This window comes from Labrys sp. 22185, from assembly GCF_052045555.1.
Lineage (GTDB): Bacteria > Pseudomonadota > Alphaproteobacteria > Rhizobiales > Labraceae > Labrys > Labrys neptuniae.
In genome coordinates, this window is the sequence record NZ_JBQEPH010000007.1 from 1 (window position 1) to 56,842 (window position 56,842).

Annotated in this window: 49 protein-coding genes and 1 pseudogene (1 of these 50 cut by a window edge); 20 read left to right on the forward strand and 30 right to left on the reverse strand. The window is 65.4% G+C overall.

What is annotated here, in order from left to right; translation table 11 throughout:
• Window positions 1–290, reverse strand: a pseudogene (locus ACTJKX_RS15310) (IS110 family transposase); the annotation flags it as partial.
• A 293-nt stretch (window positions 291–583) separates the two neighbouring features.
• On the opposite strand from ACTJKX_RS15310, the gene ACTJKX_RS15315 reads away from it, so the two are divergent.
• From ACTJKX_RS15315 to addA, 4 genes are read left to right on the forward strand one after another with little or no spacing between them, the layout of a single operon-like run.
• The gene (locus tag ACTJKX_RS15315) at window positions 584–1,054 is read left to right on the forward strand and encodes a hypothetical protein (RefSeq protein WP_440725781.1); all 471 of its coding nucleotides are present in this window, start codon (window positions 584–586) and stop codon (window positions 1,052–1,054) included.
• A gap of 3 nt (window positions 1,055–1,057) precedes the next feature.
• Window positions 1,058–1,345, forward strand: a complete 288-nt coding sequence (locus tag ACTJKX_RS15320; RefSeq protein ID WP_440725782.1) for a type II toxin-antitoxin system RelE/ParE family toxin — start codon at window positions 1,058–1,060, stop codon at window positions 1,343–1,345.
• Window positions 1,346–1,388: 43 nt separating this feature from the next.
• Window positions 1,389–4,499, forward strand: coding sequence for a double-strand break repair protein AddB (gene addB / locus ACTJKX_RS15325; protein WP_440725783.1), 3,111 nt, complete (start codon window positions 1,389–1,391; stop codon window positions 4,497–4,499).
• A complete protein-coding gene (addA, locus tag ACTJKX_RS15330; RefSeq protein ID WP_440725784.1) occupies window positions 4,496–7,939 on the forward strand; it encodes a double-strand break repair helicase AddA in 3,444 nt (1,147 codons plus the stop codon). Before addB ends, addA begins: the two co-directional genes overlap by 4 nt.
• Before the next feature lie 104 nt (window positions 7,940–8,043).
• Here addA and ACTJKX_RS15335 read toward each other — a convergent pair whose 3' ends face one another.
• On the reverse strand, window positions 8,044–8,430 hold the full coding sequence (locus ACTJKX_RS15335; RefSeq protein WP_367625484.1) for a winged helix-turn-helix transcriptional regulator: 387 nt from the start codon (window positions 8,428–8,430) through the stop codon (window positions 8,044–8,046).
• Window positions 8,431–8,527: 97 nt separating this feature from the next.
• On the opposite strand from ACTJKX_RS15335, the gene ACTJKX_RS15340 reads away from it, so the two are divergent.
• On the forward strand, window positions 8,528–9,505 hold the full coding sequence (locus ACTJKX_RS15340) for a quinone oxidoreductase family protein (protein WP_394314665.1): 978 nt from the start codon (window positions 8,528–8,530) through the stop codon (window positions 9,503–9,505).
• Between the two features lie 9 nt (window positions 9,506–9,514).
• Here the strand turns inward: ACTJKX_RS15340 and ACTJKX_RS15345 are convergent, their stop codons facing one another.
• From ACTJKX_RS15345 to ACTJKX_RS15400, 12 genes are all read right to left on the reverse strand, one after another.
• Window positions 9,515–10,309 carry an ABC transporter ATP-binding protein gene (locus ACTJKX_RS15345; protein ID WP_311937962.1) on the reverse strand — a complete coding sequence of 265 codons (795 nt, stop codon included), beginning with the start codon at window positions 10,307–10,309 and terminating at the stop codon, window positions 9,515–9,517.
• A 10-nt stretch (window positions 10,310–10,319) separates the two neighbouring features.
• On the reverse strand, window positions 10,320–11,261 hold the full coding sequence (locus ACTJKX_RS15350) for an ABC transporter permease (RefSeq protein WP_394314664.1): 942 nt from the start codon (window positions 11,259–11,261) through the stop codon (window positions 10,320–10,322).
• Window positions 11,262–11,443: 182 nt separating this feature from the next.
• Complete coding sequence (locus ACTJKX_RS15355; RefSeq protein ID WP_440725785.1) at window positions 11,444–12,424, reverse strand: ABC transporter substrate-binding protein; 981 nt, start codon at window positions 12,422–12,424, stop codon at window positions 11,444–11,446.
• Window positions 12,425–12,520: 96 nt separating this feature from the next.
• On the reverse strand, window positions 12,521–13,486 hold the full coding sequence (locus ACTJKX_RS15360) for an ABC transporter substrate-binding protein (RefSeq protein WP_311937968.1): 966 nt from the start codon (window positions 13,484–13,486) through the stop codon (window positions 12,521–12,523).
• A gap of 480 nt (window positions 13,487–13,966) precedes the next feature.
• The gene (gene rpsA, locus ACTJKX_RS15365) at window positions 13,967–15,664 is read right to left on the reverse strand and encodes a 30S ribosomal protein S1 (RefSeq protein ID WP_082980020.1); all 1,698 of its coding nucleotides are present in this window, start codon (window positions 15,662–15,664) and stop codon (window positions 13,967–13,969) included.
• A gap of 313 nt (window positions 15,665–15,977) precedes the next feature.
• Window positions 15,978–16,343: a cupin domain-containing protein gene (locus tag ACTJKX_RS15370; protein ID WP_394314663.1), complete on the reverse strand. Its 366-nt coding sequence runs from the start codon at window positions 16,341–16,343 to the stop codon at window positions 15,978–15,980.
• Between the two features lie 32 nt (window positions 16,344–16,375).
• Window positions 16,376–16,630 (reverse strand): formate dehydrogenase subunit delta, encoded by a 255-nt coding sequence (locus tag ACTJKX_RS15375; RefSeq protein WP_311937973.1) that lies wholly within the window; start codon window positions 16,628–16,630, stop codon window positions 16,376–16,378.
• Window positions 16,620–17,450 (reverse strand): formate dehydrogenase accessory sulfurtransferase FdhD, encoded by an 831-nt coding sequence (gene fdhD, locus ACTJKX_RS15380; RefSeq protein ID WP_394314662.1) that lies wholly within the window; start codon window positions 17,448–17,450, stop codon window positions 16,620–16,622. Before fdhD ends, ACTJKX_RS15375 begins: the two co-directional genes overlap by 11 nt.
• Window positions 17,451–17,615: 165 nt before the next feature.
• Window positions 17,616–20,447 (reverse strand): formate dehydrogenase subunit alpha, encoded by a 2,832-nt coding sequence (gene fdhF / locus ACTJKX_RS15385; protein ID WP_440725786.1) that lies wholly within the window; start codon window positions 20,445–20,447, stop codon window positions 17,616–17,618.
• Window positions 20,448–20,465: 18 nt separating this feature from the next.
• Window positions 20,466–22,019 (reverse strand): formate dehydrogenase beta subunit, encoded by a 1,554-nt coding sequence (locus tag ACTJKX_RS15390; RefSeq protein WP_394314660.1) that lies wholly within the window; start codon window positions 22,017–22,019, stop codon window positions 20,466–20,468.
• Window positions 22,016–22,489 (reverse strand): formate dehydrogenase subunit gamma, encoded by a 474-nt coding sequence (locus ACTJKX_RS15395; RefSeq protein WP_440725787.1) that lies wholly within the window; start codon window positions 22,487–22,489, stop codon window positions 22,016–22,018. Before ACTJKX_RS15395 ends, ACTJKX_RS15390 begins: the two co-directional genes overlap by 4 nt.
• Window positions 22,490–22,670: 181 nt before the next feature.
• Window positions 22,671–23,135, reverse strand: coding sequence for a hypothetical protein (locus ACTJKX_RS15400; RefSeq protein WP_068293965.1), 465 nt, complete (start codon window positions 23,133–23,135; stop codon window positions 22,671–22,673).
• 526 nt (window positions 23,136–23,661) lie between these two features.
• Between ACTJKX_RS15400 and ACTJKX_RS15405 the strand changes: the two genes are divergently transcribed.
• A complete protein-coding gene (locus ACTJKX_RS15405; protein WP_440725788.1) occupies window positions 23,662–24,702 on the forward strand; it encodes a carbohydrate kinase family protein in 1,041 nt (346 codons plus the stop codon).
• 2 nt (window positions 24,703–24,704) lie between these two features.
• On the opposite strand, the gene ACTJKX_RS15410 is transcribed toward ACTJKX_RS15405, so the two are convergent.
• Window positions 24,705–25,238 (reverse strand): DUF2569 domain-containing protein, encoded by a 534-nt coding sequence (locus ACTJKX_RS15410; protein WP_394314657.1) that lies wholly within the window; start codon window positions 25,236–25,238, stop codon window positions 24,705–24,707.
• 96 nt (window positions 25,239–25,334) lie between these two features.
• Window positions 25,335–26,534 carry an MFS transporter gene (locus ACTJKX_RS15415; RefSeq protein WP_440725789.1) on the reverse strand — a complete coding sequence of 400 codons (1,200 nt, stop codon included), beginning with the start codon at window positions 26,532–26,534 and terminating at the stop codon, window positions 25,335–25,337.
• A gap of 163 nt (window positions 26,535–26,697) precedes the next feature.
• Between ACTJKX_RS15415 and ACTJKX_RS15420 the strand changes: the two genes are divergently transcribed.
• Window positions 26,698–27,546, forward strand: a complete 849-nt coding sequence (locus ACTJKX_RS15420; RefSeq protein WP_440725790.1) for a LysR substrate-binding domain-containing protein — start codon at window positions 26,698–26,700, stop codon at window positions 27,544–27,546.
• A 106-nt stretch (window positions 27,547–27,652) separates the two neighbouring features.
• Here the strand turns inward: ACTJKX_RS15420 and ACTJKX_RS15425 are convergent, their stop codons facing one another.
• From ACTJKX_RS15425 to ACTJKX_RS15445, 5 genes are all read right to left on the reverse strand, one after another.
• Window positions 27,653–28,837 (reverse strand): ABC transporter ATP-binding protein, encoded by a 1,185-nt coding sequence (locus ACTJKX_RS15425; RefSeq protein WP_311937990.1) that lies wholly within the window; start codon window positions 28,835–28,837, stop codon window positions 27,653–27,655.
• Entirely contained in the window at window positions 28,837–29,883 is a 1,047-nt protein-coding gene (locus ACTJKX_RS15430) for a Gfo/Idh/MocA family protein (protein ID WP_440725791.1), read from the reverse strand. The genes ACTJKX_RS15425 and ACTJKX_RS15430 overlap by 1 nt, the downstream gene beginning before the upstream one ends.
• A gap of 6 nt (window positions 29,884–29,889) precedes the next feature.
• Complete coding sequence (locus tag ACTJKX_RS15435) at window positions 29,890–30,723, reverse strand: carbohydrate ABC transporter permease (protein WP_149253407.1); 834 nt, start codon at window positions 30,721–30,723, stop codon at window positions 29,890–29,892.
• A gap of 13 nt (window positions 30,724–30,736) precedes the next feature.
• Window positions 30,737–31,654, reverse strand: coding sequence for a carbohydrate ABC transporter permease (locus ACTJKX_RS15440; RefSeq protein WP_149253408.1), 918 nt, complete (start codon window positions 31,652–31,654; stop codon window positions 30,737–30,739).
• Window positions 31,655–31,964: 310 nt separating this feature from the next.
• Window positions 31,965–33,401: an ABC transporter substrate-binding protein gene (locus tag ACTJKX_RS15445; RefSeq protein WP_440725792.1), complete on the reverse strand. Its 1,437-nt coding sequence runs from the start codon at window positions 33,399–33,401 to the stop codon at window positions 31,965–31,967.
• Between the two features lie 347 nt (window positions 33,402–33,748).
• Between ACTJKX_RS15445 and ACTJKX_RS15450 the strand changes: the two genes are divergently transcribed.
• A complete protein-coding gene (locus ACTJKX_RS15450) occupies window positions 33,749–35,020 on the forward strand; it encodes an ROK family transcriptional regulator (protein WP_415083190.1) in 1,272 nt (423 codons plus the stop codon).
• Between the two features lie 7 nt (window positions 35,021–35,027).
• Here the strand turns inward: ACTJKX_RS15450 and ACTJKX_RS15455 are convergent, their stop codons facing one another.
• The gene (locus ACTJKX_RS15455) at window positions 35,028–35,801 is read right to left on the reverse strand and encodes an SDR family NAD(P)-dependent oxidoreductase (protein ID WP_440725793.1); all 774 of its coding nucleotides are present in this window, start codon (window positions 35,799–35,801) and stop codon (window positions 35,028–35,030) included.
• Window positions 35,802–36,255: 454 nt separating this feature from the next.
• On the opposite strand from ACTJKX_RS15455, the gene ACTJKX_RS15460 reads away from it, so the two are divergent.
• The 6 genes from ACTJKX_RS15460 (at window position 36,256) to ACTJKX_RS15485 (ending at window position 42,953) form a co-directional block, all read left to right on the forward strand.
• Window positions 36,256–37,089: a DeoR/GlpR family DNA-binding transcription regulator gene (locus ACTJKX_RS15460; RefSeq protein ID WP_311938003.1), complete on the forward strand. Its 834-nt coding sequence runs from the start codon at window positions 36,256–36,258 to the stop codon at window positions 37,087–37,089.
• 19 nt (window positions 37,090–37,108) lie between these two features.
• Window positions 37,109–37,909 (forward strand): BtpA/SgcQ family protein, encoded by an 801-nt coding sequence (locus ACTJKX_RS15465; RefSeq protein WP_311938005.1) that lies wholly within the window; start codon window positions 37,109–37,111, stop codon window positions 37,907–37,909.
• Between the two features lie 102 nt (window positions 37,910–38,011).
• Window positions 38,012–39,511, forward strand: coding sequence for an FGGY-family carbohydrate kinase (locus ACTJKX_RS15470; protein WP_440725794.1), 1,500 nt, complete (start codon window positions 38,012–38,014; stop codon window positions 39,509–39,511).
• Window positions 39,508–40,170: an HAD family hydrolase gene (locus tag ACTJKX_RS15475; RefSeq protein WP_440725795.1), complete on the forward strand. Its 663-nt coding sequence runs from the start codon at window positions 39,508–39,510 to the stop codon at window positions 40,168–40,170. The genes ACTJKX_RS15470 and ACTJKX_RS15475 overlap by 4 nt, the downstream gene beginning before the upstream one ends.
• A gap of 10 nt (window positions 40,171–40,180) precedes the next feature.
• Window positions 40,181–40,501, forward strand: a complete 321-nt coding sequence (locus ACTJKX_RS15480; protein ID WP_311938526.1) for a hypothetical protein — start codon at window positions 40,181–40,183, stop codon at window positions 40,499–40,501.
• 187 nt (window positions 40,502–40,688) lie between these two features.
• On the forward strand, window positions 40,689–42,953 hold the full coding sequence (locus ACTJKX_RS15485; protein WP_440725796.1) for a N,N-dimethylformamidase beta subunit family domain-containing protein: 2,265 nt from the start codon (window positions 40,689–40,691) through the stop codon (window positions 42,951–42,953).
• Between the two features lie 29 nt (window positions 42,954–42,982).
• Here the strand turns inward: ACTJKX_RS15485 and ACTJKX_RS15490 are convergent, their stop codons facing one another.
• Both ACTJKX_RS15490 and ACTJKX_RS15495 read right to left on the reverse strand, forming a co-directional pair.
• Window positions 42,983–43,903, reverse strand: coding sequence for a hypothetical protein (locus tag ACTJKX_RS15490; RefSeq protein WP_440725797.1), 921 nt, complete (start codon window positions 43,901–43,903; stop codon window positions 42,983–42,985).
• Between the two features lie 79 nt (window positions 43,904–43,982).
• Entirely contained in the window at window positions 43,983–44,489 is a 507-nt protein-coding gene (locus tag ACTJKX_RS15495) for a DUF2569 family protein (protein ID WP_440725798.1), read from the reverse strand.
• 296 nt (window positions 44,490–44,785) lie between these two features.
• On the opposite strand from ACTJKX_RS15495, the gene ACTJKX_RS15500 reads away from it, so the two are divergent.
• The 6 genes from ACTJKX_RS15500 (at window position 44,786) to ACTJKX_RS15525 (ending at window position 51,255) form a co-directional block, all read left to right on the forward strand.
• The gene (locus ACTJKX_RS15500) at window positions 44,786–45,829 is read left to right on the forward strand and encodes a LacI family DNA-binding transcriptional regulator (protein WP_440725799.1); all 1,044 of its coding nucleotides are present in this window, start codon (window positions 44,786–44,788) and stop codon (window positions 45,827–45,829) included.
• A 71-nt stretch (window positions 45,830–45,900) separates the two neighbouring features.
• The gene (locus ACTJKX_RS15505) at window positions 45,901–47,178 is read left to right on the forward strand and encodes an ABC transporter substrate-binding protein (protein ID WP_440725800.1); all 1,278 of its coding nucleotides are present in this window, start codon (window positions 45,901–45,903) and stop codon (window positions 47,176–47,178) included.
• An 18-nt stretch (window positions 47,179–47,196) separates the two neighbouring features.
• Complete coding sequence (locus ACTJKX_RS15510; protein ID WP_440725801.1) at window positions 47,197–48,045, forward strand: carbohydrate ABC transporter permease; 849 nt, start codon at window positions 47,197–47,199, stop codon at window positions 48,043–48,045.
• A complete protein-coding gene (locus tag ACTJKX_RS15515) occupies window positions 48,042–48,881 on the forward strand; it encodes a carbohydrate ABC transporter permease (protein WP_440725802.1) in 840 nt (279 codons plus the stop codon). The genes ACTJKX_RS15510 and ACTJKX_RS15515 overlap by 4 nt, the downstream gene beginning before the upstream one ends.
• A gap of 10 nt (window positions 48,882–48,891) precedes the next feature.
• Window positions 48,892–49,929, forward strand: a complete 1,038-nt coding sequence (locus ACTJKX_RS15520) for an ABC transporter ATP-binding protein (protein WP_440725803.1) — start codon at window positions 48,892–48,894, stop codon at window positions 49,927–49,929.
• Between the two features lie 42 nt (window positions 49,930–49,971).
• On the forward strand, window positions 49,972–51,255 hold the full coding sequence (locus tag ACTJKX_RS15525; RefSeq protein ID WP_440725804.1) for an MGH1-like glycoside hydrolase domain-containing protein: 1,284 nt from the start codon (window positions 49,972–49,974) through the stop codon (window positions 51,253–51,255).
• A 214-nt stretch (window positions 51,256–51,469) separates the two neighbouring features.
• On the opposite strand, the gene ACTJKX_RS15530 is transcribed toward ACTJKX_RS15525, so the two are convergent.
• The 6 genes from ACTJKX_RS15530 to ACTJKX_RS15555 form a co-directional block, all read right to left on the reverse strand.
• Window positions 51,470–52,960, reverse strand: coding sequence for an HAL/PAL/TAL family ammonia-lyase (locus ACTJKX_RS15530; protein WP_440725805.1), 1,491 nt, complete (start codon window positions 52,958–52,960; stop codon window positions 51,470–51,472).
• A 276-nt stretch (window positions 52,961–53,236) separates the two neighbouring features.
• Window positions 53,237–54,016: an ABC transporter ATP-binding protein gene (locus ACTJKX_RS15535; protein WP_440725806.1), complete on the reverse strand. Its 780-nt coding sequence runs from the start codon at window positions 54,014–54,016 to the stop codon at window positions 53,237–53,239.
• An 11-nt stretch (window positions 54,017–54,027) separates the two neighbouring features.
• Window positions 54,028–54,750 (reverse strand): ABC transporter permease, encoded by a 723-nt coding sequence (locus ACTJKX_RS15540; RefSeq protein WP_311938549.1) that lies wholly within the window; start codon window positions 54,748–54,750, stop codon window positions 54,028–54,030.
• An 8-nt stretch (window positions 54,751–54,758) separates the two neighbouring features.
• Window positions 54,759–55,505, reverse strand: coding sequence for an ABC transporter permease (locus ACTJKX_RS15545; protein WP_440725945.1), 747 nt, complete (start codon window positions 55,503–55,505; stop codon window positions 54,759–54,761).
• Between the two features lie 149 nt (window positions 55,506–55,654).
• Window positions 55,655–56,509: a transporter substrate-binding domain-containing protein gene (locus ACTJKX_RS15550; protein ID WP_311938551.1), complete on the reverse strand. Its 855-nt coding sequence runs from the start codon at window positions 56,507–56,509 to the stop codon at window positions 55,655–55,657.
• A 172-nt stretch (window positions 56,510–56,681) separates the two neighbouring features.
• Window positions 56,682–56,842, reverse strand: the end of a protein-coding gene (locus tag ACTJKX_RS15555) for a transporter substrate-binding domain-containing protein (protein WP_367625509.1). It continues 697 nt past the right edge of the window; the window shows 161 of its 858 coding nt (coding positions 698–858); the start codon falls outside the window, past its right edge; its stop codon occupies window positions 56,682–56,684.

Genomic DNA, 56,842 nt, shown 5'->3' on the forward strand with positions numbered 1-56,842 from the left:
TCGGTCTTGGCCAGCAGGCCGATGGATTTGGCAAAGTCGCGGGCTCGGGCTGGATTGACGCGAACAAAGGGCAATTGCAGGCTCGTCAAAGCAGAGCGTAGCGACCCATCATAAGACCCGCTCGCCTCGAAGACGACGAGCTTGATCGGATCGGCTTGCAGCAGCTCGAAGGTTGAGATGATCGCCTGCGCCGTGTTGTCGATGCGTTCGGCATGCTGGGTGGTGGCATCGAAAATGTCGAGATGGTGCTTGGAGACATCGATCCCGATGAAGCCAGGGTGTATGATCATCGCGCCTATCCCTGTGCTACGAGGTCCGGTGGTGCGGCCTCGATCAACTGTTCAGGTTGGGTACTCGAACGCGGGCGAGGACCAAGCCGGAAAACGGCCTCAAGGGGCCTGGGTGCACACGGTCTCTCGCCCGCACCCATCCTGACACAGTCTAACTACACAGGATGCCCGTGCACCCGGGTAAGGCCGACAATCCTCCAGCATTCGGAGGCGGGCGGCTCCACAATCGCGATTGTCCTGCATCCGGAAGTTTATATAATAAGCTTCCGGAAACCATTGAATGAAAGTCAGGCATGGATAAGCCCGCCAAGACACCCGATCTCATCGACAGCAAAGCCGTGAAGGAACTGGTGGCGGCGCGCGCTTTGCGCGGAGCGACCGTGCTGGGGCGACCGGGCGGCTGGGGTGTGTTGGTACGCTACGGCAATGCCGAGCGCGCCGTCGCGGGCCAGAAATCGCGGCGCATGCGCCTGTGGCGCCATGCCGACAGCGCCATCGGCTTCGTGCGCAGCGAACTGGGTATGGACCGTTTCGACGTCGATGCGCAGGATTATCGCCCCGACGAAAGCGGGCGCCGGCGCCCGGATGCCTCGGAGCGGTTGAAGCGGCAGCAGGCGGTCATCGAGCATGATCGCTGGTTCCGCAGCCAAGTCCAAGATGCGATGAATGCCATAACAGAGGGAACGAATCCTCTGGTGGCTGAAGATGACCTGGCGAAGCGCCTCGGCTCACTCCGCGAGACTCTCAAGCGCAAGGCGGGCTGAACGATGCGAATCGTTTGGCGCGAAAGCGCGCTTGCGGATGTCGAGCGGGCGATCGGCTACATTGCACTGGAAAGCCCGAGGAGCGCAGAGCAACAACTGAGCCGCATCGAGCATCACGTACAGGTTCTCGTCGATCATCCGAGCATGGGCCGTGTCGGGCGTGTGGCCGGGACGCGGGAACTCGTGGTCCCTCGAACGCCCTTCGTGATCGTCTATAGCCTGGGTGAGGACGTGGAACTGATACGTATCCTGCATGGTGCGCAACAATGGCCTCCGGAAGCCGAAGCCTGACACCCCTTGTCATCGCGGCGATCGCGCTGTTTATCTCTGCCCCATGGCGCATCGCCCGAATCTCCTGACCATAGCCCCCGGCTCGCCCTTTCTGGAGACGCTGGTCGACGCCCTGCTGGATGGCCGCCTGGTGCCAGGGTTCGCGCCGCGCGGGGATCCGCTCGCGCTGGCGAGCGCCACGCTCTATCTGCCGACCCGCCGCGCCATCCGCGCCCTGCGCGGCATCTTCCTCGACAGGTTGGGGAGCGAGGCCGCGCTGTTGCCCAATCTGAAGGCGCTCGGCGAGGTCGATGACGACGAGGTCGCCTTCGCGGATGCGAGCGACGACCTGCCCGAACCGGTCGGCGGGCTCGACCGCCAGATCGCCCTGACGCGCCTGATCCTGCAATGGAGCGCGGCGCTGAAGCAGGCCCTCCTGCCTATTCCGGGCGAGGAGGGAGCCGAGCCCTTGCTGATTCCCTCTTCGCCCGGCGATGCGGCAGGGCTTGCGGCCGAGCTCGGCACTTTCCTCGATGGCCTGCAGATCGACCGGGTGCCGCCGGCGGCGATTCTCAATCTCGGCGAGAGCCATGCTGGGCTCTATGACAAATATTGGGACATCACGCTGCGCTTCCTCGAGATCGCCACCCTGCATTGGCCCGAGCATCTCAAGGAGATCCGCCGCAGCGACGCAGTGCTGCTGCGGAATGCCCGCATGGAGCGCGAGGCCGCCAGGCTTGCCGAAAACCTCAAGGCGGGCCCGGTGATCGTGGCCGGCTCGACCGGCTCCATTCCGGCGACCCGCGACCTCATCAAGGCGGTTGCCGCCCATCCCCAGGGGGCCGTCGTCCTGCCGGGGCTCGATCTCGACCTCGATGCCATCGGCTGGAATGCCATCGGCAAGGGCGAGGGAGCCCCCGGCCATCCCCAGGCCGGGCTTGCTGCCTTGCTGGCCGATATCGGCGCAGAGCGCGCCAACGTTACCGAACTCGCCTCGCCGCCGGAGCCTCTGGCTTTGCGTGCAGCCCTGGTCTCGCAGGCCCTGCGGCCGGCGGAAACCACGGATCTGTGGACCGGCCGGCGCCATGCCGATCCCGCGGCGGTGGCCGAGGCCTTTGCGGGTGTCGCCCTGATCGAAGCGGCGCATGAGGGCGAGGAGGCCCTGGCCGCAGCCCTGGTGCTGCGCGAAGCCCTGACGGTGCCCGGCCGCAAGGCGGCGCTAGTGACGCCGAACCGCCAGCTTGCCGAGCGCGTGGTCACCGAACTCGGACGCTGGGGCATCGAGGCGGACGACAGCGCCGGCCAGCCGCTGACGCAAACCCCGCCCGGCCTGTTCACGCGCCTGGTGCTCGACGCCGCGCTGCATGATTTCGATCCCATCACCCTGTTGTCCCTGCTCAAGCACCCGCTTGCGCGTCTCGGCCTGCCCCGCGCGGATCTGGAGCGGGCGGTGACGGCGCTGGAGATCGGCGCCTTGCGCGGTCCCAGGCCCGCCGGCGGTCCGGCCGGTCTCGTGGCGGCCCTGGCGCTCGGCAAGGCCTCGCTCGGCGATCCCCATTGCCCGCCCGCCCGGCTGGCCCTCGGCGAAGAGGATTGGGCCGGGGCGGAGGCGGTGATCGAGGCCCTGGCGATCAGGCTCGAACCCTTCGCGGCGTTGCTGCGCCAGTCCGATCCCCTGCCGGCTGCCAGCTTCTTTGCTGCGCATCGCGCCGCCGTCGAGGCGCTGGGTGAAGCGGCGCCGGACGAAAGTGACGGTCTCAAGGAAGGTGAAGCCGGTGAAGCGCTTGCTGGCTTCCTCGACGATCTCGGTACCATCGCGCCCGAGGCTCTTTCCTTGCCGGCGCATGAATATCCCGGCCTGTTCGCGGCCCTGATCGCCGGGCGCTCGGTGCGGGGGGGCGATCCCAAGCACCCACGCATCGCCATTTACGGCTTGCTGGAAGCTCGCCTGCTGCCGGTCGACCGGCTGGTGCTGGCGGGGCTCGACGAGAGCGTCTGGCCGCCCGACGTCAAGACAGATCCCTGGCTGAACCGGCCGATGCGGGCGGCGATCGGCCTGTCACCGCCGGAAAAACGCATCGGCCTCGCCGCGCACGATTTCGAGCAAGCGCTCGGCTATGGCGACGTGGTGATCACGCGCTCGCTCAAGCGCGGCGGGTCGCCCAGCGTGCCGTCGCGCTGGCTGCAGCGGCTCGGGGCATTTCTAGGCCCGGCCTTCGACGCCATGCGCCGGCGGGGCGAGCATTATTGCGCCCTCGCGCGCCAGCTCGATGCGGCGGAGGGGCCGCCACCCGTGCTCGGCGCGCCCAAGCCGACTCCGCCTCTCGCCCTGCGTCCGACCCGCCTGTCGGTCACCCAGATCGAGCACCTCGTGCGCGATCCCTATACGATCTACGCCCGCCACATCCTCAAGCTCGAACCGCTCGACGAGATCGCCATGCCGCCCGGAGCGGCTGAAAGAGGCACGCTGATCCATGGCGCGCTCGAGCGTTTCGCCGCCCTGTGCGCCGATGGCGTGCCGCCGGATGCCCTCGCGCTGATGATGGCGATCGGCGAGGAGCTCTTCGTCCCCCTTGCCGATTTTCCCGAGGTCCTGGCCTTCTGGCGGCCGCGCTTTGCGGCCATCGCCGAATTCCTGGTGGAATGGGAGCGCGAGCGCCGGCCACGCCTTGTCCGCGTGCTCAGCGAAATTCCCGGCAAGCTCGCCTGGCCGACCCTGGCCGAGAGATCCTTCACCTTGTCCGCCCGCGCCGACCGCATCGAAGTCGCTGCCGATGGCCGGGTCGCCATCCTCGACTTCAAGACCGGCCAGGCCCCGACGGCCAGGCAGGTCGAGACGGGGCTCGCGCCGCAATTGGCACTGGAAATGGCGATGCTGCTCGAGGCCGGTTTCAGCGGCGTGCCGGCGCCCCAGGTGTTGGGCGATCCCGCCATCGTGCATCTTGCCGGCGGCGGCAAGGGGCCGAGCGAGAAACCGCTGATCTTCAAGGACACCACGCCGATCGAGGTCGCCTCGCAGAGCCTGGAGCGGCTCAAGGCGTTGATCGACCGCTTCGAGAACGAGAAGACGCCCTATGCTTCGCTGCTGCACCCGATGTTCAAGGGGCGGCGCTATGGCGATTACGACCATCTCGCCCGGGTGCGCGAATGGTCCGTCAGCGCGGAGGAAGCATGACTCCGCGCAAGCCCTCTGCCGACACGGTTCACAACCAGCGCCTGGCCTCCGACCCCTCGCTGTCGGCCTGGGTGTCGGCCAATGCCGGATCGGGCAAGACCACCGTGCTGACGCGGCGTGTCATCCGCCTTTTGCTCGCCGGGGTCGATGCCTCTGCCATCCTCTGCCTCACCTTCACCAAGGCCGCCGCAGCGAACATGCAGAACCGCATCTTCGCCACGCTCGGCCAATGGGCGGTCGAGGAGGAGGGCAAGCTGGTCGCGGCGATCGAGGGCATCACGGGCTTCAAGCCTGACGCAGCCGGCCTCAAGCGCGCACGCCAGCTCTTCGCGGCGGCGATCGAGACGCCCGGCGGCCTGAAGATCCTCACCATCCATGCCTTTTGCGAGCGTGTGCTGCACCTCTTCCCTTTCGAGGCCAATGTCCCCGCGCAGTTTTCGGTGCTGGATGACAGGGCCGCGCGCGAACTGCTCGACACGGCCCGCACCGGCCTGATCCTGGAGGCGAATGCGCATCCCGAAGGCGGGCTCGGCCGCGCCATGGCGCGCCTCCTGGAGGATACCGGCGAGGGCGCCTTCGACGGGCTGCTCGCCGAGATCACCTTCGAGCGCGAGGCGCTGCGTCCCTTCCTGAACGAGAAGGGCGCCGCGGACGCCCTCGACCAGTTGCGCGGCCTGCTCGAACTGGCGGAGGGCGAAAGCGTCGCCGCGATCGAGGCCGAGATCGACGAGGCCTCGATCCTCTTTAGCGAATGGGCGGCGATCGAGGCCGCCATGCGGGACTATGACGGCAAGCGCATCCTCGATCTGGCCGACAGGCTGGGCGCTGCGATCGCGGCGGCGCCGGCACGGCGTGCCGAGGCCTGGCGTGCGGTCTTCCTGACCGGCACGGGCGAGGCGCGCTCGGCCAATGCCTTCCTGGTCAAGGATTTCGCCAAGGATTATCCCGCTTACGCCGAGCAGCTCCTTGCCGAGCTGGAGCGCATCGCCGGGCTGCTGCTGCGGCGCAAGGCGGCCTCGGCCTATGAGCGCAGCGAGGCGCTGATCACTGTCGCTGCCGCCCTGCTCGGTCGCTACAAAGCCGGCAAAGTCATGCGGGCGGCGCTCGATTTCGATGATCTCGTGCAGCGCACGGCCGATTTGCTCAGCCGGGCTGGCGCCGAATGGGTGCTTTACAAGCTCGATCGGGGCATCGACCATATCCTGGTCGACGAGGCCCAGGATACCAGCCCGGCCCAATGGCATATCATCGAGATGCTGGCGCATGAGTTCACCGCGGGCAGCGGCGCGCGCAGCGAACGGCGCACCATCTTCGCCGTGGGGGACGAGAAGCAGTCGATCTTCTCGTTCCAGGGCGCGGCACCGGCGGAATTCGCCCGCATGCGCAGCCATTTCCGACTCAAGGTCGATGAAGCCGAGGAACGTTTCGAGGCGATCGAGCTCAAGCAGTCCTTCCGCTCGACGCCCGACATCCTCAGGGCGGTCGACCATGTCTTCGCCGCCGCCGACAATCGCCGCGGCCTGTCTTCGGACGACGTCGCCACCGTGCATGAGACCGTGCGGGCGCTCGATCCCGGCCGCGTCGAGGTCTGGCCGGTGGAAAAGCCGCAACCGGCGGCCGAGATCACTGCCTGGGACGCGCCGTTCGACGAGACGCCCGTCACCAGCCCGGTGGTACGGCTGGCCCGCAAGATCGCCGCCGAAGTCGGGAGCCTGATCCGCGAAGGCGATCCCGCGACGGGCGCGCGCTACGATGCCGGCGACGTCATGGTGCTGGTGCGCAGCCGCAACGCCCTGTTCGAGGCGGTGATACGCGCCCTGAAATTCGCCGGCGTGCCGGTGGCCGGCGCCGACCGCATCGTGCTGACGGACCATATCGCCGTGATGGACCTGATGGCGCTCGCCCGTTTCGTGCTGCTGCCGGCCGACGACCTGACGCTGGCGACGGTGCTCAAGACCCCGCTGATCGGGCTCGACGACGAGGATCTCATCCGTTTGGCGCCGGGCCGCAAGGGTATGCTCTGGGCGGCGTTGGCGGAGGCCGCGCGCGAGGACGAGCGCTATGCTTCCGCCTTTGCCCGCCTCACGGCCTGGCGTGCGGAGGCGGCCGGCAAGACGCCCTTTGCCTTTTTCGCCGACATCCTGGCCCGCGACGGCGGTCGGCGCATCATGCTCGCCCGCTTCGGTGCGGAGGCCGCCGACGCCCTGGACGAATTCCTGCGCGTGGCCGGCGACTATGAGCGAGCCAACACGGCCAGCCTGCAGGGCTTCCTCGCCTGGCTCGCCGAGGCCAAGGCCGAGATCAAGCGCGACATGGACGTGGCACGGGGCGAAGTGCGCGTGATGACGGTGCACGGCTCCAAGGGGCTGGAGGCGCGCGTCGTCATCCTGGCCGATACCTGCAGCGCGCCGGACGGCCGGCATGATCCCAAACTGTTCTTCCTGCAGGCGCCGGGAAAGCCTGCGGGCAGCGAGATCCCGGTCTGGTCGCCCAGCAAGACTGCGGACCCGGCGCCGGTCGCCGCCGCCCGCGATGCGATCCGGGTCGAGAACGAGGCCGAGCATCGCCGCCTGCTCTATGTCGCCCTGACGCGGGCCGAGGACCGGCTGGTCATTGCCGGCTTCGAGGGCGCCACCGCGCGGCGGCCGGGCAACTGGTACGACATGATCGCCGAGGCCCTGCGCACGGCGGGCGCCAGGATCGAACCCGATGGCGAAGGTGAGAGGCTGGTTTATGAGCCGACGCCGCGGCGTGCGGTCGAAGGGCGGCCGGCAAGGGATGAGGAAGCGGCGGTACCGGCCCCGGCCTGGCTGCGCCAGAAGGCGGTGGCGGAGCGGGCCGAGGAGGTTGCTCTCAGTCCGTCCGAGACGGAGCATCCCGAAGAGTTGGCCGGGTTGGCGGGAGCCTTGCCGGCCGATCCCCGCACGCTGCGACGTGGGGCGCTGATCCACGCTTTGCTGCAATATCTGCCCGATGTCGAGGCGCCGGTACGTCGCGACCAGGCCCTCGCCTTCCTCGGCCGGGCGGCGGCACAATGGCCGGAGGACCACCAGGCCTGGGCCGAGGAGGCCCTGGCGGTGCTGGCCCTGCCTGATCTCGCACCGCTCTTTGCACCCGGCAGCCGCGCCGAGGTTGCCCTTGCAGGCCGCATCATCAGGCCGGGCCGGGCCGACTATGCCGTGTCCGGGCGAATCGACCGACTGGCCGTCGGGTCGGACACGGTCTGGATCGCCGACTTCAAGACCAACCGCCAGCCGCCGCGGGGGCTCGACGCGGTGCCGCAGGCCTATCTCAGCCAGCTCGGGCTCTACCGGCACCTGATGCTGCGGCTCTATCCGGGCAAGGAGGTGCGGGTCGCCCTGATCTGGACCGCGACGGCCGCGATCTTGGAATTGCCGGCAGAGCGGCTCGAAGAGGCAGTGCGGGCGGTTGTGGGGTGATTCCATACGCGGTGCGATACCCCTCGTCCGGCTGCCGCCACCCAAGGCACTTTCCTATGGAAGTGCCTTGGGTGGCGGCAGCCGGACGAGGGGAGAGGCTCCATCTAAGCCGCTCCTACCTGCCTCACCGGCCTGATGATGCAATCGCGTGTCTGGTCGAGCTCGTCGAGTTCGGCGGCGTGTCGCTGGCCCCAGTCGCACAGGGCCAGCAGCACCGGTTCGAGGCTCTGGCCGAGCGGGGTCGCCGAATAGTCGACGCGCGGCGGAACCTGCCGGAAGATCTCGCGATGGACGAGGCCGTGCTCTTCCATCTCGCGCAATTGCTGGATCAGCACCTTCTGGCTGATCTCGGGCACCAGCCGCTTCAGTTCGGACAGGCGCTTGGGGCTGTCCAACAGGTAATAGAGGATCACCGCCTTCCAGCGGCCCGAGATCACCTTGAGGGCCCGCTCGACCGGCAGCATAGGCAGGCGCTTGATCAGCTCCGTCATGGTTACCTTCGGGTCTGTATGGCACGAAAGGGTGTGTAGAGACGAAAGGGAGAATAGCACAGAACCGGGGCATTCGAGACCAGCATCCGGTGATCCCATGCAAGCCATTCGTTTGAGCCGCTTCGGCGCTCCCGACGTCCTCGAGCCCGTCGAACTGTCCGTCCCCGCTCCTGGCAAGGGCGAGGCGCTGATCCGCATGCAGGCAGCGGGCGTGAACTATTTCGAGGTGCTGATGCGCCAGGATCGCTATGCCGTGACACCCGGACTGCCGATGGTGATGGGTGTCGAGGTGGCTGGCGTCGTCGAGGCCCTCGGCCCAGGCGCTGCGGGGCCGTCGCCCGGCACGCGGGTGGCCGCGCCGCTCTTCGCCATGAGCCGGGCCGGCGGCTATGCGCAGTTCGCCCTGGCCGACGCCGCCTTGCTGGTGCCGCTTCCCGAAGACTTGTCGTTCGAGGCGGCAACCGCCCTGATGGTGCAGGGCCTGACCGCGCTTCACCTTCTTCGCCGCAGCCCACCGGCAGGCAAGTCGATCCTGGTCAACGCCGCGACCGGTGGGGTAGGATCGCTGCTCGTCCAACTCGCCCGCAATGCTGGTGCGCGGCAGGTGATCGCTGCCGCCGGTTCGCCGGAGAAGCTCGATCTTGCCCGTTCCCTCGGCGCCGATGCCGGCGTCGATTATCGCAGCGCCGGCTGGGTCGACCAGGTGCTGGCGGCGACGCAGGGAGGGGGCGTCGACATCGTCTATGACCTTGTCGGCGGGGCGCAGACCGGTGCCTGCCTGGAAGCGCTCGCTCCAAGCGGCGAACTCGTCTGTGCAGCCATGGGACGGTTCGAACTCGGCCGGCCGGAGATCGAAGCCCTGCTCGGACGCAACCAGTCCGTGAAAGGTTTCGCCCTGCTGCCCCTGCTGGCGCCCGATACGCTGGGCGCCGATCTCGGCGACCTCTTCGCCCAGGCCGCGACGGGCGCGCTCGAGGTCACGATCGGTGGCCGCTTCCCGCTGGCCCAGGCCGCCGAGGCGCATGAGAGCGTGCAGTCGCGCCGGAGTATGGGGAAGGTTGTCCTGATCCCCTGACGACGAGCCTCAGCCCAGCAGCAGGCTGTCGTCGTCGAGCTGTTCGCCGCGTACCTTGCTGAACAGCTTCAGCAGATCGGGGACATCGAGGCCCTTGCGATGCTCGGCGTCGAGATCGAAGGCGACCTGGCCTTCATGCAGCATCACCGTGCGGGTACCGTAATCGAGGGCGTGGCGCATCGAATGGGTCACCATCAAAGCGGTGAGCTGCTGTTCCTCCACGATCTTGCGGGTGAGTTCCAGCACGAAGTCGGCGGTGCGCGGATCGAGCGCCGCCGTATGCTCGTCGAGCAGCAGGATCTTCATGCCTGTCAGCGTCGCCATCAGCAGGCTGACGGCCTGGCGCTGGCCGCCGGAGAGCAGGCCCATGGAATCGCCGAGGCGATTTTCCAGGCCGAGGCCGAGCACGGAAAGCTTGTCGCGGAACACCGCGCGGCGGCTTCCGCTCAGCGAAGCGCCGAGACCGCGCGAGCGGCCACGCGCGAAGGCGAGTGCCATGTTCTCCTCGATCGACAGCCTCTCGCAGGTGCCGGCCATCGGATCCTGGAACACGCGGGCGATCAAGCTGGCGCGGCGCGGCGTCGGCCAGCGCTGCACGTCGACGCCCTCGATGACGATGCGGCCGCGCTCGGCCTGGGCATCGCCGCTCAGGACGTTGAGCAGCGTGGATTTGCCGGCGCCGTTGGAGCCGATCACGGTGACGAACTGGCCGGTCGGGATGGTCAGCGAAAGTCCCCGCAGCGCCCGGTTTTCCAGCGGCGTTCCGCGGCCGAAGGTGACGTGGATGTCCTTGATCTCGATCATCGCCGCCTCCTTACTTGGACGTTGATTTCGGCGCGGGCGAGAAGATCGCGCGCAGGCGGGGGAACTGGCTCGGCAGGATCAGCGCCAGGCCGACCAGCACCGAGGTCACCAGGTTCTGATCGCTCGAATTGAGCCCGATGGTGCGCGACCACTCGGAATTGAGCGCCAGCGCGATGGCGAGGCGATACAGGATGGCGCCGACGATGCAGGCGACCAGCAGCCAGGCGATCGAGCGAGTGCGGAACAGGGTTTCGCCGAGGATGACGGCGGCGAGGCCGCCGACGATGGTGCCGGTGCCGAGCGTGATGTCGGCAAAGCCGCTGGTCTGGGCGAACAGGGCGCCAGCGAGGGCGACGAGGGCGTTGGAGATCGCCATGCCGACATAATTGTGCAGCTGGGTGGAGACGCCCTGCGCCCGCGCCATGCGCGGATTGGCGCCGGTCGCCCGCATGGCGAGGCCGAATTCGGAATTGAGAAACCAGCTGAGCAGCGCCCAGACGACCAGCACGATCACGCCGAGCATCCAGACCTTGAGCTGATAGGAGGGCGGAGCCCAGCCCAGGATCGCCGTCAGATGGTCGCGCGTCCAGGTTACCAAAGTCTCCTGGTTGAGCAGGGGGACGTTGGGCTTGCCCATGATGCGCAGATTGATCGAGTAGAGCGCCGTCATGGTCAGGATGCTGGCCAGCAATTGCAGGATGCGGAAACGGATGTTGAGCCAGGCCGTCATCGCCCCGGCCAGGGCGCCGGCGACGATGGCGAGCGCCGTGGCCGAGAAGGGATCGAGGCCGGCGACGATGGCGGCGGCGGCCGTCGCGGCGCCCAGGGGGTAGGAACCGTCAACCGTCAGGTCGGGAAAGTCGAGCACCCGGAACGACAAAAACACGCCCAGCGCGATCAGCGCATAGATCAGGCCGATTTCAATCGAACCGATAAAAGCGAAAAGGCTCATGCATCAATCCCAACGGAATAGCGGGTCACGGGTGAATTGCGACGGCCCTGGTGCTCGACCGATCGGGCGTCATTGCGAGCGTAGCGAAGCAATCCAGGACCGGAATGCGTTGTACGCGGATGTGTGGATTGCTTCGCTACGCTCGCAATGATGCATGAGTCAATCACTACCGCCCGCGGATACTACTTTGCGACGTCCTTGGCACGCGCCAATACGGCTTGCGGCAGGGGCGCTCCCATCTTCTCGGCCGCCTTGGAGTTGACGACCAGGCTGACGCCCTTGGAGTTCTCGACCGGGATGTCGCCCGGTTTCTCGCCCTTGAGGATACGGGCCGCGACATGGCCGGCCTGGCGGCCGATCTCGAACTGGTCGAGGCCGAGGGCGGCGACCGCGCCGCGTCCGACGCTGTCAGGGTCGCTGGCGAACACCGGAAGGCGGCTGTCGAAGCCGACCTGCAGCACCGATTCCAGCGCCGACACCACCAGATTGTCGTTAGGGATGTAGATCGCATCGGCCTTGCCCACCAGATTCTGGGCAGCCGAACCAACATCGGAGGATTTGGTGGCTGGCGAGGGCAGGATCTCGAAGCCGCGTTCACCCGCCAGCTTGCGCAGGGCCTCGATCACCGACAGGCTGTTGACCTCGCCGGAATTGTAAACGACGCCCACGACTTTGGCCTTGGGCAGGACTTCCTTGATCAGGTCGAGCTGGCCGGCAGCCGGCGGAAAGTCGCTGACACCGGTGATGTTGCCACCGGGCTTGTCGAGGGTCTTGATCAATTGAGCGCCGAGCGGATCGGTGACCGCGGCGAAGACGATGGGGATGTCCTTGGTCGCCGCGGCGACGGCCTGGGAGGAGGGCGTGGTGATCGGCACGATCACGGCCGGGGCCTCTCCGACGAATTTCTGGGCGATCTGGGCGGCTGTCGCCGGGTTGCCCTGGGCGGATTCGTAGAGGACGGTGATGGCCTCACCCTCGGCGTAACCCTTGTCCTTGAGGCCGGCCTTCACGCCCTCGCGGATGGCGTTGAGCGAGGGATGCTCGACAATGGCGGTGATGGCGACCACGGGCTTGTCCGCGGCAGCGGCCGCCTGGATCAGGCTGCCTTGGGCCAGGCTGGCGAGAAGAGCGGCGGCAAGGCCGAGGGAGCGGAGGGGGATCATGGCGCGGCGTGCTCGGAATGGGTTGATCTTACGAGGGCGGCCGCGCGTGGCGCGGCCGCTTTTCCGGTTATACGGATCCGGATTACTTGACGGCGGTCACTTGACGACCGTCTTGGCCTTGGCGACCAGATCGGCAGGCAGCGTCACACCCATCGGACCGGCGGTCTTCTGGTTGAGGAAGAGGTCGGTGGCGGAGGGAACGGCGACGGGAATGGCGCTGGGCTTTTCGCCCTTGAGGATACGCACCACCATCTCGCCGGCCAGGACGCCGGATTTGAAATAGTCGACGCCGATGGAAGCCACCGCGCCGCGCTCGACGCCGTTGGTGTCACCGGAGAAGACGGGGATCTTGTTTTCTGTACCGACCGTGATCACCGCTTCCAGGGCCGAGACCACGAGATTGTCGGTGGGCACGAAGATGGCGTCGGCCTTGCCGATCAGGCTCTGCGCCGCGGCGCCGACATCGGCCGACTTGGTGGCCGGTGCCTCGATGGTCTCAAAGCCGAGGGCGGCGGTTGCCTTTTTCATATTCTCGAGCTGCACGACCGAATTGGCCTCGCCCGGATTGTAGATGAAGCCGATCTTCTTGGCGTTGGGGGCGATCGCCTGGATCAGCTTGAGCTGGTCGGGCATCGGGGTTGCATCGGTCACACCAGTGACGTTGCCCTCGGGCTTGGCCGGATCCTTGACGAGCTGGGCGGCGACGGGATCGGTCACGGCGGTGAACACGATCGGAATGTCCTTGGTGGCGGCCAAGGCGGCCTGGGCCGACGGCGTGGCGATGCCGACGATCACGTCCGCTTTCTCGCCGACATATTTCTGTGCGATCTGCGCGGCGGTCGCCGGGCTGCCCTGCGCCGTCTCGAACTGGAAGTTGAGGGTATCGCCATCCTTGTAGCCGGCATCCTCCAGCGCCTTCTTGACACCGTCACGGGCGGCATTGAGGGCCGGATGCTCGACGATCGAGGTGACGGCCACGGTCTTCTTGTCGGCAGCAAAGGCGACGCTGCCGAGGAGGGCGAGTGCCACGCCGGCTACGAGTGTCAAACGATTGATACGCATGTGGTTGTTTCCCCCTTGCTCGCGAATTTCCCGCCGGGTGACGGCCATTCGGGGCTTGTAAGGCACAACCGATCAACCAAACGCTGCGGCAATGCAAGATGCTCATGCGCTGGAAAGGGGAAAAATTCACCAAACAAGCAAGGGCACCCGTTTAGGCGCCCTTTTTGGAAAGATTATTAAGCTGGAACGGTCCAACGCGAAATCTTGCCTGTGTATCGCTGGTGCCAATTTTGCTGCCCGAACAGCTTTCGGCCGAGCGGTGTCAGGTCGGCCCATGCAATCTTTTCTTTGCCGACGGTGCTTCGGTCCGAAGACCGGTACACCAGTTTGACGCGCCTTTCCCGGTGTGCCGGTCTTCAGACCGACATGGGCCTCCGATGTTGGCGAGGGGCCTGAAAAAAGGGCGCGAACCCTGAAGGTCGCGCCCTTTCTGCAATCGTGGTGGTTCCGAGAGCCGGCTGAAAGCCGGCGGTCCCGGGCTTACTTCTTCTCGGTGCGGGCGCGCAGGGCGGCGCCGAGAATGTCGCCGAGCGAGGCGCCGGCGTCCGAAGAACCGTAAGCGGCGATCGCTTCCTTTTCCTCGGCCATTTCAAGGGCCTTGATCGAGACCTGGACCTTGCGGGCCTTGCGGTCGAACTGGATGACGCGGGCGTCAACCTTTTCGCCGGCAGCGAAGCGCTCGGGGCGCTGATCGGCGCGATCGCGGGCCAGATCGCCACGGCGGATGAAGGCCGTGAGGTCGGTGCCGGTGATCTTGACGTCGATGCCACCTTCCTTGACGTCGGTGACTTCGCAGGTGACGACCTGGTTCTTCTTCAGTTCGCCGGCATCGACGAAGGGGTCACCCGCAAGTTGCTTGATGCCCAGCGAGATGCGCTCCTTCTCGACGTCCACGTCGAGCACCACGGCCTTGACCATGTCGCCCTTGCGGAAGTCGTCGATGACCTGCTCGCCCGGACGGTTCCAGTCGAGGTCGGAGAGATGGACCATGCCGTCCACGTCGCCGTCGAGGCCAATGAACAGGCCGAACTCGGTCTTGTTCTTGACTTCGCCTTCGACCACCGAACCGTTCGGATGCTTGTCGGCAAAATCTTCCCAGGGGTTGGAAAGGGTCTGCTTGAGGCCGAGCGAGATGCGGCGCTTGATCGGGTCGACCTCGAGGATCTGCACTTCCACTTCCTGCGAGGTGGAGACGATCTTGCCGGGGTGGACGTTCTTCTTGGTCCACGACATTTCGGAAACGTGGATCAGACCTTCGATGCCCGGCTCCAGTTCCACGAACGCGCCGTAGTCCGTGATGTTGGTCACGCGGCCGGTGAACTTGGCCTGCAGCGGGTACTTGGCGTCGATGCCCAGCCACGGATCGGCCTGGAGCTGCTTCATGCCCAGCGAGATGCGGTGCGTCTCGTGGTTGATCTTGATGATCTTGACCTTGACCTGCTGGCCGATGGTCAGAAGCTCCGTCGGGTGGTTCACGCGGCGCCATGCGATGTCGGTGACATGCAGGAGGCCGTCGATACCGCCCAGGTCAACGAACGCACCGTAATCGGTGATGTTCTTGACCACGCCGTCGACCACCTGACCCTCTTCGAGGTTCTGGACGATCTCGTGACGCTGCTCGGCGCGGCTCTCTTCGAGGACCGTGCGGCGGGAGACGACGATGTTGCCGCGGCGGCGATCCATCTTGAGGATCTGGAAGGGCTGCGGAACGTTCATCAGCGGGGTGACGTCGCGGATCGGACGGATGTCGACCTGGCTGCGCGGCAGGAAGGCCACGGCGCCGTCGAGATCGACGGTGAAACCACCCTTGACCTGGTTGAAGATGACGCCGTCGACCTTTTCATTGGCCTCGAACGACTTCTCCAGCTTGATCCAGCTTTCTTCGCGGCGAGCCTTGTCACGCGAGATGACGGCTTCGCCCAGCGCATTTTCGATGCGCTCGAGATAGACCTCGACCTCGTCGCCGACCTTGAGCGCGCTGTCGCGGCCCGGGCCGTTGAATTCCTTCAGAGCTACGCGGCCTTCGGTCTTGAGGCCGACATCGATGACCGCAAGGTCCTTCTCGATGGCGACGACGATACCCTTGACGACCGAACCTTCGGCCATATCGCCGGTGCCGAATGCTTCGTCGAGCATCGCGGCGAAATCTTCACGCAGCACGTTTTCCTGTACGGACATATGTTTTCCTGGCGCCGGCGGTTGGTGTTGATCATCGTTTCCGGAAAGCGGCAGGGCTGCTGGAGCAGCCACAGGCGGTGTGTTTTGAAAAAAAACACGTCCGGCCGGCGCAAGGCCCGCATTGCGGAAACGTCTTTCTGGTCTATTTTTCGAACGCCCGTCACATCTGCAATGACGGCTGAGCGTCAGATGGGCGGTTCCATATCAAGATGGAAGGGGCGGAGCAAGGCAAAAGGCGATTTTTTGCCGTTTTCCGGCCGAGAATCCTGCAAAAAAAGCCGAGGGACGCAGCGAGCGGGTGAGCGGGCTCCGATTAGTCCGGCATCGCCTGCTGCAGCACGCTGGGGGCTCCCGTGCGATAGTCCTCGCGCAGGGGATGGAAGACGTCCATCGTGCGGCAGGCCGTCAGGGCCCGGCCGGAATGCGGGGCGTTGGGCGGCACCACGGCGACCATGCCCGGCTTCAGCACCGTGGTCAGGCCGTAGACGGTGACTTCCAGCTCGCCTTCGAACTGATGCACCACCTGTTCATGCGGGTGGGAATGCAGGGGCAACGTGGCACCGGCATCGATCTGCCAGAGCACGAAGGTCATCGAGCCCGAATGCATGAAGCGACCGTGGAAGCCCGGAATGACCGTGCGGGGCTCGATCTTGTTCCAGTCGAAGAGGGTGTCGGGCATGGAAATCCCCTGGATGCCTGCGATCCCGGAATTCACGCCTTCTCGCGCAAGCTCTCCAGGGCCTTCCTGACCAGGGGATCGATGCCCTCGCCGCCGGCATCCAGATGTTCGAAGATCTGGTTGCGCATGCGGGGTTCCCAGAATTTGCGGATATGCTCGGCGATGCCCGGCACCCGCACTTCCTCGCGCTGGGACGCGAAGAACAGGCCGATCTGGTTGGCCATCCTCACCAGCTTGGCGGAGGGGTCATGTGCGTGGCCCTCATGCGCGGCTTCATCATGCGACATGGGCGAGTTTCTCCGGAACGATACGGTGGGCATGGGTGAAGATCTCGAAGCCGTCGGAGCGGGCGATGCCGACCAGCGTGATGCCGGCCTCCTCGGCAGTACGGATGGCGAGGGCCGTGGGGGCAGAGACCGCCACCACGATGGAGGCACCCATCGCGGCCGATTTCTGCACCATTTCCACCGAGATCCGGCTGGTGAGGACGACGATGCCCGGCAGGCCTTGCGGTGCGGGAGCGATGGAACGCCGGGCCAGCGCGCCGGCGAGCTTGTCGAGCGCATTGTGCCGGCCGACATCCTCGCGCAGGGCGACGAGGCCGTCGGCTTTGGTCCAGAAGGCTGCAGCGTGCACGGCGCGGGTCTGGTGGTTCAGTATCTGGGCGGGCGCGAGTGAAGCGAGGGCGGTTTCGATATCGGCGGGTGACAGCTTGAGGTCACCGGCGACCGGCTGCGGCTTGCGCACCGCCTCGGTCAGGCTGTCGATGCCGCACAGGCCGCAGCCGGTGGGACCGGCCAGCATGCGCCGACGGGCGGCGAGCGCGGCGCCTCGATCGCCCTTCAGCCACATACGAAGTTCGACACCTTCCTGGTAATCGACGCGTTCGAACTCGGTGACGTCGTCGAGCGAGGCAATGATGCCTTCGGTGAGGGAGAAGCCGTAGGCAAAGTCCTCGAGATCGACAGGACTTCCCATCATCACGGCGTGGGAACCGCCATCATAGACCAGCGAGATCGCCATCTCCTCGGGAACCATGCGCTCGCCTGGCGTGAACATGCCGTCACGCCAGGCAAAGCGGGAGATGGTGCGGACGGGATCGGTCATGGTATTCTTCTCCTTCTCCCGCTGTGGGAGAAGGTGGCCGAAAGCCGGATGAGGGGGTGGATCAACCTCTCAACCCCTGATTTCAGCAATATGATCTGCATAGGTCACGAGACCCCTCATCCCCTTGCCGGGACCTTCTCCCGCAAGGGGAGAAGGGTGCTGTCCTCACTCCGCCGCGATGCGACGCGAGTTCTTCGCCATCGTCGCATATTCGTTCTGCCACTCGGTCGGGCCATTGGAAGGCATGACCTGCACCGCCGTCACCTTGTATTCGGGGCAATTGGTCGCCCAGTCCGAATAATCGGTAGTGATGACGTTGGCTTGCGTCGAGGGGTGGTGGAAGGTGGTGTAGACCACGCCCGGCGCCACGCGATCGGTAATGGTGGCGCGCAACGAGGTCGACCCCGACCGACTTTCGAGCCGTACCCAGTCGCCCTCCCGCACGCCGCGCTGCTCGGCATCATGGGGATGGATTTCCAGGATATCCTCCTCGTGCCACAGCGAATTCTCGGTGCGCCGGGTCTGCGCGCCGACATTGTACTGCGACAGGATGCGGCCGGTGGTGAGCAGCAGCGGGAAGCGCGCACCGGTACGTTCGTCGGTCGGGATGTATTCGGTGACCATGAAGCGGCCCTTGCCGCGGACGAAATGGTCGATATGCATGATCGGCGTACCCTCGGGCGCCTTGTCGTTGCAGGGCCACTGCACCGAGCCGTCGCGCTCCAGCTTCTCGTAGGAGACCCCGGCGAAGGAGGGCGTGAGGCGGGCGATCTCGTCCATGATCTGCGAGGGGTGCTCGTAGGGCATGGGGAAGCCCATGGCTTCGGCGATCAGCAGCGTGATCTCCCAGTCGGCATAGCCGGCCTTGGGTGCCATCACCTTGCGCACACGCTGGATGCGGCGCTCGGCATTGGTGAAGGTGCCGTCCTTCTCCAGGAAGGAGGAGCCGGGCAGGAAGACATGGGCGTAGTTGGCGGTCTCGTTCAGGAAGAGATCCTGCACGACGACGCACTCCATGGCGGCGAGGCCCGCCGTGACATGCTTGGTGTCCGGATCAGACTGTACGATGTCCTCGCCCTGCACATAGAGGCCGAGGAACGAACCATCGACGGCGGCGTCGAGCATGTTGGGAATGCGCAGGCCCGGTTCCTTTTCCAGGTGCACGCCCCAGAATTCCTCGAACATGTGGCGCACTTCATCGCCGGCGATGTGGCGATAGCCGGGCAATTCATGGGGGAACGAGCCCATGTCGCAGGAGCCCTGCACGTTGTTCTGGCCGCGCAGTGGGTTCACGCCGACGCCGCGGCGCCCGATATTGCCGGTGGCCATGGCGAGGTTTGCGATCGCCATCACCGTGGTCGAGCCCTGGCTGTGCTCGGTGACGCCGAGGCCGTAATAGATGGCGCCATTGCCGCCGGTGGCGTAGAGGCGAGCGGCGCCGCGCACCAGTTCGGCCGGCACGCCGGTATATTTCTCCACTGCTTCCGGCGAATGCCTGGGATCGGCGACGAAGGCGGCCCAGTTCTGGAACTCGTCCCAGTCGCAGCGCTCGCGCACATAATCCTCGGCGACCAGGCCTTCGGTGACGATGACATGGGCCAGCGCCGTCACAATGGCGACATTGGTGCCCGGCAGCAGGGGCAGATGGTAATCGGCTTCGACATGCGGCGTGCGCACGATGTCGGTCTTGCGCGGATCGATGACGATCAGGCGGGCCCCTTCGCGCAGGCGCTTCTTCATGCGTGAACCGAAGACCGGGTGGCCGTCCGTCGGATTGGCGCCGATGACGACGATGACATCGCTGTCCTCGACCGAATCGAAGTCCTGCGTGCCGGCGGAGGTGCCGAAGGTCTGGCCAAGGCCGTAGCCGGTGGGCGAATGGCAGACGCGGGCGCAGGTATCGACATTGTTGTTGCCGAAGCCACCGCGGATCAGCTTCTGGACAAGATAGGTCTCTTCATTGGTGCAGCGCGAGGAGGTGATGCCGCCGATCGAGGCCTTGCCGTGCTTGGCCTGGATGCGCTTGAACTCGGAAGCGGTGTAGGCGATCGCTTCTTCCCAGCTCACTTCCTTCCAGGGATCGGTGATCTTGGAGCGGATCATCGGCTTGAGGATGCGCTCCTTGTGAGTGGCGTAACCCCAGGCGAAGCGGCCCTTGACGCAGCTATGGCCGCGATTGGCCTTGCCGTCCTTGTAGGGCACCATGCGCACAACTTCCTCGCCGCGCATCTCGGCCTTGAAGGCGCAGCCGACGCCGCAATAGGCACAGGTCGTCACCACCGAATGCTCGGGCTGGCCGATCTCGATCACCTTGTTCTCGGTGAGCGTGGCCGTCGGGCAGGCCTGCACGCAGGCGCCGCAGGAGACACATTCGGAATCGAAGAAGGCCTCGTCCATGCCCGGCGACACCCGGCTTTCGAAGCCGCGGCCGGAAATGGTCAGAGCGAAGGTGCCCTGGACTTCCTCGCAGGCCCGTACGCAGCGCGAGCAGACGATGCATTTTGAGGTGTCGAAGGTGAAGTAGGGGTTGGAAGTATCCTTGTCGAGGCCGAGATGGTTGTCGCCCTCATAGCCGTAGCGTACTTCGCGCAGGCCCACCGCGCCCGCCATGTCCTGCAATTCGCAATCGCCATTGGCGGCGCAGGTCAGGCAGTCGAGCGGGTGGTCGGAGATGTAGAGCTCCATCACGCCCTTGCGGATCTCGGCGAGGCGCGAGGTCTGCGTCTTCACCTTGATGCCCGGCGCCACCGGCGTGGTGCAGGAGGCCGGCGTGCCGTTGCGGCCCTCGATCTCGACCAGGCACATGCGGCAGGAGCCCCAGGCGTCCATCATGTCGGTGGCGCAGAGCTTGGGGATCTGCGTCCCCATCTCCATGGCGGCGCGCATGATCGAGGTGCCCTCGGGCACCGTGATTTCCTGGCCGTCGATGGTCAGTGTGACCATCTTCTCCGACTTGGAGAGCGGCGTTCCGTAGTCGATTTCGTGGACGAGGGACATTGACTGTCTCCTTGGCGATTATTCGGCGGCGATGCGCTGGGGCGTGCCGTGGAAATCTTCGGGGAAATGGCGGATGGCCGAGAGGACCGGATAGGGCGTGAAACCGCCGAGGGCGCAGAGCGAGCCGAACTTCATGGTCTGGCAAAGGTCCTCGACCACGGCGATATTGCGCGTCACATCCTTGCCGGCGATGATCTTCTCGATGGTTTCCTTGCCCCTGACAGCGCCGATGCGGCAGGGCGTGCACTTGCCGCAGCTTTCGATGGCGCAGAATTCCATGGCGAAACGGGCCTGGCGGCGCATGTCGACGGTATCGTCGAACACCACGATGCCGCCATGGCCGATCAGGCCGTCCTTGGCCGCGAAGGCCTCGTAGTCGAAGGGCGTGTCGAAGAGTTCGCGCGGGAAATAGGCGCCCAGGGGGCCGCCGACCTGCACGGCGCGCACGGGACGGCCGGTGAAGCAGCCGCCGCCGATATCGTCGACGAGTTCGCCCAGCGTGATGCCGAAGGCGGTCTCGAACAGGCCGCCATAATTGAGATTGCCGGCGAGCTGGATCGGCATGGTGCCGCGCGAACGGCCCATGCCGAAATCGCGGTAATGCTCGGCGCCCTCGGCCAGGATGATCGGCACGGTGGCGAGCGAGAGCACGTTGTTGATCACGGTCGGCTTGCCGAACAGGCCCTTATGGGCCGGCAGCGGCGGCTTGGCGCGCACGGTACCGCGCTTGCCTTCCAAGCTTTCCAGCAGCGAGGTTTCCTCGCCGCAGACATAGGCACCGGCGCCGGTGCGGGTTTCCATGTCGAAATCATGGGCCGAACCAAGGATGCCCTTGCCGAGCACATTGGCGCGGCGGGCCTTCTCGATGGCTGCATCCATGGCGGCGATGGCATGGGGATATTCGGAGCGGATATAGACATAACCCTTGGTCGCACCGGTGGCGACGCCGGCAATGGCCATGCCCTCGATCAGGCAGAAGGGGTCGCCTTCCATCAGCATACGGTCGGCGAAGGTGCCGCTGTCGCCTTCGTCGGCATTGCAGACGATGTATTTCTGTGGCCCGGCAGTGTCGGCAACCGTCTTCCACTTGATGCCGGTCGGAAAGCCTGCGCCGCCGCGGCCACGCAGGCCGGATTTGGTGACTTCGTCCACGATGGCCGATGGCCCGATGGCAATCGCCTTTTCCAGGCCCTTGAGGCCGCCATGGGCCTTGTAGTCGTCGAGGTCGCGCGGATCGACGATGCCGACGCGCGCGAAGGTCAGGCGGGTCTGACGCTTGAGGAAAGGCTGGTCTTCGGGCTTGCCTATCCGCAATTTATGGGCGCCGTCGCCGGCGAAGGCGGCGATCAGGCTGTCGGCATCCTCAGGCTCGGCCGGGCCGTAGCCGATGCGGCCTTCAGGGGTGACCAGCTCCACCAGCGGGTCGAGCCAGGCCATGCCCCGCGAACCGTTACGGATGATCTCGATATCGAGCTTGCGGGCGATCGCTGCAACCTTGAGAGCGGCAGCGAGTTCATCGGCGCCACAGGCAACGGCGGCGGCATCGCGTGGAACGTAGATGCGCATGGTCATCGCACCACCTCTTCCAGGGCCTTGTCGAGACGCTTGGCATCGAGCCTGGCCACCAGGCGGCCGTCGATCATCGCGGCGGGGGAAATGGAGCACAGGCCGAGGCAATAGACCGGTTCGAGTGTAACGCGTCCATCCGGCGTTGTCTCGCCGAACTCGATACCGAGCTTTTCGACGAGGTGATCCGCCAGGGCTTCGCAGCCGGCGGATTGGCAGGCCTCGGCACGGCAGAGCTTGATGACATGCTCGCCGGCGGGTTCCCTGCGGAAATCATGGTAGAACGTCACCACGCCATGCACGTCGGCGCGGGAGAGATTGAGCGCTTCGGCCACCATGGGGACGGCCGGCTCGGGGACATAGCCGAAGGTTTCCACAAAGGAGTGGAGGATCGGCAGCAGCGGGCCTTCCAACGTCTGGCCTGCCGCGATGAGTTCAGCCGCGCGTGCGGTATTCCAATCTTCGTGGGCTGGCATGCCACTCTCTTTCGACTAGTTCCAGAGAGGAACAATGTGCCCTCGTTCCAACGCGATCAAGCATCAATTTTCGTCGAACGATAGAGATCTTCTATTAAGCTCCGCTCGTCACGAGAGACACTGGAAGACGGTTCGATCCGGGATCGTTCCGCGGCGGCGGACGATCCCGGGTCTTCGAAAGTCAATATTGGTAGCAGACGCGCTGACGACGGATACGCCAGCCGTAATCAGTGTAGACCCGCACCCGCCGCCAGCGGCAGGCCGGTGCATAATCGTAATAGCCGTCGTCATAATAGCCGCCGCCATAACCGCCATAGAGGCCCGGCGTCATCAGCAGGGGAGCGAGCGCGAGACCGGCGCCCCAGCCCCAGCCATCGTCACGCCAGCGCCGGCCGTAGCCGCCACCATACCAGCGGCGATGACCCCAGCCGCCACCCCAACGACGGCCACCCCAGCCGCCACCGCCCCAACGGCGCCCGCCCCAACCGCCGCCGCCCCAGTGGCGGCCACCGCCGCCCCAGTTGCCGCCGCCATGATGGGGAAAGAAATAGCCGTTGCTGCGCGCTTCGGCCGGCGCGGTCGCCGTCATGGACGCCGCGCTCAGGGTAAGGGCCGCCAACGCGGCCACCAGCAATTTACGAAACATGGAACACTCCTCGGAGAGGGAGTTCCGGCCTTCGTCGTAGCCGGGCCGGCAGGGCCTCTCCACCTGGAAATTACCTTAAGTTAACCATTAATCCAGAACAGATGAACTCTTGCTATCATCGCCGTTCATGTGGCGTTCATCTTGGCGGACATGTCCGCCTAAGATCTTGAGATCATAGCACAAAACGGCGTGTTTGTCATCGCGGGACGAAGGGGCGGCAGGCGGAATGATTCCAGGCCCTGCTTGGGCAACAGCTTCTGCGTGCAGTGGAGAAGGTGCCGGTTGCCTGCAGGCCCTCAGTCGCCGCAAGTATTCGCCTTCCGATACCACCCAAGGTAGAGTCATGGGTAGAGTCATGCCGGACACGACCTGCGTGGAGCGGCGATCAGACGTGGCTCGGCCGCGGCAATCGCGCCATTGCAAAAGGCGGCAATTGATTGTTTCTTTTCGCTACAAATAAACTCCGGGCCGTCGGTGAGTCGTGAGAGCGTCCTGCCGCCGGCCTGACATTCGACGGGTAGAGGAAATGCAGGGTGAGCGTCCAGCCTCGGCGCGTTCCGGGATCGTCACGGCGGGAACCTGGTGTGTCGACGGCAACAAGCTGGTTGAATATTGGCCGGGCGAGGATGGCCTCGTCGAGATCCTGCACGAGGAATCGCGCGGCGGCGGTTCGGGCTGCAACCTCGCCATCGATATCAAGCGTCTCGATCCGGACATCTGGGTGGAGACGCAAGGGCTGATCGGCGAGGACGAGGATGGCCGCCTGCTCCATGCCGAAGCCGACCGCTATGGCATCGACCGCCGCCGTCTGGTGATGACGCCGGAAGCCCGCACTTTGCACACCGATGCCTATACCTCCCAGCGCAGCGGCCGGCGCACCCACATCTTCAATCCGGGTGTGGCCTCGCTGATGACGCCGGACCATTTCGATTTCGCCGACACGAAAGGGCGCATCCTCCATCTCGGCCTGCCCGGCGTGCACAAGAAGATGGACGCGCCCTGGAACGGTGACGCCAATGGCTGGCTGACCGTGCTGCGCATGGCGAGGCAGGCCGGCCTCATCACCAATCTGGAACTGGCCACCGCTTCGCCGGCGCGACTGCGCGAACTGGTTCGCCCGTTGCTGCCCCATCTCGATCTCCTCGTCGTCAACGATGCCGAGATGGGAGCGATCGGCGAGGAGGAGACGGTGCGGGACGATCGCACGGTGGTCGAGGGCTGCATCAAGGCGGCGCTCAAGGTCCTGGATGCCGGCAACTGCCAGGTGGTGGCGGCGCATTTTCCGACCGGCGCCATCGCCGTGACCCGGGACGGCGATATCGTTACCCAGCCCTCCATCCGCGTGCCAAAGCAGGCCATCGCCGGTGCCAATGGCGCGGGCGACGCCTTTGCCGCCGGTTTTCTCTACGGCTTCCACGAAGGCTGGGAGCTCCGGCGCTGCCTGGCGCTCGCCCACGCTGCAGCAGCGGCATCGCTGCGGTCCGTGACGACCTGCGACGCCGTCGCTCCCTGGCGCGAATGCCTGGCCCTTGCCGACGAATGGGGCTGGAACGACGGGATCAGCTGAGGTCAGAAGATTTCACCGATCTTGCGGTCGACGGCGGCATCCCGCGTGCGGAAGGTATTGGCGACACGGCGAGAGCGGTGGAAATAAGGAATCCAGATCGCAGAAGCGATCAATGCCCGGACGAGATCCTTGATATGGGTCGGATCGCTCGGCGTATTGGTCAGGTTCGAGATATAGGAATCCCCGCCCAGCTCCGCCAATGAGATCACGACCAACCCAATGTAGAAGGCTGTCATCAGGCGGGGCACGCTGGGTGAATGGGTGAAGATCCGGTAGAGGCACAGGGCGGCGAGCCCGCTCAGGGCAAGGCCCCCAAGAAGCGATGCCGCCACCGGCAGTCTCAGGGCTGCCGTCGTCTGGTTCTCGCCGGCGATGATGGCCTTCATCCCCTCCCATTCGGTGACGACGCCGTAGAGATTGATCATGGTGAACACCAAGGTTCCGATCAGTCCGATGATGGGCAGGATCATCCAGCCGCCGATGCCCCGTGGCCCATCCTGTACCTGCGCCGTCATCGTGTCGCTCGAATTGGCCATGTCGTTCCCCCACTGCCGTCGGGGATCATAATCGAACGGCCTCGTTCATTTGTGCAACACCGCACGGAACGCGTCCTTGCGGTCCTGTCGTGCTCGTCAAATCGCAGGAGGCTTTGGAAAGCTCGACGACCGCGCAAGCCAGGCCGTGAGCCAGGCCAAGGCCAGCAAGCACGCCATCGCCCAGGGCAGCACCGTGGCGCCTAAAGATCCGAGCAGGGCGCCGCCGGCCAGGCCCGCCACCGCAACGGCACTGTTCCAGACCGTGACGAACAGGGTCTGCGCGACATCGGCGGCCTCGCCGGCCGCCTGCACCGACGCAGTCTGGAACAGGGTCGGTATGCCGCCGGCGACCATGCCCCACACGGCCGTGACGGCCAGCACGACGACGGGAGACGTCGACCACAGGCCCAAAGCGACCGCGCAGGCGCCGAAGAGGACGAGATTGCCCAGCACCATCAGGCGCAGGCGCCGGTCGATCAAGGCGCCCACCACCCACAGCCCCGCCAGCCCGGCGAGGCCGATGCACAGCAACACGACATCCACGCGCTCCGCCAGGCCGGAGAGCACCAGGAAAGGCGCGATATAGGTGTAGAGCAGGTTGTGGGCGACGACGAACAGCCCCATCACGGCGAGGATCGGCCTGATGCCGGGCAGGGTCAGGATGGGCCGCAGCGCCAGGCGCTGATCCCCGCGGCGGCCGGCGAAATCTGGAAGGACGGCGAGGATCCAGCCGGCCAGCAGCAGGGCTACCACGCTCATCAGGCCGAAGGCGAGGCGCCAGCCGATCAGGGTACCGATGAAGGTGCCGGCCGGCACGCCGAGCGAAAAGGCCAGTGGCGCACCGATGCCGGTGAGGGCGATAGCCCGGCCGGCGAGACGGGAGGGGGCCATGCGGGCGGCATAGCCGGTGAGCAGCGCCCAGACCATGCCGCCGCAGGCCCCGGCGAGGAAGCGGGCCACCAGCGTGACGGAAAGGCTCGAGGACATGGCCGTGACGGCATTGAGCGCAGCAAAGCCGATGATGGCGATGAGCAGCAGCAGGCGCCGTGGCAGGCTTTGGGTCAGCGTCATCAAGGGAATGGCGGTCACCAGCGAACCAGCCGCATAGGTGGTGACCAACTGGCCGGCGACAGCGTCGGAGACGCCGAGGCTCCCGCCCATCTGCGGCAGCAGCCCCGCCGGCATCACCTCCGTCATAATGGTGATGAAACCGGCCATGGCGAGGGCCAGCAGGCCGCCGACAGGCAGGCGATCGATGGCGGGCGAAGGGCCGCCGATCGAAACAGTCGAACTCATTGCAAGAACTCCCGAGGGAAGGCCATGGAAAGGGGCCCTCCACAGGAGGCGACTTGCCGGCCGTACGGGCAGCACCTTAGCCCTTTTTGTAAGGGCGAATAACTGGCTATAGTTCAAAACACTTTTGACATTTATGTCACAAATATTCGAGGCGGGAGACCTCATGGACAGTCTGGGCGCCCTCAATGCCTTCGTGCAGGCGGTCGATGCCGGCGGATTCACCGATGCCGGACGGCGGCTGGGCACGCGCCTGTTTCATCGCTCGACCCGCAGCGTCACCTTAAAGGCGGAAGGCATGCTTTTCCTTGAACGCTGCCGGCGCATCCTCGGCGAATTCGAGGCGGCGCAGACCGAGCTTGCCCGCAACCAGGCCGCCCCGCAGGGCAGGCTGCGCATCAGCCTGCCCTCGATGGGGCTGCGCTTCATGTCGAAGCTGGCCGAATTCCGGCGGCTCTATCCCCTGATCGAGCTCGAGCTCGACTTCTCCGACCAGCTCGTCGACGTGATCGAAGATGGTTTCGATGCGGTGATCCGCACCGGGGAGCAGGCCGATTCCCGCCTGATGAGCCGCACGCTCGGCTTCTATCGCAGGGCCCTCGTCGGATCCCCCGGCTATTTCCGCCAGGCCGGCTTGCCGCAGCATCCCGAAGACCTGTCGCGCCATGCCTGTCTGGTCTATCGCTTCCGCACCAGCGGCAAGTTGGACAAATGGCCGCTGCGCCGCGACGGTGAATGGCTGGATATCGAGCTGCCGGTCAGCATGGTGATGAACACGCTGGAGCCGCAGATCACCCTGGCGGAGGAAGGGCTCGGCCTTGCCTGCGTCCCCGATCTGGCTGTCCGGGAGCAGTTGCGTGCGGGAACGCTGGTCAGCGTTCTCGGCGACTATCTCAAGACGACCACCCGTATCCAGGTGATGTGGCCGTCCAGCCGACACTTGTCTCCCAAGCTGCGAGTCTTCGTGGACTTTCTGGCGGCTGCCGAACTGATCCCGCCCCTCGACCCTCCCTGAAGCTGTCATTCCCAGCGAGCGAAGCGAGGGAAGGGAATCCAGGGGCAATCATGGCGGCGCTGGCCCCTGGATCCCCATCCCGGGGATGGTGGAGCGCGTTTCCAACCTATCGCAGCGCCAGTCCGCTATCAGGCGCGAAGAAGCGGGCTTGGCCCATGTCGACGCCGATCTCGATATGGTCGCCACGCTCGGGCAACCGGGCCGGCTCGACGCGCGCGGTGATGCGGTTGGCCGCGCCGGCGCCCGCTTCCGACCCGGTGGCAAGCCGCCCGGTCCCTGCCACCGACGAGGCGGCGGGCAGGTCGAAGAAGACATAGGCGTCGGCGCCGGTCATCTCGGTAAGCAGCACTTCGCAGGAAAGGCCTTCGCCCGCGGCAACGGGCAGGCGGAAGCTCTCGGGCCTCAGGCCGAGAATGACGTCGCGGCCCTTGAAGGCGGCGAGGCCTGCATTGGCTTGAAGCAGTCCGGCCGGCAAAGGCAGGCGCAGCGAGGTGCCGGCAATCGCGGCAAAGGCAGTGCCGGCCTCCTCGCCGAGGCGCACCGTGAAGAAATTCATGGCCGGCGAGCCGATGAAGCCGGCGACGAACAGATTGACCGGGTTTTCATAGAGTTCGCGCGGCGGTGCGCATTGCTGGAGATTGCTTTCGCCCTCCTTCGCCACCGGCCGCAGCACGGCGACGCGGTCGCCCATGGTCATCGCCTCGACCTGATCGTGGGTGACATAGAGCGTGGTGACGCCGAGCTGCGCGTTGAGCAGCTTGAGTTCGGCGCGCATCTGCACGCGCAGCTTGGCATCGAGATTGGAGAGCGGCTCGTCCATCAGGAAGCATTGTGGGTCGCGCACGATGGCACGGCCCATCGCGACACGCTGGCGCTGGCCGCCGGACAGGGCACCGGGCTTGCGCTTGAGCAGATGGGTGAGATCGAGGATGCGGGCGGCCTTTTCCACCTTGTCCTTGATCACCGCCGGCGGCACTTTGCGCTGCCCGAGGCCGAAGGCCATGTTCTCGTAGACGTCCATATGCGGGTAGAGCGCATAATTCTGGAAGACCATGGCGACGTCCCGGTCGCCCGGATCGGCATTGGTGACGTCGCGGCCGCCGATCAGCACCTGGCCTTGCGACAGGTCCTCCAGGCCGGCGGCGCTGCGCAGCAAGGTCGACTTGCCGCATCCCGAAGGGCCGACCAGCACCAGGAATTCGCCATCCCTGATGTCGAGATCGACATTGGCGAGCGCCAGCGTGCCATCGGGGAAGCGTTTACCGACGGATTTGAAGGACAATGTCGCCATCAGACCCCTCCCTTCGCCAGCGTCACGGCATTGCCGCTGGCGGCGGCCTGTTCGATGGCCGCGAGCACGCGGGTGACCTTGAGGCCGTCGGTGGCATCGGCCAGCACGGGCGAACCGGTAGTGACGGCATCGACGAAGCGGGCGATGGCCTCCATCACGAAGCCGCCGATGCGCCCGCCCGCGGCGGGCGTCACTCCGAGCAGGTCAGCGGTCTTGAGGCCGGCGCCGGCATATTTGCGGAAGGCGCCGTTCTGGGCTGTATCGAGCTGCAGCGAGCCCTTCTCGCCGACGATCTCGGCCCGGAAGTCGAAGACCAGTGGCAGGTCGCGCGGCAGCACCCAGCTGTTCTCCAAAGTGGCGACGGCGCCATTGTCGAATTCCAAGAGCGAGATATGAACGTCGGCGGTGTCGACGCCCTGGGCGGCGAGGTGGCCGCGGCGCATCATCGCCTGCACCTTGACGACATCGGCATCCAGCATGAAGCAGAGCGCATCGACCGCATGGCTGCCCAGGAACCACAAGGCAGAGGAGCGGCTCGCCCAGGACAGCAGCTCGAAGGGCACGAAGACGGTGTTGGAAAGCCGGGCCGAGGCATGCAGCGGCTTGCCGATCTCCCCCTGGGCGATGGTTTCCCGGGCGGTGTGGACGGCGGGGTTCACGCGGTTGTGGAAGTCCACCATCACCTTGACCTCGCTTCTGGCGGCGGCCTCGGCAATGGTCTCGGCTTCGGCGAGCGTGGTCGCCAGCGGCTTTTCGCTCATGACGTGCTTGCCGGCCTCGATGGCCGCCAGCACGATGTCGGCGTGGGCGAAGTCGGGCGTGGCCACCGTCACCGCCTCGACATCGGGATCGGCGATGAGGGCGCGGAAATCCTGATAGACCTTCTTCGCTCCGAACTGGCGCTGCATCTCGGCGGCCCGTTCCGGGTTGAGGTCGCACACGGCCGCCAGCTCGGCGCCGGGAATGGCGTTCAGCGTCTTGCAGTGGAAGGAGCCCCACAGGCCGGCGCCGACGACACCGAAACGGGCGGATTTCTGGGTAGACATCAACAATTATCCTTTGACAGAACCGAAGGTGAGGCCGCGCACGACATAGCGGTCGAGGGCGAGAAAGATGATCATCGGCGGCAGCATGGCGGCCAGCGCCGCGGCGCCGATGAAGCCCCAGGTCACGCCGGCCGTGCCGAAATATTGCAGCGTGCCGACCGGCAGCGTCGCCGTCGCGCGGTTGGCCAGTACCAGGGGAAAGGCCGCGTTGTTCCAGGCGAAGACGAAGGCGAACATCGAGGTGACGATGATGCCTGGGCGCACCAGCGGCAGCACGATCTTGAGCACGATGGCCGGCGTCTTGGCGCCGTCGACGCGCGCGGCCTCCTCGATCTCCACCGGCACCTCGTCGATGAAGCTCTTCATCAGCCAGATCGAGAAGGGGATGGTCAGCGTCTGCATGATCAGGATCATGGAGAAATAGCTGCCCTTGAGGCCCACCGAGCTCGCCAGGATCGAATAGGGGATCAGGAAGGCCACGGGCGGCGCCATCAGGAGGCCGAGATACCAGAGCATGATGTTCTTGCGGCCGCGGATGCGGAACCGCGACAGCGCATAGGCCGCCGGCAGGGAGAAGGGCAGGTTCAAGAGCACTGCGCCGATGGCGACGATCAGGCTGTTGACGAGCTGGGGCAGGTTGTTGCCGGGATCGCCGAAGGTGTAGTGCAGCGAGGTCCAGTCCGGCTTGAAGGCCAGCACCGGCGGCATGGTGAAGAAGGTGTCGGACGGGCGGATCGCCAGCAGGGCGAACCACAGGATCGGGCCGATGAAGAAGGCAAGCAGCAGCAAAGTGAGTGCGTAGCTTATCGCGGTGCCGGCCAGTTTCTTGCCCTTGCGCATGGTCGGCTCCTCCTCAATCCAGGTCTTTGAAGGCAAAGAAGACGAACAGGCCGATGATGGCGTTGACGATGATGACCATCATCCAGGTCATGGCGCTGGAGAGCCCGATGTTGAAGTCGACGAGGCCCTGCTGGTAGAGGCTGTAGCCGAGGGTGCGGGTGGAGGAGCCCGGTCCGCCCTTGGTCAGTACCAGCACCAGGTCGAAGGTGTTGAACAGCTGCATGAAGCGCAGCATCACCACGATCAGCGCCGTCTTGCGGATCAGCGGCAGCTTGATGCGCACCAGCATCGCCCAGGGCGAGGTCTTGTCGAGGCGGGCGGCCTCGATGATGTCGGGCGGCACCGAGAGCAGGCCGGCATAGAGCACGATGGCGAAGAACGGCGTCCACTGCCAGATGTCGGCGAACAGGATGGCCCAGAGGGCGGTGCTGCCGGAGCCGAGCAGGCCCTGCGCCGGCAGCGGAATGCCGGCAGAGGACAGCATCCAGGGGATCAGGCCGCCATTGGGATCATACATATAGCGGAAGAGGAAGCCGACCACGATCGGGGCGATGGTGGTGGGCATGATCAGCAAGGCGCGGGCGAGATTGAGCCCGGGCAACTTCTTCACCAGCAGGAGCGCGATGGCCAGGCCCAGGCAGAATTCGATGGCGGTGCCCACCAAAGTGAGCAGCAGCGTGTTCCACAAGGCGCCCAGGAAGAAGGAGTTCGAAAACGCCATCTCGTAATTGCCGCCGCCGATATAGCCCATCGGCACCGGGCTCATCTGCAGGTTCCAGAAGTAGAAGCTGTTCTTGAGCGCGAAGAGCAGCGGGAAGGCGATCAGGGCCAGCAGCAGGATGATCGAGGGGCTGATCAACAGATAGGGCAAAAAGGCCGGCACCCGGCGCTTCGGCCGGGCCGGGATGGCTGAAATGTCGGTTGCAGTCATCGCGTTTTCCTCGATCCGCTTGTCTCGACGAAGACAGACAAGGCGCGACCTGATCCCTCCTCGGTTTCGGGGGAGGGTGGACCGGCGAAGCCGGGCCGGTGGGGGAGGGTGGCGCAACCTGTCTCAGGCAGGCTGTCGAAGTCGCGCCACTCTCCCCCTTCCGTCATTTCTTCGAAATGCCACCTTCCCCGCAGTCGGGGAAGGATCAGGTCGCGATCCATTCAGTCCGGGCGAGCATGGACTACTCGCTGCCGGACCCACAAAACGGCACGGCCCGCGCGGTGGGAGACCCGGCGGGCCGTGCCCACCCTCACGCGAGCGAGGCGATCAGGGCCTTGGTCGCGTCGAGCGTGTCGTCATAGGTGGGTTGCTTGTAGGGGATGAGGAAATTGCCGGTCAGGATGTTGGAGAAGAAGGATTCCGTGTCCTTCAGCGCGGCATCCGGAGCGGTGTCGCCCGACAGCACCTTGTTGAGGTTGAGGCCGTAAATGCCCTCGAGCGTGGTGTAGACGGGGCAGGGCGGCCGCACGATCTTGCCGTTGCCACGCTTGAGGTCGGCGATCTGGGCGGGCAGATAGGGGTAGATCTTCAGGAGCTCGGCATCCTCGTAGAGCGAGGGCCGGGCGAAGTCCGAGAACTGGTGGCCATATTTGGTGTAGAGCGCCATGGCCTTCTGCGTCTTGGCCGAGGTCGCCCATTTGATGAACTTCCAGGCCCCGTCCTTGTTGGCGGTGTTGGAGGGGATGCCCAGGCTGTGGCCGCCGATCGAGACCACCTGGTCCTTGCCGGGGGAGCGCGGCAGGCGGGTGATGCCGAGCTTGTCGGCCACCACCGAATCCTTGCCGGACATGTAGCCGTCCTTCCGGCAGAGATAGGAATAGGGTGTCCACCAGTAGAACATGCCGACATCGCCCTTGGCGAAGCGCATGCCGGCATCGAACCAGTTGTAGCCGATCGCCTCGGGCGGGGAGTTCTTGTAGAGCTCGAGGAAGAGCTTGAGCGCCTCGACATTCTCCGGCGTGTTGATGGTGGGGGTGAAATCCCACTGGCCGGTGGGGAACTGCTTGAACCAGCGCACGCCGGAGCTGGCGGCGAGCTGGGTATACATGTGCACGATGGGCGCAGGCTGCTGGCCGGCGAGCACCGTGCCCGCCATCTTCTTGCCGTCGAATTCCTTGCCGTTGAGCTTCTTGACGATGTCGAGATAGTCGCTCCAGGTCCAGGAGCCGTCGTCGGGAATCTTCACGCCGGCGGCGTCGACGAAGTCCTTGCGATAGAGCACGCACTGGCCATAGGTCGCCACCGGCAGCGTGCCGACCTGGCCGCGCCAGGTGTTCATGGAATAGAGAACCTCGGGCACGAAGTCCTTGATGTCGGTGTCCTTGTCCGCCTTGATGAAGTCGTTGAGCGGCAGGATCCAGCGGCTTTCCAGATATTGGCCGAGCCACATCTGGTCGACGGAGATGACGTCGGCGTCCGGCTGGTTGGAGATGAAGGAGGAGGTGAGGCGGGCCTGCAGGGCTTCCAGCGAGATGCTCTCGATCTGCAGTTCGATGCCGGTCTCCTGCTTGAACTGATCGGCGAGGCCCTGGATGGCGTAATAGAAGGGGTCGCCCGCCAGCAGCACCCGCAAGGTCTTGCCCTGCGCGGAGGCTCGTCCGGAATTCAGGCCCAAGGCGGTGGCTCCCGCAAAGGCGGCCGTGCTGCGAAGCAAGGCGCGGCGCGAGATCTCAGGTATCGTAACCATGCTCGTTCTCTCCTCTGATGTCGGTCTGGTGGTGCAGTTCTTGTTGTTGCGAGGTCGGGCCGGTGGACCTGCTGCCTCGCTTGAGTGCTTGAACGCTGACCAGTTGGGGGCACTGGATGAATGCCCCGCATAGCGACCGGATGGTTGTGTCCCGCCGGTTTCTCTAATATGTTTGATGCTCACACAAACTAACTATATCGTCAAGGCGAAGCCTGACGATTCTGGGCGGGATGCGCGGGAAAGGATGGGGGACATTCCCTCGCGCTGGCACTAAGAGTTGGCGGGCAATTCATTTCCCTGCGACGACCAGTGGTCTTCGCAGGCCTTTCAGTTCGGGACTGGCGGCCATGGCGTCCGAAGATAGGTTCTCGTCCGATGGCGAACGCGGCGGCCTTGCCGCGCTGAACGATTTGTTCGATGACACGTCGCGTCCCGATGCCCGCCGGCAGGGCCTGATTTCCTCGAGCTCCATAGGCCTGGCCAATCGTGGCCGCGTGCTGCAGGTGCTGTTCGATCTCGGACCGACCAGCCGTGCCGAACTGGCCAGGCATGTCGGGGTCAACCGTGCCACCATAACCGGCATCATCCAGCCCTTGATCGACCAGGGCATCCTGGTGGAAGGCGAGCCGCTGCCCTCGAAGGAAGGCGGCGGCAAGCCGGCACGGCCGATCTGGTTTGCCGAGGACGCTGCCCCGATCTGTGCGGTTCTGCTCATGCATGACGGCGTGCATTGCTGCCTGGTGTCGCTGGACGGCACCATCACGGCGGAAGTCAGGGCCCCCTTCCCTGAGGATGCCGCGACGGTGGAACCCCTGATCGACATCCTGTTTGACTGTGTCGGGCAGGTCCTCGATCTCGCCCATCGCCCGCCGCTCGGTATCGGCGTGGCGGCAGGCGGCATGATCGACACCGATACCGGTACGATCGTCGCGGTCAATTTGGCGCCCCTGCTCGACGGCTTCCCGCTCGGGCAGGCCCTGGCGCGCCGCTTCGGCCTGCCGGTGCGGGTCGACCACCATCCCCGCGCCTTGCTGGTCGGCGATCGCTGGTTCGGTATCGGACGCGGCAAGCCTAATTTCGCGGTGATCTATACCGGGGACGTGCTCGGTGGTGCCATCTTCCTCGACGGTCACCTGTATCGCGGGCCGGCCGGAGCGGGCGGGGAACTCGGCCATACCTTCGTCCAGGTGGACGGCGCGACCTGCCGCTGCGGGCGCAGGGGATGCTGGGAGACGATCGCCACCCTGGGCTGGCTGCGCCGCGAGGCCCTGCAACGCCATCTTCCCTCCTGTGAGGCCATGGATTCGCGCAGCCTTGCCCTGCTGGCCACGGAAAATGACGGCGCGGCAGCCGGCCTCCTCGACCTCTATGCCCGCAACGTCGCCATCGGTATCGCCAATCTTCAGCAGACCATGGCGCCGAATTTCTTCGTACTGCACGGCGACGTGGTGGGCGGCGGTGCGACCCTGCTGGAGGCGATCGCCGCTCATATGCGCGACCTCGTGCCCTGGCGTCCTGGCAACGATATCCAACTCGTCATGGGGGACCTCGAAGACCGGGCGGCGCTACGCGGAGCCGCCGGCTTGATTCTGTCTGAGTTGCTGCATTTCGCGCTGTGACAGCGGATCAGCCCATATAGACGCCGCCGGTGACGTTCACGGCCTGGCCGGTCATGAAGGCGGCACCTTCCGAGGCGAGGAAGGCGACGAGGGGGGCGATGTCCTCCGGCGTCTCGATGCGGCCGAGTGGGGTCTGCGCGATATAGTCGGCGGCGACGGCTTCGGGCGTGATGCCACGAAGCTTGGCCTCCCACTCGATCTCGCGCTCCTGCATCGAGGTGCGCACGAAGCCCGGGCAGACGCAGTTGACGCGGATGCCGTGCGGCGCCATTTCGCGGGCGATCGCCTGGGTCCAGCCGACGACGGCGAATTTGCTGGCCGAATAATGCGCCAGCAGCGGCGCGCCGACCTTGCCGGCCAGCGAGGCCGTGTTGACGATCACGCCCCTGCGGCCCGCTTGAAGGAAATGGCGTACGGCGGTCTGGTTGGTCAGGAAGATGCCGCGAATGTTGACGTCGAAATTGAAGTCCCATTCCTCGTCGGTGAGGTCGACCACCTTGTTCATGGTGGAGACGCCGGCATTGCCGATCAGGAGGTCATAGCCGTCCCAGTCCTGTGCGATCGCCGCGAAGGCCGTTTCGACCGAGTCGCGCTTGCGCACGTCGATGGCGATGCCGCGATGGCCTTGGCCGAGGCTGGCCGCCAGCTCCGAGGCGCGCTTCTCGTCGAGGTCCGCCACCGCGATCCTGACGCCCAGGCTTGCCAGGTGGCGGGTGATCGCCGCGCCGATGCCGGAGGCGCCACCTGTTACGATTGCCCGTTTTCCGGCCAGATCCTGCATCGATATGTTCCTGCTTTCGGATGAATCTCGAACATATTGAAACATAATCGAGCGTTATCGCACAAGCGCAAATGTTGGCGCGGCGAAGTGCGGCTGTCGCGAGAGCCGGAGGAAAAGACCAGTGCCGGCTCGTGGCCGGACTTTGGTCGTCATTTCAGGTGGCGATCGAGGACAAATAAAGACCAGGTAGCCGAAACCCTCCCTTGTGGACAAGTTTTGGCCGATGGCCCCCATCACGAGACGGCCTGCGCGACAGGGCGCGCCCAGGCGTGGACCTTGCCGGATCTGCCTGCCTTTATCGGCGGAAAATTCCTGCAGCTTGTGCAGATGGGGCTTGCTACCTGATCGAAGATGTTACATCTTGTGATCGATTATGTTCGATTTCGTCATGGTGCATGCTGCCTTTGTGGGCGCTACAAGGGCAATCTGAATGCAGCTGAACATGGCGAAGAGAATGCAGATGACGCCCGTGATGACGAATGCTTCCCGGATCCCGGCAACGGCGCGGCGCGACAGGTTGATCCAGATGATCGGCCAGCGCCGCTACATCAACGTATCCGATGCGGCGGTGGAGCTTCAGGTGTCGGAAATGACGATCAGGCGCGACCTCGACCGTCTTGCCGAAAGCGGGCTGATCAGCCGGGACCATGGCGGGGCGACGGCGCGGGCACCCGAGACGGCGTTCGATGCCGAGGAGCCCGCCTTCGAAGTCCGTGGCCGGCGGCAGGCCGAGGCCAAGGAGAAGATCGCGCGGGCGGCAGCGCGTCTGGTGCAGCCGGGGCAGACCATCGGCATCGACACGGGCAGCACCACGCATCGTTTCGCCCGCGAGTTGCTCGACAGGCCCGGGCTCCGGCTGTTCTGCAGCAATCTGCGCACGGCGGGGCTGCTGGCCGGCGGCAAGAGCCCGGTCTATGCCCTCGGCGGATTGATCCGCCCCCATGAATTTTCCGTATGCGGGCCGATGGCGAGTTCGCAGCTCTCGTCTCTCTGGCTCGATGCCGTCTTCCTTGGCGTCTCCGGCATCACCGCCCAGGGCATTTTCGACTACACGCTCGAAGATGCCGAGATCAAGCGCGCCTTCATGGAGCGTTCCCGCCAAGTGGTGGTGCTGTGCGATTCCTCGAAGTTCGACCACCGCTCCCTCGTGCAGGTCGGCCCCTACGGGCAGATCCACGTCCTCGTCACCGACGCTGCCTTGCCCGAACACCTCGCCGAGCCGCTGGAAGCCGCCGGCGTTCGTATCCTTATCGCCGGGCAGGACGCGCCGGCTCTCTCAGAACCTTAAGTTTAGACAGGAGTTATCGATGGTTTTCGACTTCCTCGGCCCTCGCCGCAAGGCCGTGATCGCGATGGTGCATATCGGCGCGCTGCCCGGCGCCCCGCTCTTCGATGCGAAGGGCGGCGTGAACAAGCTCATCGACGATGCCGCCAAGGATATCGAGAACCTGCAGGACAATGGCGTGCATGCCGTGATGTTCGGCAATGAGAACGACCGGCCCTATCGCTTCAAGGCTCCGATCGAATCCCTGGCGGCGATGACGGCGATCGTCACCGCGCTCAAGCCGCTGCTCAAGGTACCCTTCGGCGTGAACTATCTGTGGGATCCTGCCGCCTCGGTGGCGATCGCGGGAGCGACCGGCGCCTCCTTCGCCCGCGAGATCTTCACCGGCCTGTTCGCCTCCGACATGGGATTGTGGCAGCCCAACGCTGCCGATGCCCATAAGCTGCGCCGCGAAATCGGGCGTCCGGACCTCAAGCTGCTCTACAACATCAATGCCGAATTCGCGTCTTCGCTGGACAGCCGGCCGATCGAACTGCGCGCCCGCAGCGCCGTGTTCTCCTCGCTGGCCGACGCCATCCTGGTCTCGGGCCCGCTCACCGGCCAGCCGGCCGCCGCCGCGGACCTCAAGAAGGTGGCCGAGACGGTCAAGGACGTGCCCGTCTTCGCCAATACCGGCGTCAATATCGACAATGTCGCCGACGTCCTGTCGGTGGCCTCCGGCGTGATCATCGGCACCCATTTCAAGGTCGACGGCAACACCTGGAATGCTGTCGATCCGGCGCGGGTGAAGCGCTTCATGGACAAGGTGGCGCCGCTGGCGTGAGGCTGGTGCCGCATCGGGGGGCGGGTCTTCAGACCCGCCTTCATGGAGCCGGGTCTGAAGACCCGCCCCCCACCTGCGAACACGCGTATTTCGGAACTTTCCATGCCCTGCGTCCTCGGCCTCGACATCGGCACGACCTCCACCATCGGCATCCTGATCCGCCTGCCGGGTGAGGTGCTCGGCCTCACTTCCCGCCCCGTGACGCTGCGCTCGCCCCATGCGGGCTGGGCGGAGGAGGATCCGAACCAGTGGTGGGAGAATGCTTGCGCCATCACCCGTGAGCTGATCGGCACGAGCGGCATCGCGCCCGGCGAGATCCACGCCGTCGGCGTCACCGGCATGCTGCCGGCCGTGGTGCTGCTGGATGGGAACGGCGAGTTGATCCGTCCGAGCATCCAGCAGAGCGATGGGCGTTGCGGCGAGGAGGTGGCCGAGCTCGCCGCGGAGATCGCCGAAGACGTCTTCCTCGCCAGGGCCGGCAACGGCATCAACCAGCAATTGGTGACGGCCAAGCTGCGCTGGCTGGAAAAGCACGAGCCGGATGGTTTCAAGCGCATCGCCACCGTGTTCGGCTCCTATGACTACATCAATTGGCGCCTGACCGGCGTGAAGGCGGTCGAGCAGAACTGGGCGCTCGAGGCCGGCTTCACCGATCTTTCCACCCAGGACATCGCCGACGATCTGGTGGCTCTGGCCCATATTCCGCGCAGCGCCGTGCCGCCGCGCAGGCTTTCCCATCAGATTCTCGGTGCGGTGACGGCGGACGCGGCCGCCGCCACGGGCCTCAAGGCGGGAACACCCGTGGTGGGCGGGGCAGCCGACCATATCGCCTCGGCCCTGTGCGCCGGGGTGGTGGCGCCCGGCGACGTCCTCCTGAAATTCGGTGGTTCGGCGGATGTGCTGATCGCCTCCGACAAGGTGGCGCCGGATCCGCGCATGTATCTCGACTACCATCTGGTGCCGGGGCTCTATGTGCCCAATGGCTGCATGTCGACCGGCGGTTCGGGGCTCAACTGGTTTGCAGCGACCTTTGCGGGCGGCGAGCGCGAGGCTGCCGCCCGGGAGGGCCTCAGCCTGCATCAGCATCTCGACCGGCTCGCCGCCGAAATCCCGGCCGGGGCCGAGGGGGTGCACATCCTGCCCTATTTCCTCGGCGAGAAGACGCCGATCCATGACCCTGTCATCCGCGGCTCCTTCTCGGGCCTCAGCCTGGCAACCGGTCTTCCCCATCTCTGGCGTGCCTTGCTCGAGGCCTATGCCTACGCGATCCGCCATCATGTCGAGACTTTGAACGACATGGGGCACGCCACCACCAACTACCTGGTTTCGGATGGCGGTTCGAACAGCGCGGTCTGGATGCAGATCGTCGCCGACGTGCTGCAGGTTCCCCTGCAGCGCCTCAACGGCCATCCCGGTTCCTGCCTCGGAGCGGCCTGGACGGCGGCCATCGGGGCAGGGCTTGCCTCGGAATGGCCCGAAGTCTCGCGTTTCATCAGCCTGCGCGATCGAATCGAGCCGAATGCGCAGAACAAGGCAGTCTATGAAGCGGGATACCGGGCCTTCCGCGGGCTTTATCGCCGGCTTCGTGAGGAGGATGTATGAGAATCGAGGCCATCGCCTGGGACATCGACGGCACGCTGGTGGACAGCGAACCGCTGCACCAGGAGGCGCTCAACGCCATCAGCCACGATCTCGGCATCGACATGTCGGACCTGCATGACGACCGCTTCCGTGGCATTCATATGGGCGATGTCTGGCGCCTGCTGGAGAGCCGCATGCCGGCCGGGGTCACCGAAGAGAGCTGGGGCAAGGCGATCGTCGACTATTACATCGCCCGTGCCCACACGCTGGAACCCCTGCCAGGCGTGCTCGATCTCGTGCGCCGCTTCGCCGCCGCCGGTATCCGGCAGGCCTGCGTCTCCAATTCGAGCCGCCGCGTGGTCGATGCCAACATCGCCGGGCTCGGCATCCTGCCCTTTATCGCCTTCTCGATCAGCCTCGACGATGTCGCCAAGGGCAAGCCCGATCCCGAGCCCTATGCCACGGCCTGCCGCAGGCTCGGTGCTTTGCCGGCTCATGTTCTCGGCGTCGAGGATAGTCATACCGGGTTTGCCTCGGCCAAGGCCGCGGGCCTCCTGACCGCCTTTCACACCGTCGGCGGCAATGCCCCTGCAGGCGCCGACCTCGTCTTTTCCGATATGCGCGATCTCGGGGCCTTCGTGCTCGCGCCGGTCGCCTCCGCCGCTCCATCCAGTTCGTGAAGGCAGTGCCATGGTCTACAAGATCGATCCCCAGGCGGACCGTCAATATATCGAGGAATTCCGGCGCTGCCCGATCGGACGCCACAGCCCCGGCCTGCAGCGCGTGCTGCATATCATGCGCCAGGACCCCAGCGGCAACCAGGTGATCCTGTTCTGCCGCAAGCCCTTCGAGGAATGGGTACTCGCCACCATGCCGCCCGACCGGCGCGATCCGATCGTCTACGAGGGCGAGCCCGTCTTCACCAGCCGCGAGGAGGCGGAATGGGAGATCTTCCGCCGGCGCTGGCGCCTGCTCACCGGTGAGAGCATCAACCTGCCGTACCGGGATTGAGGAACACGTCCCTTCTCCCCCTGTGGGAAAAGGTGCCCCGAAGGGGCGGATGAGGGGGACACGCCACCTTGCACGGTATGCGCCAACACCCCTCATCCCCCTGCCGGGACCTTCTCCCGCAAGGGGAGAAGGCCATCGCGCGGCTCGCCGCGTCATCTAAATATCTTGCCATCCGAGAGCCCACGCCATGCTGAAAATCACCGGCTATCCCGATCGCTATTCGGTCGCTCCCGGCGAGACCATCGCCTTCAAGATCTCGCTCGAGGAAGGAGATGGCTTCGACGCCCGGCTGGTGCGCGTGCGGCATGGCGATTGCAACCCCGAGGGACCGGGCCTGAAATTCCCGCATGTGCCGACTGCCATCGACGGGCGCCACGCGGGCCGGCCGCAGCGCATCGATGCCGGCTCCTACATGCAGGCCGAAACCGTGCCCGCGCTCGGCAGCGCGCCGTTCACCTTCTTCGCCATGCTCTGGCCGACCCTGCCGTCCCGCGGAACGCAGACCATCGCGGCGCAATGGGACCCCGTCACGCAGCGAGGCTTCCGCATCCAGATGCTGGAAGGCGGGCGCCTCGCCGTCATCGTGGGGGACGGGCCCGGCCGGCAGGCCGAATTCGCCCTGCGTGACGGCATGCTGGTGCGCCAGTGGTATGCGATCGCGGTCGCCATCGATCCTGCCACAGGCCGCGTCATGCTCTCCCAGCGCCCGGTGAAGCCCTATGCCCACGTCTTCGATGCCGGCTTTGAGGAAACCAGCCTGAAGGTGTCGCTGCCATCGGTCGAGGCGCCCTTCACGCTCGCCGGCTGCCACCAGGCCGACGGCACGGTGGCCGAGCATTTCGACGGCAAGATCGACGGACCCGTTCTCCTGGCCGGCTTCCACGCCCCCGAACAGCATCAGGCCCTACTGCTGTCGCCGCAGCCCGCGGCCTTGCGGGCCGGGATCATCGCGCAATGGGATTTCTCGCGGGAGATCGGCTCGACCAGGGCCGTCGATATCGGGCCCTCGCATCATCACGGCGAACTCTTCCATCTGCCGACCCGCGGCATGAAGGGCTGGAACTGGACCGGCGAGGAGCATGATTTCAACCTGAAGCCGGAACATTACGGCGCCATCCATTTCCATCACGACGATCTCTACGATGCGGGCTGGGAGACCTCCGTCAGCCTCGTCATTCCCGAGGAGCTGAAGAGCGGCCCCTATGCGCTGCACGTCACCTGCGGCGACAGCGACGAGACGGTCACGCGCGAAAACTACATCGCCTTCTTCGTGCGTCCGCCGCGCCGGCGCCCGAAAGGCTCACGCCCCAAGCTCGCCATGCTGGCCCCGACGGCCTCCTATATGGCCTATGCCAATCATGGCGAGCACATCACCGCACGGGGGGCGGAGCTTGCCATGAACCGTCTGCTCACCTTCGGCCATTCCGACGTCTATCTCTATGAGCATCCCGAACTCGGCGGTTCGCTCTATGACTGCCATGCCGACGGTTCGGGCGTGCATTATTCGAGCCGCCTCAGGCCCGTGCTCAATTTCTCGCCGCGCTATCATTCCTGGCTCGGTGGGCACGGTTCGGCCCTCTACCAATACAATGCCGATACCCATCTCTATGACTGGCTCGATTTCCGCGGCGTCGACTACGATGTCATCACCGACGAAGACCTGCATGAGGACGGCTACGAACTGTTGCGCGACTACCAGGTGGTGATCACCGGGACCCATCCCGAATATCATTCGACCCGGATGTGGGATGCCATGAAGGCGTGGATCGATCGCGGCGGCCGGCTGATGTATATGGGCGGCAATGGCTGGTACTGGCGCATCGCCTATCACCAGACCTTGCCGGGCGTGATCGAGCTGCGCCGGGCCGAGGACGGCATCCGCACCTGGATCGCCGAGCCGGGCGAATATTACCAGTCCTTCAACGGCGAATATGGCGGGCTGTGGCGCCGCATCGGCCGGGCGCCCAACGTGATCTGCGGCGTCGGCTTCATCGCGCAGGGCTTCGACGTCTCCAGCCCCTATCGCCGGGCCCCCGATGCCGACAATCCCCGCGCCGCCTTCATCTTCGAGGGGGTGCCCGACGAGATCATCGGCGATTTCGGCCTGATCGGCGGCGGCGCGGCCGGCATCGAACTCGATTGCCTGGCCACGGATCTGGGATCGCCGCCCAACATGCTGCGCCTGGCTTCCTCGGTCGATCATTCGCCGATGATGCTGCTGGTCAACGAGGAATTCGGCGTGGTGCCGCCCAATATCGGCGGCGACACCAATCCGCGCGTGCATGCCGATCTGGCCTTTGGCGAAACACCCTCGGGCGGTGCCTTGTTCGCGACCTCTTCGATCGCCTGGTGCGGCTCGCTCAGCCACAACAACTACGACAACAACGTCTCCCGGATCACCTGGAACGTGCTGAGGCGCTTCCTGGAGGACGAACCCTTCCCGGTGGCGTGAGGAAGGGGTTCGGCGAGCAGAACCGCTCCCTATTTCCCGTAAGTGAGATTGATCCACCCGTCGGGGAATAGCTCGCCGGGCGTGGCGCCGCCGATCATGATGCGGAAGACGTCGTCGACCCCCACGGGCTGAGGCAGCTTGATCGAAAGATAGAAGGGCTTGGTGGCCTTGGGAAAATCCGTCAGCGCGGCGATGGTGTCGTCGACCTGTGCCGGGGGCATGTTGGTGAGGCTCAGGGTGATGCGCAGCCAGGCCGCGGCCTGGTCCTTGATCTGCTTCAGGCGGGCTGTAGGATCGGCCGAACCGCGCAGCAGGGTATAGCCGACCGGCAGGAGAAGCAGGCGCTGGATCTCGCCTTCCTCGTCCTGCAGGCTGAATTCGAGGGACTTCAGGGCTGTCCGTGTGACGATCGTCTTCGATTGGCCCCCGGTCGCTGTGGGATCGAAACGGGCGATTTCGGCGGAGGCGCTGAGTGCGCCATGCCGCGTGTTGAAGGTGAACGCGGTGAGCTTCAGCGTCTTGCTCGTCGTGTCCAGCTCATAGTCGATGGAGAAGGCGAGTGGGTCTCGCGAGAGCTGCAGCATGTAGTCCTGGGCGGCATCGCCTGAACTGCCCGAGAGACGCATCCCGGCTGCCGTCAGGCGAAGCGCCAGCGGCAGCTTGCCGCTGTCTGCGGGATCGGGCTCGATCATATCGACATCGACCGTATCGATGGTGAACGATGTTGGCTTGGCCTCCGAACGCAGATTGCCGAAGAGGCAACCCTTCGCCCCCTTGGCTCCGGCTTTCTCGGCCGCGAGGTCGAGGGAGTGAGCCTTGGAGAAGGCAGCCAGCAGGTCGCGGCAGCCTTGCTCGGTACCTGGCGCGGCATTCTGGGCCAGGGCCGGCGTAGCCGACAGCAACCAAACCGCCAGCAGGCCTGGCCAGAACGATCGGTGCTTCATCGTCATCGTCTCTCCTCAGGTCCAGCGATGCTTGCCGGTAAGGCTCTTGGAGAAAACGCACCCGGCCGGGGTAATCGTTCCCGCCTCACGAGAATATCTCGCTGAGTTGCCTGTCGGCCTCCTCCTGCGAGCGGAACGTATTCGCCACCCGCCGGGAGCGCCGGAAATAGGCGATCCAGATCAGGCATATGGCGGCGATGAAGGGCAGAACCCAATAGTCCTGTGGATTTGCCTGCTGCAGCATGTCCTCCACCACCCGATGGAGAAAGAAATCCAGGAAGCCGAGGACGAGTTCCACCGCATAATAGATGATCATCCATCTCGGTGTCCGGGGCGAGCGTTTCAGCATCAGATACAGGCAATAGGCGGCAAGGGCGGCCCTGACGACCGATGTGAAGGCGTAGGCAAGAAGCGGCAGCCGGGCAGCCTTGAAGCGGCCGTCCTCTGCGCCACCGACGAACGGGCCGAGCAGGTTCCAACCGGTCAGTGTGGAATAGATCTCGTAGGCTGAATAGAACGGATTGATGAGGATATCGAGCAGGGGCAGAAGGAGCCAGCCGCCGATGCCCACGGGACCGGCAATTCGGAGCAAAGAATCCGGCCTGTGTTCGCCCTCAACGCCCATGGGGTGTCACCATTGCCTCTTCCATTCTGTCCTTCGTGCATAGCATCCGTCGAGGACTCACCCAAGTGACGTAGTGACTGGCAAGTGACCTGGGTTACCCCGCGGCGATGGTGCACCCAAATCTTCAGGCGAATGCCTGCCGAAATGGATCGTCGTTGAGGCGAGCCCGCGGCACGGGCCATGGCTCGCTCAGCAAGACGGTGCTTGACATTGATCAAAACGTTTTGGATTTTATTCAAAACGTTTTTGAAGAGAAAAAAGCGGTGAGTGAAACGTCGCGGGCGATCGGGCTCAAGGAGCTCGCCAGGGTGCTCGGCCTGTCGGTGCCGACGGTCTCGCGTGCGCTCGGCGGCTATTCCGACGTTTCCCAGAAGACGCGGGAGCGGGTGGTCCAGGCGGCCCGGGAGCATGGCTATGTCGCCAGCCGTGCTGGACGCATGCTGGTCTCTGGGCGCTCCAACGCCATCGGCATGATGTTGCCGCAGCCGGCGGGACAGATCACGGACGCCTTTGTCGGCGAGTTCCTGCTCGGCCTTGCCGACAGCCTTGCCGAATTGGGGCGCGATCTCTTCCTGGCCGCCAGTTCCCAAAGCCGCGACGAGCTGCAGGTCTTGCGCCACATGGTGGACGGCTCGCAGGCTGACGGCATCGTCATCAATCGCCTGACCGTCGACGATGCCCGGGCGCGCGTGCTGATCGCACGGCGCATTCCCTTCGTCGCCCATGGCCGGTTGATCGAGGCACCCGGTCCCTATTCCTGGCTCGACACCGATGGCGAGAAGGCGCTGGACGGGCTGGCGCGCCAGCTGGTCTCCCTCGGCCATCGGCGCTTCGCCCTGGTCATGCCCGATGTCGCCTACACCTTTGCCCATTTCCGCAGCCGCGGCCTGGAGCGGGCCTTGAGCGAGCTCGGCCTGCCGCTGCGGCCGGATCACATCGCCAAGGTGGCTCCCAACGATCTCGATGGCGCCCATGCCGAAGCACGGGCTTTGCTCTCGCTCGATCCCCGGCCGACGGCGGTGATCGCATTGACCGACCAGCTCGCCTTCGCCGTGCTCGATGTCGCCCGCGAACTCGGCCTCAGCGTGCCCGGGGATGTCTCGGTCGTCGGTTTCGACAATGTGCCGATGGCGGCCTATGCCAATCCGCCGCTCACCACCTTCGACCAGAACATCCGCGAAAGCGGCCGCATTGCCGGTGACATGGTGGTGGCACGGATAGAGCTGGGCGAAGCCGGCATCAGGACCCTGCTGCTGGAGCCGAAGCTGGAGCTTCGGGCCAGCCATGGTCCCGCGCCTGTCGACTGAGCGGCGGAGCCAGGCCAGGGCTCGCAGGGGGCTGCCGGAGGAGAAAAGACCATGCACAAGGGGAGGCGAGCATGAGCGGATCGATGAGAAGGCTTTTGGCAGGTGCCGTTCTGGTCGGCGCCCTGGTCACGCCCGTCGCGGCGATCGCGCAGAACCTGCTGTTCTGGTCGACCCAGGCGACGCCCGTGGAGGAATCGCAGGCCATTCGTGACGGCGTGCTCACCGGCTTCGGCAAGCCTGTCACCTATTCGGCCCAGGAGGCCGGCCCGTTCATCACCCGCATCCAGGCCGAGCTGCAGGCAGGGTCCGGCGCCATCACCGTGCTGGGCGGCCTGCATGGCGAGCTTGCCAGCATTCCCGATGGCCTCGTCAATCTCGATGGCGTGGTGCCCGCCGGCGCCATCGCCGAAAGCTATATGAGCTTCGGCAAGCTCGGTACGGCCGAGCAGAAATACATCCCCTGGATGCAGGCGACCTATGTGATGATCGCCAGCAAGCAGGCGCTGCAATATCTGCCCAAGGGCGTGGACCTGCAGAAGATCACCTATGCTGAGCTCTATGCCTGGGGCAAGGCGATGGCTGAGGCCACAGGCGGGCCCAAGATCGGCTTTCCCGCCGGTCCGAAGGGGTTGTCGCACCGTTTCTTCCAGGGCTATCTGCTGCCCTCCTTCACCGGGGCGGCAGTGGTGAAGTTCAAGTCGCCCGAGGCCGAGAAGATGTGGAACGATTTCCGCGATTTCTGGCATGCGGCGGTGACGCCGGCCTCCACCTCCTATGCCTTCATGCAGGAACCCCTCCTGAACGGCGAGGTCTGGGTGGCCTGGGACCACGTTGCCCGGCTCAAGGACGCACTCAACCAGAAGCCGGGTGATTTCGTGGTGTTTCCGGTGCCGGCCGGGCCGAAGGGACGCGCCAACATGCCGGTGATCACCGGTATCGCCGTGCCCAGGACCTCGAATGCGCCCGAGGATGCCAAAGCGCTGGCCGCCTATATGCTCAAGCCCGAGACGGAGATTGCCATGGTGAAGGCGACCGGCTTCTTCCCGGTGGTCGACGTCAAGCTGCCCGACGACATGCCGGTTAGCGCCAAGATCCTGGGGCCCGTGGTGGCGGCGCAGAATGCGGCGACCGATTCCCTGCCCGTGCTGCTGCCGATCGGCATCGGCGATGCGGGCGGGCGCTACAACAAGGTCTTCTCCGATACGTTCCAGCGCATCGTGCTCGGTGGCCAGCCGGTGCGTGATGTGCTCGACCAGCAGGCGCAGGCCCTGCAGGCCATCCTCGATGAGAAGAAGGCGCCCTGCTGGGCGCCTGATCCGAAAAGCGAAGGGCCCTGCAAGGTTGAATAGCAAGCCTGGGAGCATGTTGTGAGCGACACTCGCCTTCTTCCCTATCTGCTGCTGGCTCCTGCGGCGATCTTCCTGGTCGCCTTCTTCCTGGTGCCATTCGGCCAGGTGGCAGTGGAGGCCTTCACCCAATACGGCCAGCTCTCCACCGGCAATTTCCGCTCGATCATGAGCGATTGGAAATTCTGGCCGGCCCTGCGCAACACGGTGGTGCTGACGGCGATCGTGGTGCCGCTGCAGATCGCCCTCGCTTTGGCCATGGCGGCCCTGGTGATGAATCTCGGCAAGGGACGCGATTTCGCCCTTTATGTCTTCACCATCCCGCTCGGCATCTCCGATCTCGCGGCCGGTCTGATCTGGCTGGCCATCCTCGAGCAGAACGGTTTCCTCAACAGTGCCCGTCATGCTCTCGGCCTGATCGCCGGGCCGCAACTTCTGCTTGGCTACCAGAACATCGTGCTGCTCTTCGCCGCCATCGTGCTGGCCGAACTCTGGCGGGCGACGGCGGTGGTGCTGGTCATCCTGGTGGCCGGCATGTCGCTCATTCCGCGCGAATATTACGAGGCGGCGGAAGTGTTCGGCGCGGGGCCTTGGAAGCGTTTCGTCAGGATCACCCTGCCGCTGCTGCGGCCCAGCCTTCAGACCGCGCTGATCCTGCGCACCATCCTGGCCTTCGAGGTCTTCGCCATCGTGCTGGTGCTGGCCGGTACCAATCTGCCGGTGCTGATGGGCGAGACCTATGGCTGGCAGTTCACCCTGCAGGACCGGGCCGGTGCTTCCGCCTATGCCATGGTGATCCTGGCGATCTCGATCGCCCTCACGATGTTCTTCCTGTGGGCGCTGGGCGAGAAGAAGGAGGCGACGCCATGAGCGAGGCCGTCGTCAGGCAGGACGATGCGGGCACCGTCGCCCCGGCCCGCTGGGGTCTGCGCCTCTCCGCCATTGTCTTGTGCGCCTGGGTGCTGGTGCCGATCTATCTGCTGGCGGTGGATGCCTTCAATGCGCCGAAGGCGGTGACGGGCTGGCCCAAGCAGTTCTGGCCGGCCTTCGACCTCACCAGCCTCGCCTTCTTCTGGAACTATGCCGGCGTCACCAGGGCCCTGGTGAACTCGCTGCTGGTGGCGGGGGTGACCATGATGCTCTCCATCCTGATCGGCGCGCCGGCGGGCTATGCCCTGGCCCGCTTCCGTTTCCGGGGCAAGGGCGCCTTCCGCATCCTGGTCTTGATGACGCGGGCCTTTCCCCTGCCGCTGCTCGCCCTGCCTCTGGCGGTATTCTATCTGCGCACCGGCCTCGACGACACGCTGTTCGGCCTGGCGCTGATCCACACCGTGCTGGCGTTGCCCTTCGCCATCCTGATCACCGCCTCGCTCTTCCTCTCCATCCCGGTGGAGCTGGAAGAGGCAGCTTGGGTGTTCGGCTGCAGCCGGGCCCAGGCCTTCGTCAGGATCGTGGTGCCCTTGGCGCTGCCCGGCATTGCGGCATCCGGCGTGTTCGCCTTCGTCACTTCCTGGAACGAGGTGTTCGCGGCTTCCGTGCTCACCGTGCAGAACCAGACCCTGACGGCCTTCCTGCTCACCAGCCTGGACGTCTCGCCGCTGCCGCTGAAATTCGCCGGTGCCTTCGTGCTGATCATCCCGGCCCTGATCTTCCTGTTCCTGGTGCGGAAATACCTGTTTTCGCTCTGGGGCATCGCCAATCGCTGAGGGGGCTCTCATGGCCGACATCGAGATCCGGGGCGTGCGCAAGACCTTCGGTTCCTACACGGCGCTGCACACGCTTGACCTGGCCATCCGGGACCAGGAGTTCCTGGTCCTGCTCGGTGCCTCCGGCTGTGGCAAGACCACGTTGCTGCGCATCGTCGCCGGCCTGGAGAGGGCGAGCGGCGGCGAGGTCCACATCGGCGGCAGGCGGGTCGACGGGCTCGCCCCCCGCGAGCGCGGCATCGCCATGGTCTTCCAGAACTATGCGGTGTTCCCGCATATGACGGTGTTCGAGAACATCGCCTTCGGTCTGCGCATGAAGGGGCTGCTCAACCAGGAAGTCGAGCAGCGCGTGAAGAGGGCCGCCGGGCTGATGCATATCGACCAGCTCCTGCAGCGTTATTCGGGCCAGCTCTCCGGCGGCCAGCGCCAGCGCGTCGCAGTCGCCCGCGCCCTGGCGGTGGAGCCGGCCGTCCTCCTGATGGACGAGCCGCTTTCCAATCTCGATGCGCTGCTCCGGCTCGAAATGCGGGCCGAGCTCAAGGGCATCCTGCAGGAGAGCCGCACCACCACGATCTATGTCACCCATGATCAGGTCGAGGCCATGAGTCTCGCCGACCGCATCGCCGTGATGCATCAGGGCCGGATCGTGCAGGCGGCTCCGGCGACGGAGGTCTATGCCTATCCGGCCACGCGCTTCGTCGGCGGCTTCATCGGCAATCCGCCGATGAATTTCCTGCCGGCGGCGGTGAGCGGGACCATCGCCGAGGTAGCCGGACTGAAGCTGTCCGCGCCCGCGACATCCCGGCCGATCGAATTTGCCATCCGGCCCGAGGAATTGGCGCCGAGCGGCGAGGGTTTGACGGGACGGGTGCGGGTGGTGGAGCCGCTCGGACCGCACCAGCTCGTCTCTCTCGATGTCGGCGGCCATCTCTTCCGCGCCATCGTCGACAATGACCATGCCGTGCGCCCCGGCGAAAACCTCACTCTGGCGCCGCGTCCCGGCAGCGTGCGCTGGTTCGACGTCGAGAGTTCGGCGGCCGTTCTCTGACGACATCACCCCTTTTCATGACGAATCGCTTGGGAGCCTTTCATGAGCCGACTTGACCGTGCCGCTGCCTTCGAGCGGGCTGCTGCCGTGCTGCGCGAGAATGATCGCGGCGCCTACACCATCCCGACCAAGGGGCTTTATCCCTTCCAGTGGAACTGGGATTCCTGCCTGACGGCGCTGGGACTGCGCCACCTCGACGAGAACAGGGCCTGGCAGGAGGTCGAGACCCTGCTCGACCACCAATGGCCGGATGGCATGGTGCCGCACATCGTCTTCCATGTCGAAGACGACGGCTATTTTCCCGGTCCCGGCGTCTGGCGCACCGGCCGCCCGGTGCCGACCTCGGGCATCACCCAGCCGCCGGTGCTGGGCTATGTGATGAAGCGCCTGCATGACGAGGCCGGCGATCGCGAGCTCGCCCGGCGCAGGGCCCACGGCCTGCTGGCCAAGGCCGACGCCTGGCACCAATGGTTTTATGCCTGCCGCGACCCCGAAGGCACAGGCCTGGTCGCCATCATCCATCCCTGGGAATCCGGACGCGACAATTCCGTCGACTGGGACGAGGCGATGATGCGGGTGCCGACCGACGGGGTGGAGCCCTATGAGCGGCGCGACACCCGGCATGTCGATGCCGCCCAGCGCCCGCACAAGGCCGACTACGACCGCTTCCTCTGGCTGCTGCAGCGCTTTCGCAGCCTTGGCTGGGACAATGCCAGGCTGCACGAGGCCTCGCCTTTCCGCATGGTCGACCCCGGCTTCAATGCCATCCTGATCCGTTCCGACAGCGATCTTGCCGAGCTTGCGCAGACGCTGGGCGAGCCGGCGATCGCCGCCCGCGCCCGCGCCCGTGTCGCCAGGGCGAGGGCGGGCTTCGAACGGTTGTGGAGCGAGCGCTTCGGCCAGTATCTGTGCCTCGACCGTGTCTCGGGCCAATTGATCGACAGCCCGTCGATCGGCGGGCTCCTGCCCGTGTTCGCGGGGCTGGGCGAGGAAGCACGCCACAGGGCCATCGCCGAACGAATCGCGGCCTGGCGCCGGCGCACGCGCTACGGCATCGCCAGCCACGATCCCGCCGACCGGCGCTTCGAGCCGAAGCGCTATTGGCGCGGCCCGATCTGGATCATTGTCAACATGCTGGTCGCCGACGGGCTCCGGCGCTGCAAACTCGTCGAAGCCGCGGCCAAGGTCGAGGCCGACAGCCTGGCCCTGATCGAGGAAAGCGGCTTTGCCGAATATTACGATCCGATCTCCGGCGAGGGCCTCGGCGGCGGCCATTTCACCTGGACGGCCGCCATGGTGGCCGAACTGGTGAAGCGGACAGGTTGAGCCTGGGGAAGCTGACTTGGTGGATCGGCGCGCGGTTTCTTTACCCTCCCCTGGAGGGGGAGGGTCGGCCTGAAAGGTCGAGGTGGGGTGATCTTCTCAGGTTGAGGTGGTTCTCACCCCACCCCGAAGCTTCGCTTCGACCCTCCCCCTCCAGGGCAGGGTAAAGAAACACCGCCTCTTGGGCTTAGCTCGGCTCCGTAAGAGGTGAGCCGCCTCAGGCCGTGCCGGCGTCGGCACGGCGGATGATGCCGCGCGCGACGGCGATGTCGCCCGCCAGGGGGCGGTCGTCGCGATAGGGGGGCAGGGCCGTGCGCACGTCGCGGTAGAAGGCATCGGTGCCGGGGGCCTTGGCAAGGTCTTCGGCCTGCAGGTCATAGGCCTGGGCATCGGCGAGGAGTTCGATCGCCAGGATGTGCTCGGCATTGTCGAGAATCTGCAGCGCCTTGAGAGCGGCCGGCGTGGCGTGGCTGAGATGGTCCTCCTGCAGGCCCGAGGTGATGCCGCCATCCAGGCTGGCGGGGCTCGCCAGGCGCCGGTTGAGCGCTACCAGCGAGGCGGCGGTATATTGGGCGATCATGAAGCCCGAGGAGACCCCGCTGCCTACGGCGAGGAAGGCCGGCAGATCGCTGACATGCGGATTGACGAGGCGGTCGATCCGCCGCTCCGCCATTGCCGCGAGCTCGGCCACCGCAATGGCGAGCGTATCCATGGCGAGCGCGATGCCGGGCGCCACGGCATGCGCCTCCGAATAGACATCGGGCGCTTCGGGCGTGCCCAGCACGGCCGGGTTGTCGGTGACGGAAGCCAGTTCCCGGTCGATGGTCGAACCGATCTCGGCCAGCGCGTCGCGTACCGCGCCATGGACATGCGGTACGGCCCGCAGGCTGAGCGGGTCCTGGGTCTGGCGCCCGGCCGCGGCGGCGAGGATGGCGCTGCCGTCGAGCAAGGCGCGCAGATGCCGTCCCGTTGCCTGCATGCCCACGGAGACGCGCAGGGCGAGCGAGGTCTCGTCGAAGGCCCGGGGCTGGCTGCGCAGGTTCTCGAAGCTCATGGCGGCGGTGACGTCGGCCCAGTCGACCAGCCTTTCGCTGCGGGCCAGAGCGAGCGCGGCGAGGCCGGTGACGCAGGGCGAGCCGTTGACCAGGCTCAAGCCCTCCTTGGCCTCCAGCACCAATGGCGTGCGCCCGATGCGGGCCAGCGCCTCGCTGCCTGTCAGTCTTTGCCCGTCGAGCACGGCGTGGCCTTCGCCGATCAAGACCAGGGCGATATGGGCCATGTGGCTGAGATAGCCGACAGAACCGAGCGAAGGCACTTCGGGCAGGCAGTCATGTGCCAGCAGGGCCAGCATCTGCTCGACGACCTCGGGCCTGACGCCGGAACGGCCATGGGCGTAGTTGTTGATGGCCGCGGCAATGATCGCACGCGTCTCGGTCTTGCCGACAGGAGCCCCGACGCCGACAGCATGGCTCATCAGGATGTTGCGCGACAAGTGCCGCTGCTGCGGCCGGTCGACGATGACGTTGGCAAGGCCGCCGACGCCGGTGTTCACGCCATAAGCGAGGATGCCACGCTCGACGATCGCATCGACGATGGCCCGGGCATAGGAGAGGCGCTGCCAGGCAGCTTCGGAAAGGGCGAGTTCCGCTCCTTCGGCGATGGCGGCGATTTCTCGCCAGGTGAGGGGGCGGTCAAGGGTGATGGGCATGGGGAAACCGAGGTAATGGGTCGATAGCGAGATGAGAAATTTGCATCGAGGATTACGCCGCCCCTCACCCGTCCCCTCTCCCCGTAAGAACGGAGCGAGGGCGCGCGCAAACGTCGCGATTGATCCTCTCACCGCTCATCACGCCCTACGGTTGGGCGAGATAGGTTCGGTTCGGCACTAAAAGCACCGTTGAAGTCTCCCTCGCCCCGTTCTTACGGGAGAGGGTACGGGTGAGGGGCAACACTCCGCTTCACCAGCAATTGCGTCAGACCGCCCTCAATGATGCTGACTGGAGATGAACTGCTTGAAACGCTCCGACTTCGTGTCCTTGAACAATTCATCGGGCGAGCCGTCCGCCTCCACCTCGCCCTTGTGCAGGAACATCACGCGGTTGGAGACGTTGCGGGCGAACCCCATCTCGTGGGTGACCACCAGCATGGTGCGGCCTTCCTCGGCGAGGCCGCGCATCACGCGAAGGACTTCGCCGACCAGTTCCGGGTCGAGCGCCGAGGTCGGCTCGTCGAACAGCATTACCTTGGGCTTCATCGCCAGGGCCCGGGCAATGGCGGCGCGCTGCTGCTGGCCGCCCGACATGTGCGAGGGGTAGTAATTGCGACGCTCGGCGAGGCCGACGCGCTCCAGCAGGGCCTCGGCCTCGGCGATGCACTCGGCCTTGGGGCGGCCCAGCACATGCACCGGGCCTTCGATCAGGTTCTGCAGAACCGTCATGTGCGACCAGAGATTGAAGCTCTGGAACACCATGCCGAGTTCGGAGCGGATGCGATCCACCTGCTTGCCGTTGGTCGGCTCGAGGTGACCTTTCTTGCCGCGGCGCATCTCGACCTTCTCGCCAGCGACGACGATCTCGCCGTCATCGGGGGTCTCGAGCAGGTTGATGCAGCGCAGGAAGGTGCTCTTGCCCGAGCCCGAGGCGCCGAGAATGGAGATCACGTCGCCCTGGTGGGCATCGAGCGAAATGCCCTTGAGCACTTCATGATCGCCGAAGCTCTTGCGAATGTTCTTGACGCTGAGAGCGATTTCGCTGGAAGCGGCCATGGCGTTTCCTTTCAGCCGACGATGGTGCGCGGTGTCTGCGCGCTCGGCGGCATGAAGCGCAGATGGGGGGAGAGGACACGCTCGGCCCGGCCGAGCAGGAAGATGATGACATAGCTCAGGGCGATGTAGACCAGGCCTGCCAGCGCCAGGACAGGCACGTCGAGCAAGGCCTGGCGGCCGATCTTCTGGGCGATGCCGGTCATCTCGACCACGCCGATCAGTCCGGCCAGCGAGGTCGATTTCAAGGTCAGGATCACCTCGGTCGAATAGGCCGGCAGGGCCTGGCGCAGGGCGATCGGCGCGATGATGCGGTAAAGCAGCTTGAAGCCGGACATGCCGATGGCACGCGCCGCCTCGATCTCCTTGGTCGAGACGGCCAGCAGGCCGCCGCGCAGGATTTCCGCCTGATAGGCAGCGGTGCAGAGCGCCATCACGAACACCGCCGAGGCGATGCGGTTCTTCAACACCAGCCAGAACCAGGATTCCTTCATGAACTGGAACTGGGCCAGGCCGTAGAAGATCAGGAAGATCTGGATCAGCAGCGGCGTGCCGCGAAAGATGAAGATGTAGGTCTTGGCGATACCGGACAGCAGCCCGTTGCTGCTCATACGCATCCACAGCACGATCAGGGCGAAGACCAGGCCGAGCAGGACGGAGAAGATGAAGAGCAACAACGTCGTCGGCAGGACGGCGAGGATCTTGCTGAGGGCTTCGAGGGCGAAATCGAGAGTCATGGCGGCACCTACGATCCCACGGGACGGCGGAAGCTCTTGGCTACCCGCCGTTCGCCGGCACTGAAGATCTGGGTCGAGAAGGTCGTCAGGATGAGATAGAGGCAGGCGGCCACGGTGTAGAACAGGAAGGGCTGGCGGGTCGATCCGTTCGCCTTGTTGGCGGCGTTCATGATCTCGACCAGGCCGGTGACGGAGATCAAAGCGGAGTCCTTGACGCTGAGCTGGAAGACGTTGCCGAGGCCGGGAATGGCAAAGCGCATGATCTGCGGTGCGATGATGCGGCGAAAACGCATGAAGCGCGGCATACCGATGGCGCGACCCGCCTCGATCTCGCCCTTGGCGATGGCGGTGAAGGCGCCGCGGAAGACTTCCGCCTGGTAGGCGGCGGAGATCAGGCCGACGCCGAGCGCGCCGGCCAGGAAGCTGTTGATCGTGGTGTTGTTGCCGATGCCGAGCGCACCCAGCGAATTGCCGATCACATCGACCACACGGCCGAAATAGACCATGTAAATGATCAGCAGTTCCGGGGCTCCGCGCAGCACCACTGTATAGACATTGCCGACCAGGGTAGCCGGCATGTTGCCGGCAATCTTGGCCCAGGCGACCAGGGCGCCGACGACGGCGCCGATCAGCATCGCCGCGACGGTGACGGCCAGCGTCATTCCCGCGCCGCCGAGGAGATAGAGCCCCCAACCTGTCTCGCCGAAGCCGAGCGTGGCAACCAGATAGGAGATCTTGTCGGATAGGCTGGTGATCACGTCCACAATGCGGCTCTCCTCTCGGGGTAGGCCAGTGAGACATAGGCGATGGCGGCTCGCCGCGGCCGCTGTGGTGGCAGGGCCGGCAGTGTCGTCCCTTCAGTCCGCGGCCGGAGCTGGCCGGCCCGCGGACTGAGGCCGAAGACTTACGAGCCCTTGACGGGGGTCACGTCCAGCTTGAACCATTTCAGGCTGAGCTTCTTGACGGTGCCGTCGGCGATGGCGCTGCCGATCGCCTTGTCCCACATCTCGCGCAGATCGTTGTCCGACTGGCGGAAGGCCGGGCCGATGCCCTCGCCCCAGATCGGACCGGCAATCTGAGCACCGACGAGGGTCATCTGCTCATTGCCCGATTTGGCGAAGGCGGAGGTGAAATAGGTGTCGTCGTCGAAGCCGACATCGATACGCCCGCCCGTGATGTCGAGGTCGCGTTCGCCCGAGGTCTTGTATTCGGTGATGGTGGCGATGTCCTTGAAGTTCTCTTCGACGAATTTGGTGTAGACGGTGGCGGTCTGGATGCCGATGGTCTTGCCCTTCAGGGCTTCGCGCATCTTCTCGACCGTGCTCTTGTCATGGCCGGCCTCGCCCGTCAGCGTCACTGTGGTGCCGGTGCCGTCCATCTTGGCGAGGTCGCCGGTCTTCAGGCCGGCAAAACCCGCCGGGGTCTGGGCGTAGGGCTGCGAGAAGGCGACCTGCTTCTTGCGGTCGTCGGTGATCGACATCGCATCCATGATCATGTCGAACTTGCCGCCGTTCAGGCCGGCGATCATGCCGTCCCAGTCCTGTGCAATGAATTTGCACTCGATCTTCATGCGCCCGCACAGATCCTTGGCGAGGTCGATCTCGAAGCCGTCCATGCTGCCGTCGGGCTTGGTCAGGTTCCAGGGCTCATAGGCGCCTTCCAGGGCGATCGTGACCGTCTTCCACTCCTTGGCCACCGCCGGCATGGCCGTCAGGGCGGTCAGCGCCAGCAGCGCCGAGGAGATCAGGTACTTCTTCATTGTCGGTTCCCCTTTTGGGTTTTGGCCGCCCGGTCTTCCGGTCCGGCTTCATTCTGGATCGCCCTTGCAGTGCCTCAATCGGTCTTGTGCCGCTTGCTTGAGGCGCGATCCGGGCGGACCATGGTCCCCCGCCCGGATGCCAGCGTGGTCAGCGCTTTCGGATCTGCCTGGCTCAGGACTTGGTCTGAGGCGACATGTCCGTCTTGAACCATTTCATGCTGAGCTTCTTGATCGTGCCGTCGGCAAGGGCTTCGCCGATCGCCTTGTCGAACATGTCGCGCAGTTCCGGATCGGATTTGCGGAAGGCAGGGCCGATGCCTTCGCTCCACACCG

Bases quoted from the DNA above. Each gene is read 5' to 3' on its own strand.
- ACTJKX_RS15315 (WP_440725781.1), top strand. From the start codon at position 584: ATGGATAAGCCCGCCAAGACACCCGATCTCATCGACAGCAAAGCCGTG.
- ACTJKX_RS15320 (WP_440725782.1), top strand. From the start codon at position 1,058: ATGCGAATCGTTTGGCGCGAAAGCGCGCTTGCGGATGTCGAGCGGGCG.
- addB (WP_440725783.1), top strand. From the start codon at position 1,389: ATGGCGCATCGCCCGAATCTCCTGACCATAGCCCCCGGCTCGCCCTTT.
- addA (WP_440725784.1), top strand. From the start codon at position 4,496: ATGACTCCGCGCAAGCCCTCTGCCGACACGGTTCACAACCAGCGCCTG.
- ACTJKX_RS15335 (WP_367625484.1), bottom strand. From the start codon at position 8,430: ATGACGGAGCTGATCAAGCGCCTGCCTATGCTGCCGGTCGAGCGGGCC.
- ACTJKX_RS15340 (WP_394314665.1), top strand. From the start codon at position 8,528: ATGCAAGCCATTCGTTTGAGCCGCTTCGGCGCTCCCGACGTCCTCGAG.
- ACTJKX_RS15345 (WP_311937962.1), bottom strand. From the start codon at position 10,309: ATGATCGAGATCAAGGACATCCACGTCACCTTCGGCCGCGGAACGCCG.
- ACTJKX_RS15350 (WP_394314664.1), bottom strand. From the start codon at position 11,261: ATGAGCCTTTTCGCTTTTATCGGTTCGATTGAAATCGGCCTGATCTAT.
- ACTJKX_RS15355 (WP_440725785.1), bottom strand. From the start codon at position 12,424: ATGATCCCCCTCCGCTCCCTCGGCCTTGCCGCCGCTCTTCTCGCCAGC.
- ACTJKX_RS15360 (WP_311937968.1), bottom strand. From the start codon at position 13,486: ATGCGTATCAATCGTTTGACACTCGTAGCCGGCGTGGCACTCGCCCTC.
- rpsA (WP_082980020.1), bottom strand. From the start codon at position 15,664: ATGTCCGTACAGGAAAACGTGCTGCGTGAAGATTTCGCCGCGATGCTC.
- ACTJKX_RS15370 (WP_394314663.1), bottom strand. From the start codon at position 16,343: ATGCCCGACACCCTCTTCGACTGGAACAAGATCGAGCCCCGCACGGTC.
- ACTJKX_RS15375 (WP_311937973.1), bottom strand. From the start codon at position 16,630: ATGTCGCATGATGAAGCCGCGCATGAGGGCCACGCACATGACCCCTCC.
- fdhD (WP_394314662.1), bottom strand. From the start codon at position 17,450: ATGACCGATCCCGTCCGCACCATCTCCCGCTTTGCCTGGCGTGACGGC.
- fdhF (WP_440725786.1), bottom strand. From the start codon at position 20,447: ATGTCCCTCGTCCACGAAATCGACTACGGAACGCCGCTCTCCAAGTCG.
- ACTJKX_RS15390 (WP_394314660.1), bottom strand. From the start codon at position 22,019: ATGACCATGCGCATCTACGTTCCACGCGATGCCGCCGCCGTTGCCTGT.
- ACTJKX_RS15395 (WP_440725787.1), bottom strand. From the start codon at position 22,489: ATGCCAGCCCACGAAGATTGGAATACCGCACGCGCGGCTGAACTCATC.
- ACTJKX_RS15400 (WP_068293965.1), bottom strand. From the start codon at position 23,135: ATGTTTCGTAAATTGCTGGTGGCCGCGTTGGCGGCCCTTACCCTGAGC.
- ACTJKX_RS15405 (WP_440725788.1), top strand. From the start codon at position 23,662: ATGCAGGGTGAGCGTCCAGCCTCGGCGCGTTCCGGGATCGTCACGGCG.
- ACTJKX_RS15410 (WP_394314657.1), bottom strand. From the start codon at position 25,238: ATGGCCAATTCGAGCGACACGATGACGGCGCAGGTACAGGATGGGCCA.
- ACTJKX_RS15415 (WP_440725789.1), bottom strand. From the start codon at position 26,534: ATGAGTTCGACTGTTTCGATCGGCGGCCCTTCGCCCGCCATCGATCGC.
- ACTJKX_RS15420 (WP_440725790.1), top strand. From the start codon at position 26,698: ATGGACAGTCTGGGCGCCCTCAATGCCTTCGTGCAGGCGGTCGATGCC.
- ACTJKX_RS15425 (WP_311937990.1), bottom strand. From the start codon at position 28,837: ATGGCGACATTGTCCTTCAAATCCGTCGGTAAACGCTTCCCCGATGGC.
- ACTJKX_RS15430 (WP_440725791.1), bottom strand. From the start codon at position 29,883: ATGTCTACCCAGAAATCCGCCCGTTTCGGTGTCGTCGGCGCCGGCCTG.
- ACTJKX_RS15435 (WP_149253407.1), bottom strand. From the start codon at position 30,723: ATGCGCAAGGGCAAGAAACTGGCCGGCACCGCGATAAGCTACGCACTC.
- ACTJKX_RS15440 (WP_149253408.1), bottom strand. From the start codon at position 31,654: ATGACTGCAACCGACATTTCAGCCATCCCGGCCCGGCCGAAGCGCCGG.
- ACTJKX_RS15445 (WP_440725792.1), bottom strand. From the start codon at position 33,401: ATGGTTACGATACCTGAGATCTCGCGCCGCGCCTTGCTTCGCAGCACG.
- ACTJKX_RS15450 (WP_415083190.1), top strand. From the start codon at position 33,749: ATGGCGTCCGAAGATAGGTTCTCGTCCGATGGCGAACGCGGCGGCCTT.
- ACTJKX_RS15455 (WP_440725793.1), bottom strand. From the start codon at position 35,801: ATGCAGGATCTGGCCGGAAAACGGGCAATCGTAACAGGTGGCGCCTCC.
- ACTJKX_RS15460 (WP_311938003.1), top strand. From the start codon at position 36,256: ATGCAGATGACGCCCGTGATGACGAATGCTTCCCGGATCCCGGCAACG.
- ACTJKX_RS15465 (WP_311938005.1), top strand. From the start codon at position 37,109: ATGGTTTTCGACTTCCTCGGCCCTCGCCGCAAGGCCGTGATCGCGATG.
- ACTJKX_RS15470 (WP_440725794.1), top strand. From the start codon at position 38,012: ATGCCCTGCGTCCTCGGCCTCGACATCGGCACGACCTCCACCATCGGC.
- ACTJKX_RS15475 (WP_440725795.1), top strand. From the start codon at position 39,508: ATGAGAATCGAGGCCATCGCCTGGGACATCGACGGCACGCTGGTGGAC.
- ACTJKX_RS15480 (WP_311938526.1), top strand. From the start codon at position 40,181: ATGGTCTACAAGATCGATCCCCAGGCGGACCGTCAATATATCGAGGAA.
- ACTJKX_RS15485 (WP_440725796.1), top strand. From the start codon at position 40,689: ATGCTGAAAATCACCGGCTATCCCGATCGCTATTCGGTCGCTCCCGGC.
- ACTJKX_RS15490 (WP_440725797.1), bottom strand. From the start codon at position 43,903: ATGACGATGAAGCACCGATCGTTCTGGCCAGGCCTGCTGGCGGTTTGG.
- ACTJKX_RS15505 (WP_440725800.1), top strand. From the start codon at position 45,901: ATGAGCGGATCGATGAGAAGGCTTTTGGCAGGTGCCGTTCTGGTCGGC.
- ACTJKX_RS15515 (WP_440725802.1), top strand. From the start codon at position 48,042: ATGAGCGAGGCCGTCGTCAGGCAGGACGATGCGGGCACCGTCGCCCCG.
- ACTJKX_RS15520 (WP_440725803.1), top strand. From the start codon at position 48,892: ATGGCCGACATCGAGATCCGGGGCGTGCGCAAGACCTTCGGTTCCTAC.
- ACTJKX_RS15525 (WP_440725804.1), top strand. From the start codon at position 49,972: ATGAGCCGACTTGACCGTGCCGCTGCCTTCGAGCGGGCTGCTGCCGTG.
- ACTJKX_RS15530 (WP_440725805.1), bottom strand. From the start codon at position 52,960: ATGCCCATCACCCTTGACCGCCCCCTCACCTGGCGAGAAATCGCCGCC.
- ACTJKX_RS15535 (WP_440725806.1), bottom strand. From the start codon at position 54,016: ATGGCCGCTTCCAGCGAAATCGCTCTCAGCGTCAAGAACATTCGCAAG.
- ACTJKX_RS15540 (WP_311938549.1), bottom strand. From the start codon at position 54,750: ATGACTCTCGATTTCGCCCTCGAAGCCCTCAGCAAGATCCTCGCCGTC.
- ACTJKX_RS15550 (WP_311938551.1), bottom strand. From the start codon at position 56,509: ATGAAGAAGTACCTGATCTCCTCGGCGCTGCTGGCGCTGACCGCCCTG.